The organism is Thiomonas sp. 13-64-67, assembly GCF_002282795.1.
Lineage (GTDB): Bacteria > Pseudomonadota > Gammaproteobacteria > Burkholderiales > Burkholderiaceae_C > Thiomonas > Thiomonas arsenitoxydans.
In genome coordinates this window covers 57,672-100,950 of record NZ_NCKP01000005.1, presented here as the reverse complement: position 1 = coordinate 100,950, position 43,279 = coordinate 57,672, and the positions used below count along the sequence as shown (strand labels likewise).

Sequence of the window (43,279 nt, the reverse complement as noted above, 5' to 3'; positions counted from 1 at the left end):
CTGCTGGTTCAGCGCCGCATCTGAGCTACAGCGTCAGGCCACGTCCTGCCAGTCGAAGTTCCAGGTGTTTTGCAGCAATTTTTCCAGCCAGAACGCGCCGATCACGGTCTTGACGTCGGTGATCTGGCCATTGCGCACCCAGTCGAGGGTGTCTTGCGGACTGGCCTCGAAAACATCGAGCAGTTCGTTGTCGTCGAGCGATTGGCGACCTGCGACCAGACCGCGCGCGAAAGCGAGATGAATGGTTTCGTCGGAGTAGGAAATCGCGTTGTTGATCGGTCCGATATAGGCCCACTGCTTCGCGCTGTAGCCGGTTTCCTCGCTCAGTTCGCGCTGGGCACAAGCCAGCCAGCTCTCACCCGCGTCGAGTTTGCCCGCGGGAAACTCCACCATGACCCGCTGCATCGGCGTGCGGAACTGGCGCTCCATCAGCACCTTGCCGTTATCGAGCAGGGGAATGATCATCACCGCGCCGGAGTGGCGGATGTATTCGCGGGTCACCTGCGCGCCGTTGGCCAGCCGCACCAGATCGCGCGAAATATTGAGGAAGGTGCCGCGAAACACCATCTCGCTGTCGAGCGTATGTTCGCGCAAGGCCGCTGCCTGCGGCACACGCGCCGGATCGCCGCTCATGTGCGACTCGGGGCCGGATGACGCTTGACCATGTAACGCAGCACATAACCGGGAAAGGCCAGCACCAGGAACATGGCGACAGAGACGGCATAGAACTCCCAATGCTGTGGATAGTTCTGGCCGATCCGCGCTTCGAGCGCCATGCCAATGAAGCCGACGACAAAGAACAGAATCAGCAGCTCGAGCAGACGTAGCCAGATCAACTTGGGGGTTTTCTTGAGCGGAATGACCAGGAAGAAGCGGTTGGAAACAAACGGCAGGTTGGCGGCGACGAACGCCAGAACGATAACCAACCAGATTGCGGAATTCTGCATAGGGAAACGCTTTCAGTGCAGGGTGTTGGCGATGGCCTGATAACACAAGGTCATCAAACCACCGGGCATCAACCCAAGAAATAAAACCGCCAGACCATTGAGCGACAACAGGGCGCGCGCTCCGCCCACTCCACTTGCGCGCGAGGTCGAAAGCGCCGTGGGTGCATCAAAATACATCACCTTGATCACACGAATGTAGTAATACGCACCGATGACCGAGAGGATGACCGAGTACACCACCAGCCAGACCCGCCCGGTATTGAGCAGAATGGTGAGCACTTCGAGCTTGGCATAAAAACCAGCGAACGGCGGGATGCCAGCCAGAGAGAATAAAAGAAACGTCATGACACCTGCCATCCAGGGGTCAGTTTTGGCCAGACCGGCAAAATCGCGGATGTCTTCGGCCTCGAAACCTTCGCGCGCCAGCAGCAGAATCACGCCGAAGGTGCCCAGCGTGGTGAGCACGTAAATGACCATGTAGAACATCGCGCCGCTGTAGGCAGTGGAGGCGGAGAGCCCATTGCCGTTGAGCATGCCTGAGAGCAGCGCGAGGAGCACGAAGCCGATCTGGGCGATGGTGGAATACGCCAGCATGCGCTTGAGGTTGGTCTGCGCAATGGCCGCCAGATTGCCCAGACCGATGGACAGCACCGCCAGCACCACCAGCATGCCCTGCCAGTCCATCGCCAGCGGGAACATGCCTTCCACCAGCAGGCGAATCGCCATGGCGAAGGCCGCCAGTTTGGGCGCCGCGCCCACCATCAGCACCACAGCCGTGGGCGCGCCCTGATAGACGTCGGGAATCCACATGTGGAAGGGCACGGCTCCGAGCTTGAACGCCAGACCTGCAACGATGAACACCACCCCGAGCACGAGCACGGCGCGGTTGATCGGCTCGACCGCGATCATGCGGAAGATGGTGACCAGATCAAGCGAACCGGTGGCGCCATACAGCATCGACATGCCGTAGAGCAGGAAGCCCGAAGCCAACGCGCCGAGGATGAAATATTTCATCGCCGCCTCGGTGGACTGCGTGTGATCGCGCCGCAGCGCAACCATGGCGTAGAGCGCCAGCGACAGCAACTCCAGCCCCAGATAGATGGTCAGCAGGTTGTTTCCCGAGATCATGATGAACTGCCCGAGCAGAGACAGCAGCACCAGGCTGAACAACTCGCCGCCCCACATGCCGCGATCCAGGGCGTAGCGCCGAGAGTAAACCAAGGTGACGATGGTGGCGATGACCGTGAAAAGCTTGAGCAGCATGGCCATCGGATCGACGATAAGCGCACGCGCCATGGCGAACTGCTGCATGCCCGAGGCGTAGTAAAGCCCGCAAAGCACGCCGATACCCACCAGTCCCAGCAGCGTCAGCCAATAGCTCACTCGGTGCTGCGCATCTTTGACGAACAGGTCGACGAGCATGACCACGCAGGCCAGCACGAGCAGGAGAATTTCCGGATAAATGGCGATCCAGTTCATGGCGGTTGTTGTCACTGCAATTTGGAAGACGCCGCAAACTGCAGCAGATGTTGCACCGAGGCCTGCATCGGATCGGTGAAGAATTTGGGATACACGCCCATCCACAGCACCGCGCCGACCAGCACGGCGAGCATGAAGAATTCACGGGCGCCGATGTCCTTGAGCGCGGCTACATGGTCATTGCCCACCGGCCCGAAATACACCCGTTTGATCATCCACAAGGTATAGCTCGCAGCCAGAATGAGCGTGGTCGCGGCCAGCAGGCCGATCCAGAAATTGAATTTCACCGCAGCCAGAATCACCATCCACTCGCCGACAAAACCGCTGGTGCCGGGCAGGCCGGCGTTGGCCATACCGAACAGCACGGCCAGCGCGGCGAACTTGGGCATGGTGTTGGTCACTCCGCCGTAATCGGCAATCTGGCGGGTGTGCATGCGGTCATACAGCACGCCGATGGTCAGGAACATGGCGCCGGAAATGAAACCATGCGAGATCATCTGCACCAACCCGCCCTGCACACCCAGGTCGGAAAACAGGAAAAAACCCAGAGTGACAAAGCCCATGTGCGCGATGGAGGAATACGCCACCAGCTTTTTCATGTCGGCCTGCACCAGCGCGACAAAACCGATGTAGATCACCGCAATCAGCGATAGCGCGATCATGACCGGCGCGAGCGCATGGCTGGCGTCTGGCAGCATGGGCAGGGAGAAACGGATGAAACCGTAGGCGCCGAGCTTGAGCATGATGGCCGCCAGAATCACCGAGCCGCCGGTAGGCGCTTCAACGTGCGCATCTGGCAACCAGGTGTGCACCGGCCACATCGGAATCTTCACCGCGAAGGCGAAGAAGAAGGCGATGAATATGAAAATCTGCGCCGTCATCGACAGCGGCACGTGATACCAGTTGGCGATGTCGAAACTTCCGCCCGACTGCAGGTAAAGATAGATCAGCGCCACCAGCATGAGGAGCGAACCAGCCAGGGTGTAGAGGAAGAACTTGAAGGCGGCATACACCCGCCGCGGCCCGCCCCAGATGCCGATGATCAGATACATCGGTATGAGCGTGGCCTCGAAGAACACATAGAACAGCAGGGCATCGGTCGCGGCAAACACGCCGATCATCAGGCCCGACAAAATGAGGAAAGCGCCGAGATAAAGGCTGACGCGATCTTTGATGACCTCCCAGGCGCTGATGATCACGATCACAGTCATCAAAGCGGTCAGCGGCACGAACCACAGCGACACACCGTCGATGCCCAGCGCGTAATTGATGTTGAACGGCCGAATCCAGGGCACGGACTCGACAAACTGCATGCCCGCCTGGGCGTTGTCGAAGCCGGTGATCAGCGGCAGGGTGATGAGAAAGGAGATCAGCGAGCCGATCAGCGCCAGCCAGCGCGCCGCCGCAGCGCGTTGCTCGCCTTGAACAAAGAGCAGCAAGACACCGAAGGCGATGGGAATCCAGATGGACAGACTGAGCAAAGGGAGAGATTGCATGCTTGTATCGCGCTTCGCTGTTATCGGATGAACCAGCCGGACAACAGCTTGCCCGGAACAAAATAGCCCATGAACACCACCACGCCGGCAATCATCGCCAGGGCGTAGTAATAGATGTAGCCGGTCTGCAGCAGGCGCACCACCCGTGCTGTCCAGCCGACCACGCGCGCCGTACCGTTGACCAGCAGACCATCGATCAGACCCACATCACCGCCTTTCCACAGGCCCGTGCCCAGCAGACGCATGCCAGAAGCCAGCACGTTCTGGTTGAACCAGTCGAAGAAGTAATTGTTTTCGAGCACGGTATAGATCGGCCCCAGCATGCGCCGCACAGCCTGCGGGAAGCGCAGGTTCACCATATAGCCGTAGTAGGCCGTGGCAATGCCGGCAAGCGCCAGCCACAGCGGCATCGACAACAAGCCGTGAATCATCATCTGAATCTGGCCGTGCCAGTGCTCAGCGAGATCGCGCATGGCCGGGTGGGCCGCCGCGTTGACAAAAATCGAGTTCCCGAAAAAGTGCCCGTACAGCAGCGGCTGAATGAAAAGATAGCCTGCGAGGACGGACGGAATGGCCAGCATGATGAGCGGCACCGTCACCACCCACGGCGACTCGTGCGGCTCGTGAGCGCCATCGTGTCCGTGATCATGCCCATGATCATGTCCATGCGCATCGTGCGCCATGTGCCGGAAGCGCTCTTCGCCATGGAACACCATGAAATACATGCGAAAGGTGTAGAGCGCAGTGACGAACACACTGGAGAGCACGGCGAAGTAAGCAAAGCCCGCTCCCGGCAGATCGCTGGCATGCACCGCCTCGATGATGCTGTCTTTGGAGAAAAAGCCAGCGAACGGCGGAATGCCGCTGAGCGCCAGACCGCCGATCAGGAAGGTAATCCAGGTGATGGGCATGTATTTGCGCAGACCGCCCATATGGCGCATGTCCTGGTCATGGTGCATGCCGATGATCACCGAGCCCGCCGCGAGGAACAGCAAAGCCTTGAAGAACGCATGGGTCATCAGGTGGAAAATCGCCACCGAGTAGGCCGAAGCCCCCAGCGCCACGGTCATGTAGCCGAGCTGCGATAGGGTGGAGTAGGCAATGACCCGCTTGATGTCGGTTTGCACCACGCCCAGGATGCCCATGAACAGCGCGGTGATCGCGCCGATGACCAGAATGAAAGACAGCGCAGTGTTCGACAACTCGAACAGCGGCGACATGCGCGCCACCATGAAAATACCCGCCGTCACCATGGTGGCAGCGTGAATGAGCGCCGAGATCGGCGTCGGGCCTTCCATCGAATCGGGCAGCCAGACATGCAGCGGGAACTGCGCGCTCTTGCCCATGGCGCCGATGAACAGGGAAATGCACGCCACTGTGATCAGCATCCAGTCGGTGCCCGGCAGATGCAACAGCGCCAGCTCCGGCCCCTTGGCGAAAATTTCGGTGTAGTTCAGGCTGCCGGTGTAGGCCGCCAGCAGACCAATGCCCAGAATGAAGCCGAAGTCGCCCACGCGGTTGACGATGAAGGCCTTCATATTGGCGAATACCGCCGTGGGCCGCGTGTACCAGAAGCCGATCAGCAGATACGACACCAAGCCCACCGCCTCCCAGCCGAAGAACAACTGCAGCATGTTGTTGCTCATCACCAGCATCAGCATGGAGAAGGTGAACAAGGAGATGTAGCTGAAAAAGCGCTGGTAGCCGTCGTCGTCGGCCATGTAGCCGATGGTGTAGATGTGCACCGCGAGCGAGACGAACGTGACGACAGCCATCATCAGCGCCGACAGGCCGTCGATCATGAAACCGACTTCCATGTGCAGCTTGCCCACCACCATCCACTCATAAATCGTGGCGTTGAAGCGGGCGCCGTTGATGACGTCATTGAGGACGATGAGCGACAGCACGAAAGACAATCCGACCGAGAGCGTGGTCAGCCAGTGCGAAGCCGATCGGCCGATGCTTCGGCCGAACAGGCCGACGATGATGGACGAGACGAGAGGCGCCAGTGCGATGACCGGCAGCAAGGTGGGATTCAGCGTGGCTTGCATCGATCAGCCCTTGAGTTGGTCGAGATCCTCGACGTCGATGGTGTTGAGGTTGCGGAACAGCACCACCAGAATGGCCAGACCGATGGCCGACTCCGCCGCAGCGACGGTGAGGATGAAGAACACGAACACCTGTCCGCCAAAATCCTGCAGGTAGTGCGAGAAGGCGATGAAATTCAGATTCACCGCCAGCAGCATGAGCTCAATGGCCATGAGGATGACAATGAGATTGCGGCGATTGAGAAAAATGCCGACGACCGAGATAGCGAACAGAATGGCGCCGAGCACCAGGTAATGCGCCAGGGTGAGTGAACCGAGCATGGCTTACTCCTTGGGTTGGGCGGGCATGGATACAAGCCGCACGCGGTCTGCGCGGCGGGCCTTGATCTGCTCGGAAGCCGGCATATGCCGCACATCCTTGCGCCGGCGCAACGTGAGCGCGATGGCCGCGATGATGGCCACGAGCAAAATGACCGCCGCAATTTCCACCGCGAACAGGAATTGCGAATACAGCACCACGCCCAGCGCGCGGGTGTTGGACAGATGGGTGAGCGGATTGTCGGCAGAGGCCGCTGCCCCGACCTGCGCAGCGCGCGTCATGCCGCCAATCTGGAAGCCCTGCATCAGCACGGCGGCCATTTCCAGCACGATGAGCACGCCCACCAGCGCTGCTACAGGAAAATAGCGCCAGAACCCCTTGCGTATGCTGTCGAGGTTGATGTCGAGCATCATCACCACAAAGAGGAACAGCACCATCACCGCGCCGACGTACACCAGCACCAGCACGATGGCGAGAAACTCGGCGCGCAGCAGCAGCCAGATAGCCGACATCTGGAAGAACGCCAGCACCAGATAAAGCGCGGAGTGCACCGGGTTACGCGCCGTGATCACACGCAGCGCGGCAAATAGCAGCACGGCGGAGAACAGGTAGAACAGGATGGTTTGAACGTCCATGGTCACAACAAGGGCCTTGCCGCAGCGCAAGCCGTCGGCCTAGAAACAGTGGGGACAATCGCCAGAGCCCGCCCATGCCTTGCGGCGAGCTTCAGCGATCAGCGGTATGGGGCGTCGGCCTCCTTGGTGGCGGCGATGTCTTTTTCATAGCGGTCTCCCACGGCCAGCAGCATCTCTTTGGTGAAGTAGAGATCGCCACGCTTTTCACCGTGGTATTCAAAAATCGAGGTTTCGACGATGGAGTCGACCGGGCAGCTTTCTTCGCACAGCCCGCAGAAAATGCACTTGGTCAGATCGATGTCGTAGCGGGTGGTGCGGCGGGTGCCATCGTCACGCTGCTCCGATTCGATGGTGATGGCCATTGCCGGGCACACGGCCTCGCAGAGCTTGCAGGCGATGCAACGCTCTTCGCCATTGGGATAACGGCGCAGCGCATGCAGGCCACGAAAACGCGGCGACAGCGGCGTCTTCTCTTCCGGGTACTGCACCGTGATCTTGCTCTTGAAGGCGTACTTGCCCGTCAGCGCCAGACCCTTGAAGAGTTCGACCAGAAAAAAGCTGTTGAAGGTGTCACGCAAAGCGGCCATGGTTCTGCCTCACTTCCAGATATTCCAGGGGGTTTGCATCCAGGCGGCCACCACGACAAGCCAGATGAGGGTGACGGGAATGAAAATCTTCCAGCCCAGGCGCATGATCTGGTCGTAGCGATAGCGCGGGAAGGTGGCCCGCAGCCAGAGAAACATGCTGACCACGACAAAAGTCTTTATGCCCAGCCAGATCCACCCCGGAATGAAACCGAGGAAGGCCACCGGCGCATCCCATCCGCCCAGGAACATGACCGTGGTGAGGATGGAGATCAGGATCATGTTGGCGTATTCGGCCAGGAAGAACATGGCGAAGGCCATGCCCGAATACTCGACCATGTGGCCGGCAACGATTTCCGATTCGCCTTCCACCACGTCGAAGGGCGCACGATTGGTCTCGGCCACACCGGCAATGAAATAGACCACAAAAATGGGCAGCAGCGGCAGCCAGTTCCAGGAGAGGAAGTTCAGGCCCATGGAGGCAAAAGTGCCATGGGTCTGCCCCATCACGATTTCGGTCATGTTCAGGCTGCCGGACACCATGAGCACGATGACCATGGCGAAACCCATGGCGATTTCATAGCTCACCATCTGTGCCGAAGCGCGCATGGCGCCCAGGAAGGCGTATTTGGAGTTCGACGCCCAACCGGCGATGATCACGCCATAGACCTCAAGAGAAGTGAGCGCCAGCAGCAGGAGCAATCCGGCGTTGACATTGGCGAGCGCGACGTCCGGCCCGAACGGAATCACCGCCCAGGCGGCCAAGGCCGGCATGATGGTCATCACCGGCCCCAGCAGGAACAGACGCTTGTTCGAGCGGAACGGGATGACGATTTCCTTGAGCAGCAGCTTGAGGCCATCGGCGATGGGCTGCAGCAGGCCGAACGGACCGACGCGGTTGGGGCCGATGCGGATCTGAATCCAGCCGATCAGCTTGCGCTCCCAGAGCGTGAGATACGCCACGGCTCCCATCAGCGGCGCGACGATGACGATGATCTTGATCAGGTTCCAGACGATCGGCCAGGCAATCGGCCCGAGCAGGGAAAGTCCACCTTGGTTGAAGGATTCGAGCATGATCAGCAGGATGCGTGAGATCGCGCCAGGCGCGCTTCATTCCCCTTGGGAGAGGGAAAACTTTGCGAACATTGTGAGGGCCAAGAGTATTTCATCTCAGACCCTTTCAGGGCTTGCAGGGGCGGTGGGAACTGCGGCGGCAGGAACGGCAGCCACGGCGCTCACCCGCTCGACCTGAACCGCACCAGACATCGCTCCGAGCGCACCCAAGGGCGCCGCCTCGGCCCAGGCCGCAGCAATGCTGACCACCGTGGGGGCCAGCGCGTCGTCACAGCGCGCGGGTAACACCACGCTTTGCGCATCAACCGTATCAACCTTCACGCGCACCGAATCGCCGTTCTGCAGGCCGAGTTGCTCCCACAAGGCGGTGGACACGCCCACCATGCGGGCGTTGCGCGCATCGCGCGTGCGTTGCAGGCTAGGCGCGCGACGCACGATGGCGTCGCTCGAATAGATCGGCACCGGCGCAAATCGCTCGATCGCAGGGGCCACCGCGGCAGGCAACTCAGATGGCAAGTCCAGGGGCGTGGACTGCGCCAGACGGGCGGCGATCTGGTCGGCGCCGCCTTGATCAACGCCACCCAGGCCCGCGAAGGCCTCAGTGCGAACCTCCGCAGCACTCTGGTAGTCGAATCCCTGCAGCTCGAATAGATTGCCCAGCACGCGCAGCACTTTCCATCCAGGACGAGTCTCACCCAGAGGCTGTACGACGGGATTGAAACTCTGCAGCCGACCTTCGGCATTGACCAGGCTACCCGCCGTTTCGGTAAAGGGTGCGATCGGCAGCATGACGTGCGCGTAGCCCTCAGCCGCGTCAACAAAGGGGCTAAACGAGACAATGAACTCGGCCTGCTCCAGCGCTTTGTGCAGGGCGACCGGGTCAGCGCTGTCTTCCTCCGGCTCAACGCCGAACAGCATCATGGCGCGCGGCGGCTGAGCGATGATTTTGGCGACATCACGGCCAGGAGCCAGGGGCGATACCCCCAGCAGCGCAGCGCCCACCGTGTTGCCCGCCTCGGTCAGATCGCCGCAGATGCCGCCGACCTCACGCGCGATCCACTGCGCGAGGGCGCGCAGCGTCGCAGCCTGCGGATGTTGCACGGCTGAGTCGCCGAGGAACACGGCCTTGTGTTCGCCGCCGAGCAGGCTGGCCGCGATCGCCTGAGCCTGAGCACTCGGCGTCGCCACGGCCTGTAGACCGGCCGGCGCCTCGATGCCTTTGACCTGAGCCACGGCACGCGCCACCCCAGCCAACTCGGCAACCCATAGACTGGGCGCAGCGGCAATGCGAGCGTGCAGGGGCATGAGCCAATCGTCGTTTGCCGCGTGCAGGGTGGAAATTTTGGCCCCGGCCTTGGCCGCTTGCCGCACGCGAGCCGACAGCAGCGGCTGCTCCTTGCGCAAGGTGCTGCCGATGAACAGAGCGGCCTGCAACTGCCCCATGTCGGCAATCGGCATGCCCAGCCAGGGAATGGCCGCTGCGTTGGCGTCACCGGAAAAATCGCTCTGACGCAGGCGGGTGTCCAGGCTGTTGCTGCCCAGCGCGGTCAGCAGTTTTTTCAGCAAATACAGCTCTTCCACTGTGCTGGTGGGCACGGCCAGGGCTGCCAGCGCGGCACCGCCCTCCTGCCCCATGGCACGACGCAAGCCTTGCACGGTAAATTCGAGCGCGGTTTGCCAGTCGACTGACTTCCACCGCCCGTTTTCGCGGATTTGCGGCGCAGTCAGCCGCTCGGGACTGTTGAGTCCTTCGTAGGCGAAACGATCGCGGTCGGAGATCCAACATTCGTTGACGGCTTCGTTCTCTTGCGGCACCACGCGCATCACGCGGTCGCCCTTGACCTGCACGATGAGATTGGCGCCCACGCTGTCGTGCGGGCTGATGGAAGCGCGGCGCGACAGTTCCCAGGTGCGGGCGCTGTAGCGGAACGGCTTACTGGTGAGCGCGCCGACCGGACAGATGTCGATCATATTTCCCGACAGCTCGGAATCGACCGTGCTGCCGACGAAAGTCATGATCTCGGAATGCTCGCCGCGGTTGGCCATGCCGAGTTCCATGATGCCGGCAATTTCTTGGCCGAAGCGCACGCAGCGCGTGCACTGGATGCAGCGGCTCATCTCTTCCATGGCGATGAGCGGGCCCGCGTCCTTGTGGAAGATGACGCGCTTTTCTTCGGTGTAGCGCGAGGCCGAGCCGCCATAGCCCACGGCCAGATCCTGCAATTGGCACTCACCGCCCTGGTCGCAGATCGGGCAATCGAGCGGATGGTTGATGAGCAGAAACTCCATCACCCCTTTCTGCGCCTGAAGCGCACGCTCGGAATGGGTACGCACGACCATGCCCTGCGCGGCCGGGGTGGCGCAGGCCGGCAGCGGCTTGGGCGCCTTTTCCACATCGACCAGACACATGCGGCAGTTGGCGGCGATGGTCAACTTGTGGTGATAGCAAAAATGCGGCACATAGATGCCGAGTTGCGTGGCCGCATCCATGACCATGGCGCCCTCGGGCACCTGGACTTTTTGACCGTCGATTTCGAGTTCAACCATGATGGTGCGTCCTGTGCAGAATCGGGACAAAGAGCGGCTCAAACATAGGCTGGCACGAGGCAGGTCTTGTGGGTGATGTGATGCTCGAACTCAGGCCGGAAGTGCTTGACGAACGACTTCACCGGCATGGCCGCCGCATCGCCCAGCGCGCAAATGGTGCGCCCGGCGATGTTGTCGGACACCGAGTTGAGCAGGTCGAGGTCTTCCATCCGTCCCTGGCCGTTTTCGATGCGGTGCACCACGCGCCACAGCCAGCCCGTGCCTTCGCGACACGGCGTGCACTGCCCGCAGGACTCATGCTGGTAGAAGTAGGACAGACGCATCAGCGACTTCACCATGCAGCGGGTATCGTTGAGCACAATCACCGCGCCCGAACCCAGCATGGAGCCTGCCTTGGCGATGGAGTCGTAATCCATGGTGCAGTCCATCATGATGCTGGCGGGCAGCACCGGAGCCGATGATCCGCCGGGAATCACAGCCTTGAGCTCGCGCCCTTCGCGCATGCCCCCGGCGAGTTCGAGCAATTTGGCAAACGAAGTGCCCATGGGCACTTCGTAGTTGCCCGGTTTGGCGACGTCACCCGACACCGAATAAATCTTGGTGCCGCCGTTATTGGGTTTGCCCACTTCGAGATAAGCCTGGCCGCCGTTGCGGATGATCCACGGCACCGCGGCAAAGGTCTCGGTGTTGTTGATCGTGGTGGGTTTGCCATACAGGCCAAAGCTCGCGGGAAAAGGCGGCTTGAAGCGCGGCTGACCCTTCTTGCCTTCGAGCGATTCGAGCAGCGCGGTTTCCTCGCCGCAAATGTAGGCGCCAAAACCATGCGCGGCATGCAACTGGAAGCTGAAGTTGCTGCCCAGGATGTTGTCGCCCAGATAGCCTGCATCGCGCGCTTGTCGCAGCGCTTCTTCGAACCGGTCGTAATCCTCGAAAATCTCGCCGTGGATGTAGTTGTAGCCCACGGTGATGCCCATGGCGAAGGCGGCGATGGTCATGCCTTCGATCACCGCATGCGGGTTGAAGCGCAGGATGTCACGGTCTTTGAAGGTGCCCGGCTCGCCCTCGTCGGAGTTGCACACCAGATACTTCTGCCCCGGAAACTGACGCGGCATGAAACTCCACTTCAGCCCGGTGGGAAAACCAGCGCCACCTCTGCCACGCAAGGCCGAGGCCTTGACTTCGGCGATGACTTGTTCGGGCGTCCAGCCTTCGGTGAGGATTTTGCGCAGCGCCTGGTAGCCATCGCGCGCCAGGTAGCCCTGCAGATCCCAATTCTCGCCGTTCAGCCCAGCGAGGATCTGCGGCTGCAGATGACGTCCGTGAAAACAGCTTTCCTGCCCAGTGCTTTGTCCGAATGGCCGACTCATTTCGACTCTCCCTTGGCCGCCTCTGCACGCAGTTCTTCCACCAGCGCATCGAGACGCTCGGGGCGCATGAAGCTGCACAGCCGACGATCGTTGACCAGCATGGCCGGGGCATCGCCGCAGGCGCCCAGGCATTCGGACTCTTGCAGGGTGAAAACTCCGTCGGGCGTGGTTTCGCCCAGCGCCACACCCAACTTTTCGCTCAAATACTGAGCCGCCGCTTCGCCGCCGCTCAGGGCGCACGGCAGATTGGTGCAGACGTTGAGCTTGAAGCGTCCGACCGGCCGGGTGTTGAACATGTTGTAGAAGGTCACCACCTCGTGCACGGCGATTGGCGGCATGCCGAGGTAGTCGGCCACCGCCTTCTCGGCCTCGGGCGACACCCAGCCCTGCTCCTGCTGGACGATGGACAGCGCCGCGATGACCGCCGACTGCTTCTGCTCGGGCGGATATTTGGCCACTTCCAGGTCGATGCGCTGGCGGGTGGATTCGGACAACATCATGCGTTGCATTTCACAAGTGACAGGCGAGCGGTCCATCAGCGGTCGATCTCCCCGAAAACAATGTCCAGCGTGCCGATGATGGCCACGACGTCGGCGATCATGTGGCCGCGCGACATTTCATCGAGCGCAGCCAGATGGGCAAAGCCGGGCGCGCGGATCTTGAGACGATAAGGCTTGTTCGCCCCATCCGACACGAGATAGATGCCAAACTCGCCCTTGGGATGCTCGACGGCGGCATAGGCCTGACCTTCAGGAACCCGCATGCCTTCGCTGAACAGCTTGAAATGATGGATCAGCGCTTCCATGCTGGTCTTCATTTCCTCGCGCGCGGGGGCCGCAACTTTATGGTTGTCGGTAATCACCGGGCCGGGGTTGGCCCGCAGCCAGTCCACGCACTGTTTGATGATGCGGTTGGACTGGCGCATTTCTTCCATGCGCACCAGATAACGGTCATAGCAGTCGCCGTTCTTGCCCACAGGAATATCGAAATCCATGCGGTCATAAACGTCGTAGGGCTGAGTCTTGCGCAGGTCCCACACCACTCCGGAGCCGCGCAGCATCGGGCCGGTCATCCCCAGATTCATCGCCCGCTCCGGAGAGACCACGCCGATTCCCACCGTGCGCTGCTTCCAGATGCGGTTGTCAGTCAGCAGGGTTTCGTATTCATCGACATAGGCCGGGAACCGCTGGGTAAAGTCGTCGATGAAATCGAGCAGCGAGCCCTGGCGCCCGGCGTTGCGGGCCTCGACGGCGCGGGCATTGCGAATCTTCGACTCACCGTATTGCGCCATGCGGTCGGGCAGATCGCGATAAACGCCGCCCGGGCGAAAATAGGCCGCATGCATCCGCGCACCCGACACCGCCTCGTACATATCGAACAAATCTTCGCGCTCGCGGAAAGCGTAGAGAAACACGGTCATCGCGCCGCAATCCAGCCCATGCGCGCCCAGCCACATGAGGTGGTTGAGCAAGCGGGTGATTTCGGCAAACATCACCCGGATGTATTGCCCACGCAGCGGAACCTCGACACCCAGCAGCTTTTCAATCGCCAGGCAGTAGGCATGCTCGTTGCACATCATGGACACATAATCCAGACGGTCCATATACGGCAGCGCCTGGATGTAGGTCTTGTGCTCCGCCAGTTTTTCGGTCGCCCGGTGCAACAGGCCAATGTGCGGATCTGCCCGCTGCACCACCTCGCCGTCGAGCTCAAGCACCAGACGCAGCACGCCGTGCGCAGCCGGATGCTGCGGGCCGAAGTTGAGGGTGTAGTTTTTGATGTCAGCCATATCAGTGCCCTAAGCAGTGCCCCAAGCTCAGCGCCCCAGACCTGCGCGACTGACACCGCCCAGACCCCCATAGCCCGTCTCGCGAATGACACGCGGAGTGATCTCGCGGGGTTCAATGGTGACAGGCTGGTAGATCACGCGCTTGCTGTCGGGGTCGTAGCGCATTTCCACCGTGCCGGAAAGCGGGAAGTCTTTACGGAAGGGATGACCGATGAAGCCGTAATCGGTAAGGATGCGGCGCAAATCCGGGTGGCCTTCAAAAATGATGCCGTAGAGATCGAAGGCCTCGCGCTCGAACCAGTTGGCCGAGTTCCAGATGTCGTTGATCGAGGCTACCAGCGGCAGATCATCGTCGGCACAGCGCACACGCACACGCAATCGCCAGTTGTGCTTGAGCGACAACAGGTGCACGACCACCATGAAGCGGCCGGCTTCGTCGCGCACGGCATTGCCATATTGCGCGTAATCGACACCGCAAAGATCGATGAGTTGCTCGAAATGCAGTTCGGCGTCATCGCGCAGAGCCAGACAAACGTCGCGGTAATGTGCCGGGGCAACATCCAGGGTAAGTTCGCCCACGCTGGCCTGCAAGGCCACAATGCGCTCGCCCAATGCGGCGCGCAGCGCGGTGTCGAGTTGTTCGAGCTTGCTGGTCATGGCATCGATTTGCGAAGTGAATGAGGGCGCGTTCTTGCAGGCAGTTCAGCGCGCGATCGTTTCGGTTCTGCGGATCTTGTTCTGCAACTGGATCAGCCCGTAAAGCAGCGCTTCGGCAGTCGGCGGGCAGCCCGGCACATACACATCCACCGGCACGATGCGGTCACACCCACGCACCACCGAGTAAGAGTAGTGGTAATAGCCGCCGCCGTTGGCGCAAGAGCCCATGGAGAGCACCCAGCGCGGCTCGGCCATCTGGTCGTAGACCTTACGCAGCGCGGGGGCCATTTTGTTGCACAGCGTACCGGCCACGATCATCAAGTCGGACTGACGCGGACTGGGTCGAAACACAATGCCAAAGCGGTCCAGGTCATAGCGCGCAGCACCTGCATGCATCATTTCCACCGCGCAGCAGGCCAGACCGAAGGTCATGGGCCAGAGCGAGCCGGTGCGCGTCCAGTTGATCAGCTTGTCTGCGGAAGTCGTGATGAAACCTTCCTGCAGAACGCCTTCAATGCTCATGATGCTTTACTCCTCATCGATTCAGATTAGCGCTACAGGGCAAGCCCAACCACGAGTCTATGTCGCAGGGACTCATTCCCAATCGAGCGCTCCCTTTTTCCACTCGTAAATGAAGCCTATCGTGAGGATGGCGAGAAAAATCATCATCGCCCAGAAACCAATCTGGCCAATGTCTTTCAGGGCGACGGCCCAGGGAAACAGGAAGGCGATTTCAAGGTCGAACAGGATGAAGAGAATAGCGACGAGGTAGTAGCGCACGTCGAACTTCATCCGCGCGTCTTCGAACGCTTCGAAGCCGCACTCATAGGGGGAGTTTTTCTCGGCGTCGGGATGACGCGGAGCGATCAGGTAACCGAGCAGTTGGGGCACCACGCCCACACCAATGCCCACCAGGATGAACAACAACACCGGCAGATACTGCTCAAGGTTCATCGCACTCCATCTCCTGTTGTTATTCGGGCGGATTCACACCCTGCCCTTCAATCTTTTGGTGCCGACGGCGAGACTCGAACTCGCACAGCTTTCGCCACTACCCCCTCAAGATAGCGTGTCTACCAATTCCACCACGTCGGCTCAAAACCGGATACCACCTGAACACCACCGCTTGACCTGCACGGCGAAAGTGGCCCAGCGCAACAAAACTTTTTAAGGACAGTCCACAGCGATCATGAGGATCATCGCCGTTGTGTGGCCTATCTTCAGCGCGGCAGCTTAAAGCGCTTCGTAAAGCGCGCTTACCTTACCCTTGCCGCCCCGTATCTTGTTTGTTACCGGATTTGCAAAACAAAAGAATCTTACATGCTTCCAATACAGCGAAGCAACACGCAACGGTCGGATATTGCTCTAACGCAATGCTCAACTACAGATCAGATTGACAAGTCGCAGAGCCTGTGTTTGCTGCAATGCACCATCAATGATGAGCGATGGTGCATGACAAGCGAATTTACCGGCTCGCGGACGCCGCAGACGCGGCCGTCTTGGGCTGCGTGGTGGCTTGCGAAGCCTTGCTCACCGCGCTCGGCACCCCAGGAATTTCGCTGATCGGACCCGCTGGTTTCGCGGGCGCCGCAACCGAGGCCACGGGCGCGGGCGCAGCGAGTTTTTCCATCAGTCCGCCATCGCCGGAATTGGCGCGGTTGCCGAAATACGCCATCATCAGCGTGGTAACGAAAAACAGTGTGGCGGCAACCGCTGTGCTGCGGCTCAAAAAATTCGCCGAACCCGTTGCCCCGAACAGGCTGCCCGACGCACCAGAGCCGAAAGAGGCGCCCATATCGGCGCCTTTGCCGTGCTGCATCAACACCAGAACGATCATCACCAGCGCAGACAGGATCTGCACCACCAGAGTCAAGGTCAAAAGAATTTGCATTTGTGCACTCATCCGCGCCAGGCGCGATTTACAACTTCACTTCACAAAGCAGGACGAACCTGCGAATCAATCAGTCTTGGCGCGTTGCCGCGGTGATCGCCAGAAAATCAGCCGCCTTGAGCGACGCCCCACCGATCAGGCCGCCATCGATGTCGGCCTGCGAAAACAACACCGCCGCATTGTCGGGCTTCACACTGCCGCCGTACAGAATCCGCACACCCGCAGCGGCTTCGCTCACCGTGCGCAGATGCTCCCGCAGCACAGCGTGCACTTCTTGCGCCTGCTCCGGGGTCGCCGTGCGGCCCGTGCCGATCGCCCAGACGGGCTCGTAAGCCACGACGATGCGCGATGTCTGCTCTCGCAGAAGATGGGTGACCGCCAGCAACTGACGCAGCACCACGGCACGGGTCAGCCCCGACTCCCGCTCAGCCAGTGTTTCTCCCACGCAAACGATAGGCGTCATACCCGCTTCGAGCGCACGCTCGGCCTTGGCCGCGACGAGCACATCGGATTCATGATGATCGGCACGGCGCTCGGAGTGGCCGACGATGACATAGCGGCAGCCAAAATCCTGCAGCATGCTCACGGACACTTCGCCCGTGTGTGCGCCACTTTGATGCACCGAGCAATCCTGCGCCCCGAGCGCAACCTGGCTGGTCTGCAGCAGTTGTTGCACTTGAGAGAGATAGGGAAAGGGCACGCAGATCGCCACTTCACAACGCGCGGTTCCTACGCCGGCAAGAACCTCGGCCAGCAGCGCGGCATTGCTCGCCAGGCTGCCATGCATTTTCCAGTTTCCTGCGACGAATAGCTGACGCATGCTTTGCTCCTGTCTGATGTCGTTTTACAGCGCGCGGCTCAAGACCAGCGCAGCACGAGTTTGCCAATGTGTTGCCCTTGCTCCATGCGCTGGTGCGCCTGCACGATGTCCTCGGCGGGGAATACCGCGTCGATCACAGGTCGCACACGACCTTGCTCGATCCAGGGCCAAACTGTCTTGTGCAAGGCCTGCGCAACGGCGCTCTTGAAGGCCACGCTGCGCGCGCGCAAAGTCGAGCCGGTAAGGGTCTGACGCCTGCGCATCAGCAGACCGGCATCTATTTCGGCCTTCACGCCCCCCTGCACGGCGATGACCACGAGCCGCCCCTCTTCTGCAAGGCAACGCTGCTCACGGGCGAGATAGCTGCCCGCCACCATGTCCAGAATGACGTCGGCGCCACGCTCTGCTGTGTGCGCCTGTATGGCCTCGACAAAATCCTGCGTGCGATAGTTGATGGCCAGTTCGGCGCCGAGTTGGAGGCAGGCGGCACATTTTTCGTCAGAGCCGGCCGTGGCGACAACGCGTGCGCCACTGGCCACAGCCAATTGAATGGCCATCGTGCCAATCCCGCTGCTACCCCCCTGCACCAGCAGCATCTCACCGGCTTGCAAGCGCCCACGCTCGAACACGTTGTGCCAGACGGTGAACGCGGTTTCCGGCAGGGCAGCGCCCTCCTCCGCACTCAGCCCGTCCGGCAAGGGCAGGCACTGGCCAGTGGGCGCCACGCAATATTCGGCGTAGCCCCCCCCGGCGACGAGCGCGCAGACGAGATCGCCCTGGTGCAAATCGGTTCCCGCCAGATCGCCCGAGACGATTTCACCGCAGACTTCTAGCCCCGGAAGGTCGGGCGCACCCGCAGGCGGCGGATACAGACCGCGCCGCTGCAAGGCATCGGGTCGGTTGACGCCGAACGCTCGCACGCGCAGCAACACCTCGCCCGCGCCTGCTTGCGGCATGGGCCGCTCGCAAAGACGCAGGACATCAGGTCCGCCGGGCTGGGAGATTTCGATGGCGCGCATGAAACCCGTGGCGATCAGACGCCCGGCTCAAGGTCGGCATCGGCGGCAGCGGGCGCCACGACCGGCTGCGCAGGCGCTGAGGAGGAATCCTCACCCAGCAGTGCCTTGATCGACAGACGGAAGCGGCCCTTGTCATCGGTTTCGATGACCTTGACGCGAACCTTCTGGCCCTCTTGCAGGAAGTCGCTCACCTTGTTGATGCGCTCGTTGGCGATCTGCGAGATGTGCAGCAGACCGTCCTTGCCCGGCAGCACATTCACCAGCGCGCCGAAATCGAGAATCTTGACCACGGCGCCGTCATACACCTGACCGACTTCCACTTCGGCGGTGAGGTCGATGATGCGCTGCTTGGCGATCGTGGCTTTGTCGGCGTCGGTCGAGGCGATGGTGATGGTGCCGTCCTCGCCGATGTTGATCTGCGTGCCGGTTTCTTCGGTGAGCGCGCGAATGGTGGCGCCACCCTTGCCAATCACGTCGCGGATGCGCTCGGGGTTGATCTTCAGGGTGTAGAGACGCGGCGCGAACTGCGAAACCTCTTCACGCGCACCGCCGACTGCCTGCTGCATGACGCCCAGGATGTGCATGCGGGCCTCACGCGCTTGTGCCAGCGCCACCTGCATGATCTCGCGGGTGATGCCCTGAATCTTGATGTCCATCTGCAGCGCGGTCACGCCCGAAGCCGAACCCGCCACCTTGAAGTCCATGTCGCCGAGGTGATCTTCATCGCCCAGAATGTCGGTCAGCACCGCAAAGCGATTGCCTTCCTTGATCAGACCCATGGCGATACCGGCCACATGCGCCTTCAGCGGCACACCGGCGTCGAGCAGTGCCAGGCAGCCGCCGCAGACCGAGGCCATGGACGAAGAGCCGTTGGACTCGGTCACTTCCGACACCACGCGCATGGTGTAAGCGAAGTCTTCTTTTTTCGGCAGCACCGCCAGCAGCGCGCGCTTTGCCAGGCGACCATGGCCGATTTCGCGGCGCTTGGGCGTGCCCACACGGCCCGTCTCGCCCGTGGCGAACGGCGGCATGTTGTAGTGCAGCAGGAAGCGGTCGCGGTATTCGCCGCCCAGCGCATCGATGATCTGCGCATCCTGGTCGGTGCCCAGCGTGGCCACGGCCAAAGCCTGGGTTTCACCGCGGGTGAACAGCGCGCTGCCATGCGTGCGCGGCAACACCGAAGTACGGATGCTCAAAGGACGCACGGTGCGGGTGTCGCGACCATCGATGCGGGGCTCGCCCGCGAGAATCTGGTCACGCACGATGCGCGCTTCCATGTCGAACAGGATGCCGTCGACCTTGGCCGCATCAGCGGCGATGCCCGCCTCGGCCAAACCGGCATGCACCTTGGCCGTCGCTTCGCGCAAGGCCTGCGTACGCGCCTGCTTCTGGGTGATTTTGTAGGCGGCGCGGATATCGTCACCAGCCAGCGCCTGAATGCGGTCGATCAGCGCCTGATCTTTCTCGGGCGCGGCCCAGTCCCAGGCAGGTTTGCCGCCATCGCGCACCAGCTCGTGGATGGCGTTGATCGCCGTCTGAAACTGCGCATGGCCGAACATCACGGCTTCGAGCATGACCTCTTCAGACAACTGATCGGCCTCGCTCTCGACCATCAGCACCGCCGATTCCGTACCCGCCACCACCAGTTCGAGGCGACTGTCGGCCAGTTCGGCGCGGCTGGGGTTGAGCACATAGTTGCCGTTGACGTAACCCACGCGGGCTGCGCCCACCGGGCCATTGAACGGCAAGCCCGACACCGCCAGCGCGGCGCTTGAAGCCAGCAGGGCCGGAATATCGGCTTCGACCTCCGGGTTGATGGACAGCACATGCACCACCACCTGAACCTCGTTGAAAAATCCCTCAGGAAACAAGGGGCGGATCGGGCGATCGATCAAACGCGAGGTCAGCGTTTCGTTTTCGCTGGGGCGGCCCTCCCGCTTGAAAAAACCACCGGGAATGCGGCCCGCCGCATAGGTCTTCTCGATGTAATCGACGGTCAGGGGGAAAAAATCCTGCCCCGCCTTGGCCGTACGCGCGCCCACCACCGTGGCGAGCACCACGGTATCGTCCATATTGAGCAGCACCGCACCGCTGGCCTGGCGCGCAATCTCGCCCGTTTCCATCGTGACTTGATGGCGTCCCCACTGGAAGGTTTTGACGACTTTGTTGAACATGGCTAACTCCTTGATCAAGGCGCAACTGCGATCTTCGTCCTGAGGGACTGAGATCGCCACGAGCAGCGCCCGTTAAAAACCTGGCGGAGTGATGCCATTCCAGCGACGCCCGGCTATCCGGCGCGTCGGTGGAATGACACGGGTCACACCGCCCCCTTGAAACCCACGCCGCACCCCATCAGAGGCGCGACGCTTCAAACCTTGCAAACCACAACGCCCATACAAAAAAACGCCTGTGCCGACAAACTCACACAGGCGTTCTTGCAAAGCAGGCACTTACTTACGCAGACTGAGCTTGGCGATCAGGGCGCGATAACGATCGGCGTCCTTGTCTTTCAGGTAGTCGAGCAACTTGCGACGGCGGCTCACCATCTTGAGCAGGCCACGACGACCATGATGGTCTTTGGCGTGCGTTTTGAAGTGATCGGTCAAATGATTGATGCGCGCGGTCAGCAAAGCGACCTGCACTTCCGGAGATCCGGTATCACCCGTACCGCGGGCATTGTCGGCGACGATTTGCGCCTTGTTGATTTCTGCAACAGACATGTCAGTTTCCTAGTAGAGAACACGCGAACGCAGAAGAAACCATTCCGCGCCGTGAAGATGAAAAGCCACTGATTCTAACCTGAACTGAAATCGCCACGACTTGAATCGACGCACTGCCTGACCCACAACCTCGCAGCACTCATGAGAACACGCAGGGCCGCCCCCAAGTTTTCTTGTCCGCCTCGCGGCTTGCAAACCGCTCGGATTCGGCTCCAAGCTGCCACAGGGCAGCTTGGAGCCGCGGGCCTCATCCCCTTCGGGGGACCTGACGCGAACGCGGCAGATCTGGGGCGAGATTGGGGAACTTGAAAACTGTCACACTGGCGGCATATCCTGGTTATCGGGGCTTCGATCCCCTATTTCTTAAGGAGAATCCTCATGGCTTATTCCATTACTACCCCATCCAGCCGTTCTTCTCTCTATAGCAGCGGTTTGGAGCCTGTTTTTGGTCGGCTGTTCGATCAGGCATTCCGCGACTTTTTCGCCGCGAGTGACAGTCCTGATCAGGCCTTGAAAAAACTCAGTATGGATGTGACCGAGACCGACAAGGGCTATACCGTCCACGCCGATCTTCCGGGTATCGAAAAAGACGCGGTCAAAATCCAGATCGATGGCCCGCGCGTCACCATCTCGGCCGAGTCGAAGAAGGAAGACGAGAAGACTGAGGGCGGCAAAGTGATCTACCGCGAACGCAGCGCAAGCCAGTTTTATCGCTCTTTTGAACTGCCCGCCGAGCTAGACGCCGCCGCTGCAGAAGCGAAGCTGGAAAACGGCGTGCTCACCCTCACCCTGCCACGCAAAGCACAAGCCGTAATTCAGCAAATTGCGGTGAAGTAAGTCGCCCGTTGGGAACGGCAGCGCACCGCCGCTCCCAACGGTCAAGCGCTTGCAGCGCCAGCACGCAGGCTGTGGATTTGTTCACAGCCTGCGTATTTTCGTGGCGCTTCGGCGGGGTCAAACGGCGCGAACGGGTTTACAGTGCGTTAACAAACCCAACAACGCACCGATCACCGCGCTATGCGCCTTCAACTTCTCTCCGATCTGCATCTGGAAACCGAGACCTTCGCGCCGCAACCCGCGCCCGATGCCGATCTGTTGGTTCTTGCGGGCGATATCGATGCCCATCACACCCAGATCGACCTGTTCCGCGACTGGCCGGTACCGGTCATTTACGTGCCTGGCAACCACGAGCATGACCACAAGGATTTTGATCAAGCCCTGGACGCGTTGCGCGAGCGCTGCGACCGTCTGGGCTTCACCATGCTGCACCGCGAGCAGACTCGAATCGAACACCAGGGACGCACCATCCGGGTGCTGGGTACCACGCTGTGGAATGATTTCGAGCTGTTCGGCGCCGAGGGCATCGAGCGCTGCATGCGCGCAGCTCGCTACTTTGCCGAACAGGTGCAATGCGCCACACGCCACGGCAAACCCATGGGCGTGGCCGAGCTACGCGAAGAAGGGCAGGTTTGCCGTGACTGGTTGCGCGATCAACTCACCAATCCCGCCCATCTCTCAGATGCGAACGATGCCACTCTGGTCATCACCCATTTCGCGCCCAGCCTGCGCAGCAACGACGCGCGCTATCCCGTCAACGCCTCGACGGCGAGTTTCTGCAATGCCTATGACGATCTGATTCCACACAGCACACTGTGGCTGCACGGCCATCTGCACTGTCGGCACGACTACCGGGTAGGCACTTCGCGAGTGGTGTGCAACGCCCGCGGTCTGGCGAGCAAGGGCGAGGACAGCGACTTTCAGCCGCAAGGCGTGTGGGAAATCTAGCCCGAAACGTCTTTTAGGCCGCCCCGATCTGCGTCAAATCCCAGCGCGGCAGCACATCGAACGGCCCGGCCGCACGGGCCGCTTCCGGGTGCGCCTGCAAGCGCAGGGCGCCGGCCAGGGCAATCATCGCGCCGTTGTCGGTACACCATTCCAACTCGGGAAAAAACAAGGCCACACCGCGCGCCGACAGCGTCGCAGCCAGTTTCTCCCGCAATTGCCGGTTCGCGCCCACGCCGCCCGCGACGACCACCGACGTTCTTTTTGTCGCTTGCTGCGCGCGCGCGGTTTTGTGCACCAGCACATCGGTGATCGCTTCTTGCGCGGCTGCGGCCAGATCGGCCCGAGCCTGTTCGCACAGATTCGAGCCCAGGCCGCGCACCCGCGTAAGCACGGCGGTTTTCAAACCAGCAAACGAAAAGTCGAGATCCGGGCTGTGCATTTTCGGCCTCGGAAGATCGAACGCGGCCGGATTGCCGAAGGCTGCGAGCCGGGCCAGTTCCGGCCCGCCGGGATAACCCAGCCCGAGCAATTTCGCCGATTTGTCGAAAGCCTCGCCGGCCGCATCATCGACCGTCTCGCCCAGCAGGGTGTACTGACCGAAGGCCTGCACGTCGAGCAGCATGGTGTGCCCGCCGGACACCAACAGCGCGAGGAAGGGGAAGCTGGGCGGCTGCTTCGAAAGCAGGGGAGACAATAGATGTCCCTCGAGGTGATGAACCCCGATCAGCGGCTTGCCCAGCGCCATGCCCAAAGCCGAGGCCACGCCCGCGCCGACCAGCAGCGCCCCCGCCAGCCCCGGCCCGCGGGTGTAGGCGATGGCGTCCACCTGATCCAGCCGCACCCCAGCCTGCTTGAGAGCCAGGTCGGTCAAAGGCAGAAGGCGACGAATATGGTCGCGCGAGGCCAGCTCTGGCACCACCCCGCCATAGGCCTGATGCATATCGACCTGCGAATGCAGCGCGTGACCGCGCAGACCCGCATCGGTGTCGTACAGTGCGGCGGCGGTTTCATCGCACGACGTTTCAATTCCAAGAACCAGCATGCCCGGCAGTCTAGCCTTCCCAACCACCTTCCGCTCCCCCGCGCCTCATCAGCCCCGTTTCGACGCCGTCATCATCGGTGCGGGTGCAGCCGGGCTGCTCTGCGCCGCACTGGCCGGACAACGTGGGCGGCGGGTGCTGTTGCTCGACCATTGGCCCAAGGTCGCCGAGAAAATCCGCATCTCCGGCGGCGGGCGTTGCAACTTCACCAATCTGCACACGCGTCCTGAAAACTTCCTGTCAGGCAACCCGCATTTCTGCAAATCGGCGCTCTCCCGATACGGGCCACAAGACATCATCGCGCTGCTGCGCAAGCACCGCATCGGCTTTCACGAAAAGCACAAGGGACAGCTGTTTTGCGATGACTCGGCGGAGCAACTCATCACCGCACTGCTTGAAGAATGCGCAGCAGGCCAGGTGACGCACTGGCAACCGTGCGCGGTGGAAGCGGTCGAAGCCGCCGCCCCCGGCTTTCGCGTGCGCACCGCAAAAGGCTGGGTGAGCACTGACGCCCTGGTTGTCGCCACCGGAGGGTTGTCGATTCCGCAGATTGGCGCCAGTCCGTTCGGCTATCAACTCGCCGAGCAATTCGGCCTGCCGATCGTCCCGCCCCGCCCTGCCCTGGTGCCGCTGGCATTCGATCCGGCATTGTGGGCCCCGTTTGCCGACCTCAGCGGCGTCTCGCTCGAGGTGGACATTCAGACGGACCATGAGCATCGCACCGTCAATTTCCGCGAAGACCTGTTGTTTACCCACCGCGGGCTCAGCGGCCCGGCGATCCTGCAGTCTTCGAGTTACTGGCAAGCGGGCAAACCCCTGCGGATCAACCTGATGGGCGAAGTCTCCGAAGCGGCGTGGATTCAATCCAAGCAGGGCAATCGCCGCACCCTCGCAGGCGAACTCAGCCAACACCTGCCGCAGCGCCTGGCCCACGCCCTGTGCGCACAGACCGGCGACGCCGACCGTCGCATGGCCGATTTCAGCGACAAAGCGCTGCGAACCCTCTGGCAACACTGGCACGCCTGGCCCGTGCAGCCCAGCGGCACGCTGGGCTGGCGCAAAGCCGAGGTCACCGCCGGAGGCATCGATACCCGCGCACTCTCGTCATCGACTCTCATGGCGAGGGATGTCCCGGGGCTGCATTTCATCGGCGAACTCGTCGACGTCACCGGTTGGCTTGGCGGCTACAACTTCCAGTGGGCCTGGAGTTCCGCCGCCGCCTGCGCGCAGGCGCTCTGATGCCGTCTTGTGGCCGGGTATTTGTTGCCTTCAAAATTAGGGCATATAATCTTTAGGTTTTTACTCCTCGACACGGCAGGCCACACTCGGCTTGGCTGCTGCGAGTTTGGCCCACGCAGCCCAGTACCCAAGCAGTTGAACCGCGTCGTTGAAACGTCTAGTACGACAACGACAGCGGCAGCACGACAAACTCACCTGGCCTGCCTACATTGGATTGAAGCTCATCAATGACCACCATTCGCGTTAAAGAAAACGAGCCGTTCGACGTCGCACTGCGTCGCTTCAAGCGCACCATCGAAAAACTCGGCCTGCTCACCGAACTGCGCGCTCGCGAGTTCTATGAAAAGCCGACCGCAGAGCGCAAGCGCAAGAAGGCCGCGGCGGTCAAGCGCCACTACAAGCGTATCCGCAGCCAAACGCTGCCCGAGCGCAAATACTGATTCCACCCGCCTGATTTTCCGCTGATTTTTTTCGTTTCCGCGCGCTGACTTTTGTTTTGTCTGGCGCCCGCAACGGAATGCGCAAGGCAGCAACGCGCATCTGCAGCTCGCCTCATAGCCCGCCCATCGATGCGGGCTTTTTGCATTGGACTCACCATGACAATCAAAGACCGTATTCAGGATGACATGAAGGCCGCCATGCGCGCCAAAGATGCGCCGCTGCTTGGCGCCATTCGCCTGCTGATGGCTGCGATGAAACAGAAAGAAGTCGACGAACGCATCGAGTTGGACGACGCGGCCATCGTGGCGATCATCGACAAAATGATCAAGCAACGCCGCGACGCGATTGCGCAATTCACCCCGGCCGGGCGCCAGGATCTGGTGGACAAAGAGGCCGCCGAAATCGTCGTTCTCGAACGCTACCTGCCCGCACGCCTGGACGCCGCCGCCATTGACGCCGAGATCCGCGCGCTGATGGCGCAAACCGGCGCCAGCGGTCCGCAGGATTTGGGCAAGCTCATGGGCCCGCTCAAGACGCAGCTTGCCGGTCGGGCCGACATGGCCCTGGCTGCAGCCCGCGCCAAAGCCCTGCTCAGCGGCGCCTGATTTCGGATATGGCGCCGTGAACCCAAGCTCCGACGTCACTGCGCGTCCTTTGTTGGTGTTCTCCCACGCCAACGGCTTTCCCGCTCCGGTGTATCGCAAGCTGTTTCAGGCGCTCGAACCGGCATTTCGGGTCCGCGCCGTGCCCATTTACGGTCACGACGCCCGGTATCCCGTGCGCGATGGCTGGAAGCCGCTGGCGCAGCAACTGATCGATTACCTGCAGCGCGATTGCCACGGCGAGCCTGCGGTACTGGTCGGGCACTCGCTGGGGGGCTATTTGAGTCTGATGGCCGCACATGCCCGCCCCGAACTGGCGCAGCAGGTCATTCTGCTCGACTCGCCCGTGGTGTCTGGCTGGCGCGCGCGGCTGCTCTGGCTGTCCAAACGCACCGGGCTGGGCGAGCGATTCTCGCCCGCTGCGGCGGCCAAACGACGGCGCACGCGCTGGCCCGACGTTGACGCCGTGCGCACACATTTCTCCTCGAAAACCGCCTTTGCACAATGGGACCCGGAAATGCTGGGCGACTACTGCGCGTTCGGCACCCGGGCCGATCCGCAGGGCCGGGCGTTGGCCTTCGAGCGCGACATCGAATACCGTATCTACAAAACTCTGCCGCACCAGCTCGGCGCCCTGGCGCGCAAGCCCTTTCCCGTGCCGGTGAGTTTCATCGGTGGACGATCATCGCGCGAAATCCGCATGGCCGGAATGCAGACCACGATGCGCTTGGCGCAAGACCGCCTGCAGTGGATCGATGGCTCGCACCTGTTCCCGTTCGAGGCGCCGCAGCAGACCGCACGCCTGATCGAGCGGGCTTTCGACCTCGCCAGCAACGCCTGTCATCCAGGTCTCAAAACCTGCTCCCTATAATGCACTTTTACCGGCATTCGTCGCGGCTATGACCAAATATGTGTTCGTCACCGGCGGAGTGGTGTCCAGCTTAGGCAAGGGCATCTCATCCGCATCTCTTGCCGCGATTCTCGAATCGCGCGGCCTCAAAGTCACCCTCATCAAACTCGATCCCTACATCAACGTCGATCCAGGGACGATGAGCCCCTTCCAGCACGGCGAAGTCTTCGTCACTGAAGACGGCGCCGAGACCGATCTCGATCTGGGACATTACGAGCGCTTCATCACCACCCGCATGCGGCGGGTGAACAATTTCACCACCGGCCAGATTTACGACAGCGTGCTGCGCAAGGAACGTCGCGGCGAATACCTCGGCAAGACGGTGCAGGTGATTCCGCACATCACCAACGAGATTCAGGATTTCGTTCGTCGCGGCGCTGGCGAGGGCACCGCTGACGCGGTGGATGTCGCCTTGGTGGAAATCGGCGGTACGGTGGGCGACATCGAATCCCTGCCTTTTCTCGAAGCCGCACGGCAGATGAGTCTGCGCATGAAGCGGGGCGACTGTGCCTTTGTTCACCTCACCCTCGTGCCCTACATTCCGGCCGCTGGCGAACTCAAGACCAAGCCCACCCAGCACAGCGTGCAAAAACTGCGCGAGATCGGCATCTCGCCCGACGCCTTGCTGTGCCGCGCCGACCGCCCGATTCCCGACGATGAGCGTGCCAAGATTTCCATGTTCTCGAACGTGCGCGAAGACGCGGTGATTTCGGTGTGGGACGTGGACACGATCTACAAGATTCCGCAAATGTTGCACCAGCAGCATCTCGACGACATCATTTGTGAAAAGTTGGGCATCACGGCGCCTCCTGCCAACCTCAAGGTCTGGGACGATCTGGTGCAGGCGCTCGAACATCCACAGCACACCGTGCGCATCGCCATGGTGGGCAAGTACGTCGATCTGTCGGACTCGTACAAGTCGCTCAACGAAGCCTTGCGCCACGCCGGCATCAAGACCAGTTCGCGCGTCGAGATCAGCTATCTCGACTCGGAAACCCTAGAGCCGACCAACATCGCCCAGCTCGACGGCTATGACGCCGTGCTCGTGCCCGGCGGATTCGGCAAGCGCGGCGTCGAGGGCAAGATTCTTGCCGCGCAATATGCTCGCGAGCACCGCATTCCCTACCTGGGCATCTGTCTGGGCATGCAGGTGGCCACCATCGAATTCGCCCGCCACGTCGCTGGGCTGCCGCAAGCCAACAGCACCGAGTTCGAGCCCGACACCCCGCAGCCCGTGATCGCGCTGATCGACGAGTGGCTCGACCGCGACGGCAGCGTGCAGAAGCGTCACGCCGGGTCTGATCTCGGCGGCACCATGCGGCTGGGCGCCCAAAGCTCCGATGTAAAGCCGGGCACCCTCGCTCACAGCATCTACGGCAATGTGGTGACCGAACGTCATCGCCATCGCTACGAGGCCAACGAACACTATCTGGCCACCCTGCAAAAAGCCGGGCTGGTCATCTCAGCCATCACGCAGCGCGAGCACCTCACCGAAATCATCGAGTTGCCGCAAACCGTTCATCCGTGGTTCGTCGGCGTGCAGTTCCACCCGGAATTCAAATCGACGCCCTGGGGCGGCCACCCGCTGTTCACGGCCTTCATTCAGGCCGCCCTGCAACGCCACGCCGCAAACGCCTGATCCGCACGCCTCGCCATGCCCACTCCACAAACCCTTTGCGGATTTCCCGTCGGCCTCGATCAGCCATTCTTTCTCATCAGCGGCCCCTGCGTAGTCGAGTCCGAGCAGTTGCAAATGGATGTAGCCGGGCAGTTGCGCGACATCTGCCGTTCCCTCGACATCCCGCTGATTTTCAAATCGAGCTACGACAAGGCCAATCGTTCGAGCGGAGCGTCGTTTCGCGGCCCCGGCATGGAGCAGGGTCTGGAAATTCTGTCCAAGGTGCGGCGCGACATCGGCGTGCCCGTTCTCACCGACGTGCATACCGCCGAAGAGGCCCCGCGTGTGGCTGAGATCGTCGATGTGCTGCAGACGCCGGCCTTCCTCTGCCGCCAGACCGATTTCATTCATGCGGTCAGCAGCCTGGGCAAGCCGGTGAACATCAAAAAAGGCCAGTTTCTCGCGCCGGGCGACATGAAAAACGTCATCGCCAAGGCGCGCGCCGCCGCCGCACAGGCGGGGCATCCTGACACCTTGTTCATGGCCTGTGAACGTGGCGTGAGCTTTGGCTACAACAATCTGGTCTCTGACATGCGCTCGCTGGCCATCATGCGCGAAACGCAAAGCCCCGTCGTCTTCGACGCCACCCATTCGGTGCAACTGCCCGGCGGCCAAGGCACGAGTTCCGGCGGACAGCGCGAGTTCGTTCCGGTGCTCGCCCGCGCGGCCATTGCCGCAGGTGTGGCGGGCGTTTTCATGGAGACCCACCCCGATCCGGCCCATGCGCTGAGCGACGGCCCCAACGCGGTGCCGCTGCACCACATGCGTGCCCTGCTCGAAAGCCTCAAAGACGTCGACGCCGCAGTCAAGCGCCGCGGCTTCCTCGAAACCCACTTCAACTAATCCCCATGAGCGCCTACATCATCGCCGACGTCGATGTGACCGACCCCCAGCAGTACGAGCAATACAAGGTGTTGTCGTCCCAGGCCATCGCGGCGCATGGCGCAGAGGTCTGCATCCGTGGCGGCGCGGTCGAGGTGCTCGAAGGCGACTGGTCGCCCACTCGCATCGTGCTGCTGAAGTTTCCAGACCTTGCAGCGGCGCGCAATTTCTACGACAGCGCCGAGTATCTGCTGGCGCGGCAGGCGCGTGCCGGTGCCGCCACTATGCGCATGATCGCCGTGCAAAGCGTCTGAAACCCATCTTTGTTCCCATCTTTTCTCACATTCCCTGACAGGAGTCTCCATGAGTGCCATCGTTGACCTCACCGCCCGCGAAATCCTCGATAGCCGCGGCAATCCCACAGTCGAATGCGACGTGGTGCTGGAAACCGGGTTTATCGGCCGCGCCGCCGTGCCGTCGGGCGCATCCACCGGCACGCGCGAAGCCATGGAGCTGCGCGACGGCGACAAGTCGCGCTTCGGCGGCAAAGGCGTGCTGCGCGCAGTTGAGCACATCAACACCGAAATCACCGAAGCGGTGATGGGCCTGGACGCCACCGAGCAAACCTTCCTCGACCAGACTCTGATCGACCTCGACGGCACGCACAACAAGTCACGCCTGGGCGCCAATGCCATCCTGGCCGTCAGCATGGCCGTGGCCAAGGCGGCCGCCGAAGAAGCCGGCATGCCGATCTATCAGTATCTAGGCGGCTTTTCGGCGCGCGAGCTGCCGGTGCCGATGATGAACGTGATCAACGGCGGTGCCCACGCCAACAACAGCCTGGACATGCAAGAGTTCATGATCATGCCGGTGGGCGCGCCCAATTTCCACGAGGCGCTGCGCTACGGCGCCGAGGTGTTTCATGCGCTCAAGGGCATCCTGAACGATCGCGGCCTGCCGACCACCGTGGGCGACGAAGGCGGCTTTGCGCCCAACGTGGCCAACCATGAAGCCGCGCTGCAACTCATCGTCGAAGCCATCGAGAAGGCGGGCTACCGTCCGGGCGAGCAGATCGCCATCGCCCTCGACCCGGCTTCGAGCGAGTTCTACAAGGACGGCAAGTACCACCTCGAAGGCGAAGGCCTGGTGCTATCCACCGAGGAAATGGTCGATTTCTACGACAACTGGCTGGGCAAATATCCCATCGTGTCCATCGAAGACGGCCTGGCCGAACAAGACTGGGACGGCTGGAAGCTGCTCAACTCCCGTCTGGGCAAGAAGGTGCAGTTGGTGGGCGACGACATTTTTGTCACCAACACCTCCATCCTGAAAAACGGCATTGCCGACAAGCTGGCCAACTCCATTCTGATCAAGGTGAACCAAATCGGCACCCTGACCGAGACCTTCGCCGCCATCGAAATGGCCAAGCGCGCAGGCTGGACCGCCGTGATCTCGCACCGCTCCGGCGAAACCGAAGACAGCCTCATCGCCGACATTGCCGTAGCCACCAATGCCGGGCAGATCAAGACCGGCTCGCTCTCGCGCAGCGACCGTATCGCCAAGTACAACCAGTTGCTGCGCATCGAAGAAAACCTGGGCGAGACCGCCCGCTTCCTCGGCCGCGACGTGTTCTACAACCTGCGCTGATTTCATCGCACACGGCTGGTCGTCATGCGCTGGGTCACCGTTCTGCTCGTGAGTTTGCTGCTGTTGCTGCAGTGGCCGCTGTGGTTCGGCGAGCGGGGCTGGTTCGCGGTGCAACGGCTGGAAAATCAGCTCAGCCAGCAAGAGCAGGCCAACGCGCTGGCCCAGCAGGACAACGACCGCCTAGCCGCCGAGGTCCACGACCTGAAAGCCGGTCTTGGCGGTGTTCAAGACCAAGCCCGTCGCGAAATGGGCATGGTCAAGCCCGACGAGATTTTTGTGCAGATCGTGCCGCCCGCGCGGGCGGCCAGCGCCAGCGCCCGATAAAAAGGGGCCCGGAAGCCCTCAGTGGTGTATGAGTGGCCTGTGAGTGACGTATCAATGACGTACTGATGCCACCGGCGGTTGAACCAGGGTGTTGACAAACACTTGAGCCGCATCGATGGCATCAAAGGCATAGCCCTGACCGCAGAATTCGCAGCGCACATCCACCTCGCCGCGCTCCGCGATAATCGACTCCACCTCCTCGCGCCCCAGCATGCGCAACATGCCCACAACGCGATCACGCGAACAGGTGCAGTGAAAACGCGGGGTCTGCGGCTCGAAAACCCGGGCACCCTCTTCCCAGAACAGGCGCCTGAGCACTTCCTCAGGCGCGAGCTGCAGCAGTTCATCGGAAGTCAAGGTTGCCGCCAGATGGCGGGCACGCTGAAAGTCCTCGTCGGGTTGTTCCGCCCCCTCGGCGGTCTGTTTCTCACCGGGCATGCGTTGCAGCAGCAGACCGCACACAGCCTCGTCGTTGCTGGCCAGCAGAAGCAGCGAGTCGATCTGCTCCGATTGCGCCAGATACTGTTCCAGCATGGCAGCGAGCGACGGCAGCGTCTGACCGTGCTCATCGGTCAGCGCCACGATGCCTTGGTAGGGCTGCAGGCCAGATTCGGGATTGCGCGGATCAAGGGTGATGGCGCAGCGTCCTTTGCCATCTGGATTGACCAGCGACGCCAGGTCTTGGGGCAAGGCCGCAGCCTCCTGCAAATCGTCGGCCATCTTGGCCGTTGCCCGCAACCCGAAGTCGGGCTGACACTCGGCGACTGCGAGCTTCAGCGGGCCGTCGCCCTGAATCTGCAAAATCAAGGCGCCATCGAATTTCAGGCTGCCCGCCAGCAAGGCGCTGGCCGCCGCCATCTGCCCGACCAGTGCGGCGACCTCCTGCGGATAGGTGCGGCGCTTACACAGTTCGGCCCAGGTGGACTCCAGACGGACGAGAACACCGCGCACATGGCCCGTGCCCAGCATGAATTTGACAAGTTGATCGCTCATGAATGCATTAGTTGAAGTTCTTGGGCAAAGCGCTGGGCGCGCTCGACGTAGTGTTCGGCACTGCCTTTCAGCGCGGCAATGGCCTCGGGCGTGAGTTCGCGCGCCACGCGTGCGGGCGCACCCAAAATCAGCACCCCATCAGGAAACACTTTTCCCTCGGTGACCAAGGCGCCGGCACCCACCAGGCAATTGCGGCCAATCTGCGCGCCATTCAAGACCACCGCGCCAATGCCGATCAGGCTGCCCTCGCCGATGGTGCAGCCATGCAGCATGGCCTGATGGCCGATGGTGACGCGCGGCCCTACCGTGAGCGGATAGCCGGGGTCGGTGTGAAGCACCGAACCATCCTGCACATTCGATTCCTCTCCGATCTCGATGAGTTCGTTGTCACCGCGCAGCACGGCCGAAAACCACACGCTGGAGCGCGGCAGCAGCCGCACTTTGCCCATGACCTGCGCGCCTGGCGCCACATAGGCATCGGCGGCGATCTCGGGGCGCCAGTCGGCGAATTGGTAAATTGGCATGATGGATCACTCCAGAAAAATCAGGCCATGAACTGGCAAATCCCCCGGCTTGAACCGGGCGATGACTTTCCGCCCGCATCGCAGGCGCTCCCCGCATTGTCGCCGTTCCCCGGCTTGCTTGCCGTGGGCGGGCAACTCGATGCCGACACCCTGGAGCGGGCCTACCGGCAGGGTATTTTCCCCTGGTTCAGCCCGGGCGAGCCGCTGCTGTGGTGGAGCACCGATCCGCGCATGGTGCTGCGGTCCGAACAGTTGCATGTGACGCGCTCGCTGAAAAAATCGGCACGTCGGTTCGGTCGCAGCGCCGATTGGCATCTTCGGATCGACACCGCCTTCCCCCGCGTGATGCAGCAGTGCGGCGCGCAGCGCGCCGACACCGGCACCTGGATCACCCCCGACATGCTTCAGGCCTACACCACCCTGCACACGCGCGGCCTGGCCCACAGTTTCGAGCTGTGGGAGGGCGATGCGCTGCGCGCCGGTCTGTACGGCGTGTGCATCGGCCGCATGTTCTACGGCGAATCCATGTTCACCGAGGTGAGCGATGGCTCGAAAACCTTGCTGATGGCGCTGTGCGGGTTTTGTCTGCGCCACCGCATCGACCTGATCGATTGCCAGCAGCAGACCGACTATCTGGCGCAGATGGGCGCTGCGCCGATCGCGCGCGATGCGTTTTTGCACCATGTGGCGCAAGCCACAAGGCAATCGGCCGTACCGGGCTGGCAGTATGATGATTCAACCTTTCTCACCGACTGCGCACGCTGGCTGTGACCCATCCCAAAGAACTTCCACTCACGACCCTGCAGTTCTACGCCACGGCAAGTTACCCGTGCAGTTACTTGCCGGGCCGCATGGCGCGCTCGCAGGTGGCCACGCCCAGCCATCTGATCAATGCCGATGTGTACTCCGATCTGGTGCGCGCCGGCTTTCGTCGCAGCGGTCTGTTCACCTACCGCCCGCAGTGCGAAGACTGCCAGGCCTGCCTGCCCATCCGCGTGCTGGCGGCGCAGTTTTCGCCCAACCGCACGCAGCAAAGAGCCTGGAGGCGACATGGCGATCTCTCGGTGCGAGTGCTCAAGCTCGGCTTCATCCCCGAGCACTATCAGCTTTATCTACGCTATCAGGCCGCGCGCCACACCGGCGGCGGCATGGATCACGACAGCATCGACCAGTACGCCCAATTTCTGCTGCAAAGCCGGGTGAACACCCGGCTGGTCGAGTTTCGAGCCCCCGCGCAGGCTGGCGCAGAGCTTGGCGCCCTCAAGATGGTCTCGGTGGTCGACGTGCTGTCCGACGGCCTTTCAGCGGTGTACACCTTCTTTGAAACGGCGGACGCCGGCACCAGCTACGGCACCTACAACATCCTCTGGCAGATCGAGCAGGCGCGCTCCATGCAGTTGCCGCATGTGTATCTTGGCTACTGGATCGCGCACAGCCGCAAGATGGCCTACAAATCCAATTTCACGCCGTTTGAAATCTACCGAGACGGCGGCTGGTTCAACCCGCTATCCGCAAGCGTTTGACCTCCGCGGTCACCCTGCCGCCTTGCCCTTGGCGCGCTGTGCGAACTGCTGTTTGAAGGTTGCCTGCGACGGCACGGGCAAATCGCGGTAAGCGGTCCACCCCGAGGCGCCTGGCAGGTTTTGCACGCGCCTGCGCTCGCCCCCCATCAGCCGCAAGACCCTCGACGCCAGCCGCGCCCCCGGCCGATACAGCCAGGAATGCCGCGCGGCATAGCTCCACAGCCTCAAGGCCCAGCGCTCCATGCCCGGCCGCATTTCGCGCTCGAATTGCTGTTCGCGCATTTTGCGCAGCAGATCGGGCAGCGGGATTTTCATCGGGCATACGACCTGACATTGCCCGCATAGCGTGGCGGCCTGCGGCAAATCCTGCGTGCTTTCAAGCCCCTGGTAACTCGGCGTCAGCACCGACCCCATCGGCCCCGGATACACCCAGCCGTAGGCGTGCCCGCCGATTTTCTGATAGACGGGGCAATGGTTCATACAGGCGCCGCAGCGTATGCAGCGCAACATCTCGGCAAACGCACCGCCCACCAGACTGGTGCGTCCGCCATCGAGCAGCACCACATACATATGCTCCGGGCCGTCGCGGTCGCCCTCGCGCTTCGGGCCGGTGAGCACGGAGAAGTAGTTGCTGATGGTCTGCCCCGTCGCCGAACGGGGCAGCAGGCGCATCACCGCCGCCAGGTCTTCGAGCGTGGGCAGCACCTTCTCCACCCCGGTCACCGCGACATGCACCCGCGGCAGGATGGTGCACATACCCTCGTTGCCCTCATTGGTGACCAGGGCGACGGAGCCGGTTTCAGCCACCACGAAATTGCCCCCGGTAATGCCCATATCGGCCGACAGAAACTTCGCTCGCAGCACCTCGCGGGCCTCACGGGTCATCTCGGGGATGTCGGTCTTGCGCGGCGTGTGGTGCGTGCGCGCGAACAGATCGGCGATCTCCTCTTTGTCTTTATGCACCACGGGCGCAATGATGTGCGAAGGGGGCTCGTTACCATTGATCTGCAGGATGTACTCGCCCAGATCGGTCTCCGTCACCTGCACGGCTGCGGCTTCCAGCGCCGCGTTCAAGCCCATTTCCTCCGACACCATCGACTTCGACTTGATGGCCTGCTTGCAATCATGCTTTCGGGCGATCTGCACCACCAGATCGGCGGCTTCCTGCGGGGTTTGCGCCCAGAGCACCGTGGTGCCGCGGCGCTGCGCTTCGGCTTCGAATCGCTCCAGCCAGACATCGAGCGCCTTCAGCGCCACGTTGCGACGATTCACCGCAGCATCGCGAATCTGCTCGAACCCGTCCAGCGCAGCGATGGCCGCTGCCCGGCCGGTCACAAACTTGGTCGAGAGTTTCTTGAGGTTTTGCTGCAAACGCTGATCGGCCAGCTTCTGGCCGACGCGCGCCTTGAAATGCAGAGTCTGTGATTCCATGATCAGCGCTTTCCACTCAGCACTTCAGCGATATGAAGCACCTGAGTTGTGTGGTCTCCCTGCCGCCGCAGCCGTCCTTCGATTTGCATCATGCAGCCCAGATCGCCCAGCACCACGGCACGCGCCTTGGTCGCCTGAATATTGGCGCACTTGTCGTCGGCAATGGCGGCGGAAATATTGCCGTACTTCACCGCGAAGGTACCCCCAAAGCCGCAGCACTGCTCGCATTGCTCCATTTCGCACAGACTGAGTCCGGGCACGAGCGACAGCAGTTGGCGGGGCTGTTGCTTGATGCCCAATTCGCGCAAACCCGAGCAGGAATCGTGATACGTCACCTCGCCCTCGAACGCGCCGGGCACCTCGGTCAGATGGGCCACACGCACCAGAAAGTCGGTAAGTTCAAACAGACGCGACTGTATGGCGGCGAAACGACGCAGCAAATCCGGCTGGTCTTTGAGCACATCCGGGTAGTGTGTCTTGATCGTGCCCATGCAGGAGCCGGACGGGGCGACCACGTAGTCGAACGACTCGAATTCGTCGAGAAACTTTTCCGCCAGAGCCAGAGTCGTGCGGTGGTCGCCCGAGTTGTAGGCGGGCTGCCCGCAACAGGTCTGCGCCATGGGCACATGCACCTCGAAATGCGCCGATTCCAGCAACTCGACGGCCGCCATCGGAATGCTCGGCCGCATGACATCGGCCAGACAGGTAATGAAGAGACCTACGCGTTTTTTCATTCCCGCATTATCAGTCGGCTGACTGGTGACTGGCTGACGAACCACGCTGGCTGAACTACGAAACGAACTGCAAGGCCTCGCGTTTTTCCGATATACAAAAGACTGTTCCAGCATATAAAATTTTTGCGATGCAGCATTCTTCTGTTTCCCGCAAATCCGAACCGCTCGCAGCACCCGCCGAACCCACCATCCAGGTGCTCGGGCGAGTCTTTGCGTTGCTGGACGTTCTGGCGCAAAACCCCGATCCGATGCAACTCAAAGACATCGGCGCCGCAACCGGCCTGCACCCATCCACGGCTCACCGCATCCTCAACGATCTGGTCGTTGGCCACATGGTCGAGCGAGTTGAAGCCGGCACCTACCGCCTGGGCATGCGCCTGCTCGAATATGGCAATCTGGTCAAGGCGCGTCTGAGCGTGCGCGACGCGGCGCTCGGCCCCATGCGCGAACTTCACCGACTGACCCATCAGCCGGTCAATCTGAGCGTGCGGCAAGGCGACGAAATCGTCTATATCGAACGCACCTACAGTGAACATTCCGGCATGCAGGTCATTCGATCCGTGGGCGGGCGGGCGCCCCTGCATCTGACCTCGGTCGGCAAACTCTTTCTGGCAGCCGACGAGGTGGCCCGCGTCAAGGCCTACACCCTGCGTACCGGCCTAGCCGGGCAGACGCGCAACAGCATCACCAACCCCCAATTGCTGGAGCGCGAATTGAGCAAAGTGCGCCACGACGGCTTTGCGCGTGACAACGAAGAACTCGAACTCGGAGTGCGCTGCATGGCGGCCGGCATTTACGACGACAGCGGCGCTCTGGTGGCCGGCCTGTCGCTCTCGGCACCGGCCGACCGGCTGATGGAAGACTGGCTGGAAAAGGTGCAGCTTACGGCGCAGCGCATTTCGGCCGCGCTCGGCTACAAAGGCGCGCGGCGCTGATTCGGCGACCGCGCCCCAAAACGCGCGGTGTTGAACTCACTCGCCAAGGTCGGCGGATGACGGCTTTTCCACAAAGGCGGTCCGCACCAAGGCCGCGGCGTTTTCCGGCCCTCGGGCAGGCAACGCCCCTGTACGGGCAACCGGATCATGCAGGGCGTCGAAACCCTTGGCTTCCAGCCAGGTACGGATGCGCTGGGCATCGCCAAAATGCGAATACTTACCCCACGCATCGAGCAGCACCACAATCACTCGGCGCCCTTCAAACTTGGTCTGCAGCACCAGGCAATGCCCCGCTTCGTTGATGTAGCCGGTTTTCTGCAGCAGGATGTCCCACCCGCGGTTGAAGACCAGATGATCGGTATTTCGGAATTGCAGTGTGCGCGGGCCGACCTCCACCTCGCTCTCGGGATGGGTGGAAAACTCGCGGATCAGGGGATAGTGATACGCCGCCTTGACCAGCAGCGCGAGATCATGTGCGGTCGATTCGTTCTGCGGCGACAGGCCGGTCGGCTCCACGTACCGCGTGGTATTCATGCCCAAAGAACGCGCCTTGGCATTCATCGCAGGTATGAAGGCCGCCAAGCCCCCGGGATAGTTGCGCGCCAAAGCATGCGCCGCCCTGTTTTCAGAGGACATCAGGGCCAGCTTGAGCAGTTCTTCCCGCGTGAGTTTCGTGCCGGGGCGCAAGCGCGAGGAGCTCCACTTCAGGGTGTCGATATCGGCATCGGTGATTTCGATGATCTGATCCATTGGCTGATGCGCATCGAGAATCACCGCGGCGGTCATCAGCTTGGTGAGTGAGGCAATCGGGCGCGCAGTATCGGCGTTCTTGCTCAAAAGCACGCGATCCGTTCCCTCGTCAACGACCAGAGCGGAACCCGAACGCAAACTCAGCGGGTCGTCGTTCGCTGCAGTGGACTTTGGCGAGATCTGCAATTCATCCGTTGCGCGCACCACGGATGAGGCCGCCCCGGTCATCAGGGCCGTTTTCAAAACGAGCGGATCCGGACGGCGTTTCTCAGCGGCAAGCCGCGTGGCTGGCAATTGACCTGTGCGCGCCTCCTTGTTGCGCACAGTCACAGCGATACGCTTGGACGCCGCGGCCTGACGCAACTTGGCCACGATCGGTCGGGCACTGGGATGCGCGCGCTTATCCACCGCAACCCGCCGAGCCTCTCGCTCTTTCGCTGTGACTTTCCTGACCGGCTCAGTCTTCGCCTCGGCTTTGCCGCGTTTCTTTGAAAGACCAGCTGATCGCACTTGATGAGTTGATCGTGTCGCTGGTTTCTTGGCGACCTGCTTCTGAGCAGTCGGCCGTTCGGTCGTTTCTTTGCTGATCGCCGCGAAAGCGGGCGTCGCGATCAAGGACAGGGCGAACAACGCCGCCACCAGAACGCCCGGCCAGTACAACAGAGCGCCCCCGAGTCTCCCCTTCGGCGTCCATCTTCCCAAGAAGGTGAGAACCCCTTGGGAAGGCCCATCGTGTTTCTCAGGAGAGTGAAAAAAGGAAGACTGCATGATGACCGCAAGGCAAGATGAAAATAATGTGACCAGCCTATCAAAGGCTGCAATAACAAGCAAGATCAAAAACTTGGCTTGTGTTTCTCAAGTGGCGGCTAAACGCAGCACGTTCGCAGCCAAAGCAAACGGCCCGCTGCGTTGAGCGGGCCGCTTTTATGCGCTGCAATCAGCGAGTTCAGAACATCTTGTTGTAGTTCGCCAGGCCCGGATTGCCCTTCACGCCGATGAGCTTGGGCTCATTCACCTTCAAGGGCTTGATGACCTTCTGGTGCTTGAGATACTCCTCGACAATATCCCAGATCGGCGGGTTGTCGGGTGTTGCGCTGGCCTGCTGAACCGGCGCCCATCCCGCGACCTTATAGGTCTTCTTGGGATCGAGCGGCTTGCCGCCCAGACGCATGTCCTGAATGCGGTTGCCCATTTTTTCTTTCGGGGCACAGCTGTACTCCAACGCGCCCAGACGCACCATGTCACCACCCTGCTGGTAGTAGGGATCCGGATTGAACAGGTTGTCGCAGACGTCTTCCATCACGTTCTTGACCGTCTCGCCCGTCATCTCGGACAGGGTGCAGTACGGATAGGTGATGGCCAACTGCGTCATCATGTCTTCGCGGGTGATAGGAGAGTTCGGCAGCAAACTTCCGCCCCAGCGGAAACCCGGCGAGAACGCGAGATCGCCACCACGAACGGCCAGCATCGCATCGACCACCAGTTGGTCCCACGTACCGTTGAAATTGCCACGGCGATACAGCAAACCTTCGGTGTGCGCCAGCACTTCGGTCAGTTTGCTTTCGTACGGCGCCCGCACCTTGGTGATCAAGGCCTCCATTTCAGGGTCGGCTGGCAACAACTCGGAGAACACCGGCAGGAGCTTGTACTTGTAGCCCACCATCTTGCCACCGCGAACATCGAAGTCCATGACGCCCATGAACTTGCCGTGAGAGCCAGCGTTGGTCACCAGGGTCATACCGCCAGAAGGACGGCGGATTTCCACCGCGACGGCCTCGCCATCATGGGTGTGCCCACCGAAAATGCAGTCGATGCCCTCCACCAGACTGGCCATCTTGCGGTCGACGTCCATACCGTTGTGAGAGATCACCACAACCAGTTGGGCGCCCTTCTGCTTCACTTCCTTGACCACCTTTTGCATGTGGTCGGTATCAATGCCGAAAGTCCAGTCGGGGATCAGATAGCCGGGATTGGCGATTGGCGTGTAGGGGAAAGCCTGCCCGATGATGGCGACCTGTACGCCATTCATCTGCTTCATCACATAGTTCGGGAAAACCGGGTCGCCGAAGTCCGCCGTCTTCACGTTCTGCGCGACAAAATCGATCTTGCCCTTGAAATCCTTGTTGACGATCTCTTTCACGCGGTCTTGGCCGTAGGTGAATTCCCAGTGCGCCGTCATCACGTCCACCCCCAGTTTCAACTGAGCGTCGACCATGTCCTGTCCCTTGGTCCACAGCGATAGGGCTGTGCCTTGCCAGGTATCGCCGCCGTCGAGCAACAAGGCGCCCGGCCGCGAAGCCTTCAATTGCTTGACCAGGGTCGCGATATGGGCATAACCACCCATCTTGCCGTACTGCTTGGCCGCGCGCACGAAATCGAGATAGGTGAAACCATAAGACTCACGGGTATTCGGCTTGAAGCCGACCCGCTTCAAATAATTCGTGCCCACAAGGTGGGGCAGGTGCCCTTCCATTCCGGCAATACCGATATTCACATTCGGCTCACGAAAATACACGGGACGCAAATGCGCGTGACTATCCGTCATGTGCAGAAAATGCACATTGCCACTCTTGGGCGGGTTGTACAGGCTTTTGACTTCCGCGGCGGTTGCCTCGCGGGTCATGGGAAAACCGGTGGCCGCAGCAGCTGCCAATACACCCATAAATTCACGACGGGTCAGGCTCATTCAAATATCCTCATCAAAAAAATAAAAAACCCGCCAAATCAATAGCGATCAGGCGGGCGCCACTCAAATTAAGTTTCTTATTATTAGTTGGCGTTAACGGGAGACTTCGGATCCATCAGAAGCGCCATTACGTCCTTCATCTGCTGCTCGGTCAGAATATGGTGCGCCCCAAATGAAGGCATCCAGCTGCATGCGTTGTAAGCTGAAGAATCATAAATCCGACCCCAGGTGTACTTCAGGATGGCCTCGCTATTGCCGCGAAGTTTTCCGTAGTCCACCAGTGAAGGGCCGATATTGCCTTGCGAAGGATCATTCTTGACCATTTCATGGCAGGCCAGACAATTTCCGCCGCTAGGCTTGTCAGGATTGTCACTCCATTGCTTGCCCTTGCCGTCCTGTGCAATCTTCAGGCCCGCCTTCCAGTCTCCCAGGAATTTACCATCCTTGGGATAGGCGATACCCGCCATAGCCTCAGATTCGAGTTTTTTGCTCATTTCGGCAGGCATGGGTTTTCCGAGATACTCATATTTAGAGCACTCATACTGCTGCTTGGTCTGAACCAGGCGATCTAGTTTAGCTTGTCCCTTCGGGGCAAAGTCATTTTTCAGAATGCTCTGAAAGGAGGCTGTCGCAAACGGGTTGCCCCCCTCAGAGGCGGATTGATTCATGCCTGCGCAGCCGCCAAGAACTCCGGCCGCTGCCGTCATGAGTACGAACAAAGTGGTTCTTTTCATGTTGTCTCCTCAGGTCTCAGCGCTTGAACGAAGGCGTGTGCAGGGTAGCGCCATTCGAATTCACACCCATGTAGGTAATCAGGTCGATGACCGCATTCGAAGTCATCTTGGGCATGGGGAAGCGTTGTTGACGGAAGCAAGCCAGCATGCGCCATTCAAGCGTACGAGCTACACCTTGCGAGTTGGGGTAAGCTGGCCATGTCGCGTAAGACACTGCAGCGCCCTTGGGCCCAGTGTCAACGAGATCAGGCAATGCGGAGATTTTGATCCGCTTATCCTTCTCGGAGTGACAGGTGGCGCAAGAAAAACTGAAGGGCCCGCCACGATAGAAGAACAGCTTTTTACCATTCTCATACGCCAATTTTTCTTCCGGCGTGTTTTGCGGAATGGCGATTTTCATATTGTCAGATTCATGGGCAACATACATCGCCATGTTGACCAGCGGTGTCGCATTGCCGCTTTCTTTGGCGAAAGCATCATGCTCAGCTTGCTGCTCAGTAAAGCCTTGCAGGGTTTCCATGCAGGTAATCAGGCGGGACTCCAGATCTTGCACCTTGCCGGTGTCAGCAAAGTAACGCGGAAGCTGGGCATACGCACCCTTCAGCACCCCGGGACCAAGGCCCAGATTGCATTGTTCCATCGAGGCATTTTTTGGGCCGCGTTTTTCGGTCCAAAGTTTTTTGCCGTCATCGATATTGAAATCAGCGGGGTTACCGCCCATTTCGTTCATCAGGGCTAGATATTGATTGCCCTCATTGGTCAGTGAAGCCGCATTTGCCTGTACGGCAAATCCTCCGACCCACAGCATGGCGGGTAGCGCAACCCCGGCCAAGATGGCCGTCTTTTTTGTACGGTTTCTCATAGTCTCCTCGCAGCGGTGAATAAACCAGAATGCGCAAAGCCGTTCGGCTTCGCGCATGAGATGCATCAAGACACCGTGGTGTCTGCAGTGGACGTATCGCCCTTGTTATCGATCCAGGACACAGTCACTTTGTCACCGGCTTTACCGCCCTTGAAACGGAACTCCAGGAACGGGTTTTTGGAGATGGCCGTGCCCCAGTCGCAGGTCATCACGGTCTTGTCCCCATT

At 61.1% G+C, this 43,279-nt stretch carries 46 protein-coding genes and 1 tRNA gene (1 of these 47 running past the window's edge); 15 read left to right on the top strand and 32 right to left on the bottom strand.

Features of this window, described 5'->3' with window-relative positions; genetic code table 11:
- Positions 1-33: 33 nt before the first annotated feature.
- The 22 genes from B7X30_RS02500 to rpsO all read right to left on the bottom strand — a co-directional run bounded on the left by B7X30_RS02500 (position 34) and on the right by rpsO (position 21,392).
- Positions 34-633, bottom strand: coding sequence for an NUDIX domain-containing protein (locus B7X30_RS02500; RefSeq protein ID WP_276709032.1), 600 nt, complete (start codon positions 631-633; stop codon positions 34-36).
- On the bottom strand, positions 630-947 hold the full coding sequence (locus B7X30_RS02495; RefSeq protein ID WP_286728835.1) for a DUF2818 family protein: 318 nt from the start codon (positions 945-947) through the stop codon (positions 630-632). Before B7X30_RS02495 ends, B7X30_RS02500 begins: the two co-directional genes overlap by 4 nt.
- Positions 948-959: 12 nt before the next feature.
- Positions 960-2,426 carry an NADH-quinone oxidoreductase subunit NuoN gene (nuoN, locus tag B7X30_RS02490; protein ID WP_286728834.1) on the bottom strand — a complete coding sequence of 489 codons (1,467 nt, stop codon included), beginning with the start codon at positions 2,424-2,426 and terminating at the stop codon, positions 960-962.
- Positions 2,427-2,437: 11 nt separating this feature from the next.
- Complete coding sequence (locus B7X30_RS02485; protein WP_013106529.1) at positions 2,438-3,922, bottom strand: NADH-quinone oxidoreductase subunit M; 1,485 nt, start codon at positions 3,920-3,922, stop codon at positions 2,438-2,440.
- A gap of 20 nt (positions 3,923-3,942) precedes the next feature.
- Positions 3,943-5,973 carry an NADH-quinone oxidoreductase subunit L gene (nuoL, locus tag B7X30_RS02480; protein WP_286728833.1) on the bottom strand — a complete coding sequence of 677 codons (2,031 nt, stop codon included), beginning with the start codon at positions 5,971-5,973 and terminating at the stop codon, positions 3,943-3,945.
- Positions 5,974-5,976: 3 nt separating this feature from the next.
- Positions 5,977-6,291, bottom strand: a complete 315-nt coding sequence (nuoK, locus tag B7X30_RS02475) for an NADH-quinone oxidoreductase subunit NuoK (RefSeq protein WP_013106531.1) — start codon at positions 6,289-6,291, stop codon at positions 5,977-5,979.
- A gap of 3 nt (positions 6,292-6,294) precedes the next feature.
- A complete protein-coding gene (locus B7X30_RS02470) occupies positions 6,295-6,924 on the bottom strand; it encodes an NADH-quinone oxidoreductase subunit J (protein ID WP_286728832.1) in 630 nt (209 codons plus the stop codon).
- Between the two features lie 98 nt (positions 6,925-7,022).
- Entirely contained in the window at positions 7,023-7,511 is a 489-nt protein-coding gene (nuoI, locus tag B7X30_RS02465; RefSeq protein WP_276727035.1) for an NADH-quinone oxidoreductase subunit NuoI, read from the bottom strand.
- 9 nt (positions 7,512-7,520) lie between these two features.
- Positions 7,521-8,582, bottom strand: coding sequence for an NADH-quinone oxidoreductase subunit NuoH (nuoH, locus tag B7X30_RS02460; protein ID WP_013106534.1), 1,062 nt, complete (start codon positions 8,580-8,582; stop codon positions 7,521-7,523).
- 96 nt (positions 8,583-8,678) lie between these two features.
- The gene (nuoG, locus tag B7X30_RS02455) at positions 8,679-11,129 is read right to left on the bottom strand and encodes an NADH-quinone oxidoreductase subunit NuoG (protein ID WP_286728831.1); all 2,451 of its coding nucleotides are present in this window, start codon (positions 11,127-11,129) and stop codon (positions 8,679-8,681) included.
- A gap of 38 nt (positions 11,130-11,167) precedes the next feature.
- Positions 11,168-12,496 carry an NADH-quinone oxidoreductase subunit NuoF gene (nuoF, locus tag B7X30_RS02450; RefSeq protein WP_286728830.1) on the bottom strand — a complete coding sequence of 443 codons (1,329 nt, stop codon included), beginning with the start codon at positions 12,494-12,496 and terminating at the stop codon, positions 11,168-11,170.
- Complete coding sequence (gene nuoE / locus B7X30_RS02445; RefSeq protein WP_041608708.1) at positions 12,493-12,993, bottom strand: NADH-quinone oxidoreductase subunit NuoE; 501 nt, start codon at positions 12,991-12,993, stop codon at positions 12,493-12,495. Before nuoE ends, nuoF begins: the two co-directional genes overlap by 4 nt.
- Positions 12,994-13,031: 38 nt before the next feature.
- A complete protein-coding gene (locus B7X30_RS02440) occupies positions 13,032-14,285 on the bottom strand; it encodes an NADH-quinone oxidoreductase subunit D (protein ID WP_013123811.1) in 1,254 nt (417 codons plus the stop codon).
- A gap of 27 nt (positions 14,286-14,312) precedes the next feature.
- Positions 14,313-14,942, bottom strand: a complete 630-nt coding sequence (locus B7X30_RS02435) for an NADH-quinone oxidoreductase subunit C (RefSeq protein ID WP_013106539.1) — start codon at positions 14,940-14,942, stop codon at positions 14,313-14,315.
- A gap of 45 nt (positions 14,943-14,987) precedes the next feature.
- Positions 14,988-15,464, bottom strand: coding sequence for a NuoB/complex I 20 kDa subunit family protein (locus tag B7X30_RS02430; protein WP_013106540.1), 477 nt, complete (start codon positions 15,462-15,464; stop codon positions 14,988-14,990).
- A gap of 72 nt (positions 15,465-15,536) precedes the next feature.
- Positions 15,537-15,896, bottom strand: coding sequence for an NADH-quinone oxidoreductase subunit A (locus B7X30_RS02425; protein ID WP_013106541.1), 360 nt, complete (start codon positions 15,894-15,896; stop codon positions 15,537-15,539).
- A gap of 56 nt (positions 15,897-15,952) precedes the next feature.
- Positions 15,953-16,037: transfer RNA gene (locus B7X30_RS02420), tRNA-Leu, on the bottom strand.
- 370 nt (positions 16,038-16,407) lie between these two features.
- Positions 16,408-16,833 (bottom strand): preprotein translocase subunit SecG, encoded by a 426-nt coding sequence (gene secG / locus B7X30_RS02415; RefSeq protein WP_013106542.1) that lies wholly within the window; start codon positions 16,831-16,833, stop codon positions 16,408-16,410.
- 70 nt (positions 16,834-16,903) lie between these two features.
- Entirely contained in the window at positions 16,904-17,653 is a 750-nt protein-coding gene (gene tpiA / locus B7X30_RS02410; RefSeq protein ID WP_286728829.1) for a triose-phosphate isomerase, read from the bottom strand.
- Between the two features lie 38 nt (positions 17,654-17,691).
- Positions 17,692-18,672, bottom strand: a complete 981-nt coding sequence (locus B7X30_RS02405) for an NAD(P)H-quinone oxidoreductase (RefSeq protein WP_286728828.1) — start codon at positions 18,670-18,672, stop codon at positions 17,692-17,694.
- Positions 18,673-18,686: 14 nt separating this feature from the next.
- Positions 18,687-20,846, bottom strand: a complete 2,160-nt coding sequence (gene pnp, locus B7X30_RS02400; RefSeq protein WP_276706715.1) for a polyribonucleotide nucleotidyltransferase — start codon at positions 20,844-20,846, stop codon at positions 18,687-18,689.
- Positions 20,847-21,122: 276 nt separating this feature from the next.
- The gene (gene rpsO / locus B7X30_RS02395) at positions 21,123-21,392 is read right to left on the bottom strand and encodes a 30S ribosomal protein S15 (RefSeq protein WP_013106546.1); all 270 of its coding nucleotides are present in this window, start codon (positions 21,390-21,392) and stop codon (positions 21,123-21,125) included.
- A gap of 378 nt (positions 21,393-21,770) precedes the next feature.
- Between rpsO and B7X30_RS02390 the strand changes: the two genes are divergently transcribed.
- On the top strand, positions 21,771-22,229 hold the full coding sequence (locus B7X30_RS02390) for an Hsp20/alpha crystallin family protein (protein WP_013106548.1): 459 nt from the start codon (positions 21,771-21,773) through the stop codon (positions 22,227-22,229).
- Between the two features lie 180 nt (positions 22,230-22,409).
- On the top strand, positions 22,410-23,177 hold the full coding sequence (locus B7X30_RS02385) for a metallophosphoesterase (RefSeq protein WP_286728827.1): 768 nt from the start codon (positions 22,410-22,412) through the stop codon (positions 23,175-23,177).
- Positions 23,178-23,190: 13 nt separating this feature from the next.
- Here B7X30_RS02385 and tsaD read toward each other — a convergent pair whose 3' ends face one another.
- Positions 23,191-24,219, bottom strand: coding sequence for a tRNA (adenosine(37)-N6)-threonylcarbamoyltransferase complex transferase subunit TsaD (tsaD, locus tag B7X30_RS02380; RefSeq protein WP_286728826.1), 1,029 nt, complete (start codon positions 24,217-24,219; stop codon positions 23,191-23,193).
- Between tsaD and B7X30_RS02375 the strand changes: the two genes are divergently transcribed.
- The 9 genes from B7X30_RS02375 to ftsB all read left to right on the top strand — a co-directional run bounded on the left by B7X30_RS02375 (position 24,218) and on the right by ftsB (position 31,880).
- Positions 24,218-25,456, top strand: coding sequence for a BaiN/RdsA family NAD(P)/FAD-dependent oxidoreductase (locus tag B7X30_RS02375; RefSeq protein WP_286728825.1), 1,239 nt, complete (start codon positions 24,218-24,220; stop codon positions 25,454-25,456). The genes tsaD and B7X30_RS02375 overlap by 2 nt on opposite strands.
- A 227-nt stretch (positions 25,457-25,683) precedes the next feature.
- Positions 25,684-25,896, top strand: a complete 213-nt coding sequence (gene rpsU / locus B7X30_RS02370; protein ID WP_013106552.1) for a 30S ribosomal protein S21 — start codon at positions 25,684-25,686, stop codon at positions 25,894-25,896.
- A 156-nt stretch (positions 25,897-26,052) separates the two neighbouring features.
- Positions 26,053-26,502: a GatB/YqeY domain-containing protein gene (locus B7X30_RS02365; protein ID WP_013106553.1), complete on the top strand. Its 450-nt coding sequence runs from the start codon at positions 26,053-26,055 to the stop codon at positions 26,500-26,502.
- A 16-nt stretch (positions 26,503-26,518) separates the two neighbouring features.
- Entirely contained in the window at positions 26,519-27,370 is an 852-nt protein-coding gene (locus B7X30_RS02360) for an alpha/beta fold hydrolase (protein WP_013123820.1), read from the top strand.
- 28 nt (positions 27,371-27,398) lie between these two features.
- A complete protein-coding gene (gene pyrG / locus B7X30_RS02355; RefSeq protein WP_286728824.1) occupies positions 27,399-29,048 on the top strand; it encodes a CTP synthase in 1,650 nt (549 codons plus the stop codon).
- 15 nt (positions 29,049-29,063) lie between these two features.
- Positions 29,064-29,930 carry a 3-deoxy-8-phosphooctulonate synthase gene (gene kdsA, locus B7X30_RS02350; protein ID WP_286728823.1) on the top strand — a complete coding sequence of 289 codons (867 nt, stop codon included), beginning with the start codon at positions 29,064-29,066 and terminating at the stop codon, positions 29,928-29,930.
- Between the two features lie 5 nt (positions 29,931-29,935).
- Complete coding sequence (locus tag B7X30_RS02345; RefSeq protein ID WP_286728822.1) at positions 29,936-30,223, top strand: DUF1330 domain-containing protein; 288 nt, start codon at positions 29,936-29,938, stop codon at positions 30,221-30,223.
- Between the two features lie 49 nt (positions 30,224-30,272).
- Positions 30,273-31,556 carry a phosphopyruvate hydratase gene (gene eno / locus B7X30_RS02340; protein WP_276706690.1) on the top strand — a complete coding sequence of 428 codons (1,284 nt, stop codon included), beginning with the start codon at positions 30,273-30,275 and terminating at the stop codon, positions 31,554-31,556.
- Between the two features lie 24 nt (positions 31,557-31,580).
- The gene (ftsB, locus tag B7X30_RS02335; RefSeq protein WP_013106559.1) at positions 31,581-31,880 is read left to right on the top strand and encodes a cell division protein FtsB; all 300 of its coding nucleotides are present in this window, start codon (positions 31,581-31,583) and stop codon (positions 31,878-31,880) included.
- Positions 31,881-31,931: 51 nt separating this feature from the next.
- On the opposite strand, the gene hslO is transcribed toward ftsB, so the two are convergent.
- Both hslO and B7X30_RS02325 read right to left on the bottom strand, forming a co-directional pair.
- On the bottom strand, positions 31,932-32,873 hold the full coding sequence (hslO, locus tag B7X30_RS02330; protein WP_276726998.1) for an Hsp33 family molecular chaperone HslO: 942 nt from the start codon (positions 32,871-32,873) through the stop codon (positions 31,932-31,934).
- Positions 32,870-33,397 carry a gamma carbonic anhydrase family protein gene (locus B7X30_RS02325; RefSeq protein WP_013123827.1) on the bottom strand — a complete coding sequence of 176 codons (528 nt, stop codon included), beginning with the start codon at positions 33,395-33,397 and terminating at the stop codon, positions 32,870-32,872. The genes hslO and B7X30_RS02325 overlap by 4 nt, the downstream gene beginning before the upstream one ends.
- 27 nt (positions 33,398-33,424) lie before the next feature.
- Between B7X30_RS02325 and aat the strand changes: the two genes are divergently transcribed.
- Both aat and B7X30_RS02315 read left to right on the top strand, forming a co-directional pair.
- A complete protein-coding gene (gene aat, locus B7X30_RS02320) occupies positions 33,425-34,168 on the top strand; it encodes a leucyl/phenylalanyl-tRNA--protein transferase (protein WP_276726995.1) in 744 nt (247 codons plus the stop codon).
- Entirely contained in the window at positions 34,165-34,920 is a 756-nt protein-coding gene (locus B7X30_RS02315) for an arginyltransferase (protein WP_286728821.1), read from the top strand. The genes aat and B7X30_RS02315 overlap by 4 nt, the downstream gene beginning before the upstream one ends.
- A gap of 9 nt (positions 34,921-34,929) precedes the next feature.
- Here B7X30_RS02315 and B7X30_RS02310 read toward each other — a convergent pair whose 3' ends face one another.
- A complete protein-coding gene (locus tag B7X30_RS02310; RefSeq protein WP_286728820.1) occupies positions 34,930-36,351 on the bottom strand; it encodes a LutB/LldF family L-lactate oxidation iron-sulfur protein in 1,422 nt (473 codons plus the stop codon).
- A 2-nt stretch (positions 36,352-36,353) separates the two neighbouring features.
- The gene (locus tag B7X30_RS02305; protein ID WP_286728819.1) at positions 36,354-37,085 is read right to left on the bottom strand and encodes a (Fe-S)-binding protein; all 732 of its coding nucleotides are present in this window, start codon (positions 37,083-37,085) and stop codon (positions 36,354-36,356) included.
- Positions 37,086-37,213: 128 nt separating this feature from the next.
- On the opposite strand from B7X30_RS02305, the gene B7X30_RS02300 reads away from it, so the two are divergent.
- Positions 37,214-38,020, top strand: coding sequence for an IclR family transcriptional regulator (locus tag B7X30_RS02300; protein WP_013106566.1), 807 nt, complete (start codon positions 37,214-37,216; stop codon positions 38,018-38,020).
- Positions 38,021-38,056: 36 nt separating this feature from the next.
- Here B7X30_RS02300 and pbpG read toward each other — a convergent pair whose 3' ends face one another.
- Entirely contained in the window at positions 38,057-39,538 is a 1,482-nt protein-coding gene (gene pbpG, locus B7X30_RS02295; protein ID WP_286728818.1) for a D-alanyl-D-alanine endopeptidase, read from the bottom strand.
- Between pbpG and B7X30_RS02290 the strand changes: the two genes are divergently transcribed.
- Positions 39,537-39,683, top strand: a complete 147-nt coding sequence (locus B7X30_RS02290; protein WP_286728817.1) for a hypothetical protein — start codon at positions 39,537-39,539, stop codon at positions 39,681-39,683. The two genes, pbpG and B7X30_RS02290, sit on opposite strands and share 2 nt — an antisense overlap.
- Positions 39,684-39,716: 33 nt before the next feature.
- Here B7X30_RS02290 and soxB read toward each other — a convergent pair whose 3' ends face one another.
- From soxB to soxZ, 4 genes are all read right to left on the bottom strand, one after another.
- Positions 39,717-41,456, bottom strand: a complete 1,740-nt coding sequence (gene soxB, locus B7X30_RS02285; protein WP_286728816.1) for a thiosulfohydrolase SoxB — start codon at positions 41,454-41,456, stop codon at positions 39,717-39,719.
- A gap of 83 nt (positions 41,457-41,539) precedes the next feature.
- Positions 41,540-42,190 (bottom strand): sulfur oxidation c-type cytochrome SoxX, encoded by a 651-nt coding sequence (gene soxX / locus B7X30_RS02280; RefSeq protein WP_156054673.1) that lies wholly within the window; start codon positions 42,188-42,190, stop codon positions 41,540-41,542.
- A gap of 16 nt (positions 42,191-42,206) precedes the next feature.
- A complete protein-coding gene (soxA, locus tag B7X30_RS02275; RefSeq protein ID WP_232054309.1) occupies positions 42,207-43,109 on the bottom strand; it encodes a sulfur oxidation c-type cytochrome SoxA in 903 nt (300 codons plus the stop codon).
- Positions 43,110-43,117: 8 nt separating this feature from the next.
- A protein-coding gene (gene soxZ / locus B7X30_RS02270) for a thiosulfate oxidation carrier complex protein SoxZ (protein WP_013106571.1) crosses the window boundary here: on the bottom strand, positions 43,118-43,279 show its 3' portion. Its footprint extends 150 nt past the window's final position; the window shows 162 of its 312 coding nt (coding positions 151-312); its start codon lies off the right edge, out of view — the gene reads right to left on this strand; its stop codon occupies positions 43,118-43,120.

Excerpts from the sequence above, each read along its gene's own strand:
- B7X30_RS02440 (WP_013123811.1), bottom strand. The coding sequence starts at position 14,285 with ATGGCTGACATCAAAAACTACACCCTCAACTTCGGCCCGCAGCATCCG.
- eno (WP_276706690.1), top strand. The coding sequence starts at position 30,273 with ATGAGTGCCATCGTTGACCTCACCGCCCGCGAAATCCTCGATAGCCGC.
- nuoK (WP_013106531.1), bottom strand. The coding sequence starts at position 6,291 with ATGCTCGGTTCACTCACCCTGGCGCATTACCTGGTGCTCGGCGCCATT.
- aat (WP_276726995.1), top strand. The coding sequence starts at position 33,425 with ATGAACTGGCAAATCCCCCGGCTTGAACCGGGCGATGACTTTCCGCCC.
- B7X30_RS02345 (WP_286728822.1), top strand. The coding sequence starts at position 29,936 with ATGAGCGCCTACATCATCGCCGACGTCGATGTGACCGACCCCCAGCAG.
- B7X30_RS02375 (WP_286728825.1), top strand. The coding sequence starts at position 24,218 with ATGCCCGGCAGTCTAGCCTTCCCAACCACCTTCCGCTCCCCCGCGCCT.
- B7X30_RS02470 (WP_286728832.1), bottom strand. The coding sequence starts at position 6,924 with ATGGACGTTCAAACCATCCTGTTCTACCTGTTCTCCGCCGTGCTGCTA.
- nuoG (WP_286728831.1), bottom strand. The coding sequence starts at position 11,129 with ATGGTTGAACTCGAAATCGACGGTCAAAAAGTCCAGGTGCCCGAGGGC.
- B7X30_RS02435 (WP_013106539.1), bottom strand. The coding sequence starts at position 14,942 with ATGACCAGCAAGCTCGAACAACTCGACACCGCGCTGCGCGCCGCATTG.
- B7X30_RS02305 (WP_286728819.1), bottom strand. The coding sequence starts at position 37,085 with ATGAAAAAACGCGTAGGTCTCTTCATTACCTGTCTGGCCGATGTCATG.
- B7X30_RS02430 (WP_013106540.1), bottom strand. The coding sequence starts at position 15,464 with ATGAGCATTGAAGGCGTTCTGCAGGAAGGTTTCATCACGACTTCCGCA.
- B7X30_RS02325 (WP_013123827.1), bottom strand. The coding sequence starts at position 33,397 with ATGCCAATTTACCAATTCGCCGACTGGCGCCCCGAGATCGCCGCCGAT.
- B7X30_RS02485 (WP_013106529.1), bottom strand. The coding sequence starts at position 3,922 with ATGCAATCTCTCCCTTTGCTCAGTCTGTCCATCTGGATTCCCATCGCC.
- soxB (WP_286728816.1), bottom strand. The coding sequence starts at position 41,456 with ATGAGCCTGACCCGTCGTGAATTTATGGGTGTATTGGCAGCTGCTGCG.
- B7X30_RS02495 (WP_286728835.1), bottom strand. The coding sequence starts at position 947 with ATGCAGAATTCCGCAATCTGGTTGGTTATCGTTCTGGCGTTCGTCGCC.
- kdsA (WP_286728823.1), top strand. The coding sequence starts at position 29,064 with ATGCCCACTCCACAAACCCTTTGCGGATTTCCCGTCGGCCTCGATCAG.
- pbpG (WP_286728818.1), bottom strand. The coding sequence starts at position 39,538 with ATGCAGTCTTCCTTTTTTCACTCTCCTGAGAAACACGATGGGCCTTCC.
- B7X30_RS02500 (WP_276709032.1), bottom strand. The coding sequence starts at position 633 with ATGAGCGGCGATCCGGCGCGTGTGCCGCAGGCAGCGGCCTTGCGCGAA.
- rpsO (WP_013106546.1), bottom strand. The coding sequence starts at position 21,392 with ATGTCTGTTGCAGAAATCAACAAGGCGCAAATCGTCGCCGACAATGCC.
- nuoL (WP_286728833.1), bottom strand. The coding sequence starts at position 5,973 with ATGCAAGCCACGCTGAATCCCACCTTGCTGCCGGTCATCGCACTGGCG.
- B7X30_RS02290 (WP_286728817.1), top strand. The coding sequence starts at position 39,537 with ATGATGACCGCAAGGCAAGATGAAAATAATGTGACCAGCCTATCAAAG.
- nuoF (WP_286728830.1), bottom strand. The coding sequence starts at position 12,496 with ATGAGTCGGCCATTCGGACAAAGCACTGGGCAGGAAAGCTGTTTTCAC.
- soxA (WP_232054309.1), bottom strand. The coding sequence starts at position 43,109 with ATGCGCGAAGCCGAACGGCTTTGCGCATTCTGGTTTATTCACCGCTGC.
- nuoI (WP_276727035.1), bottom strand. The coding sequence starts at position 7,511 with ATGGCCGCTTTGCGTGACACCTTCAACAGCTTTTTTCTGGTCGAACTC.
- tsaD (WP_286728826.1), bottom strand. The coding sequence starts at position 24,219 with ATGCTGGTTCTTGGAATTGAAACGTCGTGCGATGAAACCGCCGCCGCA.
- nuoH (WP_013106534.1), bottom strand. The coding sequence starts at position 8,582 with ATGCTCGAATCCTTCAACCAAGGTGGACTTTCCCTGCTCGGGCCGATT.
- pnp (WP_276706715.1), bottom strand. The coding sequence starts at position 20,846 with ATGTTCAACAAAGTCGTCAAAACCTTCCAGTGGGGACGCCATCAAGTC.
- nuoN (WP_286728834.1), bottom strand. The coding sequence starts at position 2,426 with ATGAACTGGATCGCCATTTATCCGGAAATTCTCCTGCTCGTGCTGGCC.
- B7X30_RS02405 (WP_286728828.1), bottom strand. The coding sequence starts at position 18,672 with ATGCGCGCCATCGAAATCTCCCAGCCCGGCGGACCTGATGTCCTGCGT.
- ftsB (WP_013106559.1), top strand. The coding sequence starts at position 31,581 with ATGCGCTGGGTCACCGTTCTGCTCGTGAGTTTGCTGCTGTTGCTGCAG.
- hslO (WP_276726998.1), bottom strand. The coding sequence starts at position 32,873 with ATGAGCGATCAACTTGTCAAATTCATGCTGGGCACGGGCCATGTGCGC.
- nuoE (WP_041608708.1), bottom strand. The coding sequence starts at position 12,993 with ATGTTGTCCGAATCCACCCGCCAGCGCATCGACCTGGAAGTGGCCAAA.
- B7X30_RS02390 (WP_013106548.1), top strand. The coding sequence starts at position 21,771 with ATGGCTTATTCCATTACTACCCCATCCAGCCGTTCTTCTCTCTATAGC.
- pyrG (WP_286728824.1), top strand. The coding sequence starts at position 27,399 with ATGACCAAATATGTGTTCGTCACCGGCGGAGTGGTGTCCAGCTTAGGC.
- tpiA (WP_286728829.1), bottom strand. The coding sequence starts at position 17,653 with ATGCGTCAGCTATTCGTCGCAGGAAACTGGAAAATGCATGGCAGCCTG.
- secG (WP_013106542.1), bottom strand. The coding sequence starts at position 16,833 with ATGCAAATTCTTTTGACCTTGACTCTGGTGGTGCAGATCCTGTCTGCG.
- B7X30_RS02425 (WP_013106541.1), bottom strand. The coding sequence starts at position 15,896 with ATGAACCTTGAGCAGTATCTGCCGGTGTTGTTGTTCATCCTGGTGGGC.
- B7X30_RS02365 (WP_013106553.1), top strand. The coding sequence starts at position 26,053 with ATGACAATCAAAGACCGTATTCAGGATGACATGAAGGCCGCCATGCGC.
- rpsU (WP_013106552.1), top strand. The coding sequence starts at position 25,684 with ATGACCACCATTCGCGTTAAAGAAAACGAGCCGTTCGACGTCGCACTG.
- B7X30_RS02300 (WP_013106566.1), top strand. The coding sequence starts at position 37,214 with ATGCAGCATTCTTCTGTTTCCCGCAAATCCGAACCGCTCGCAGCACCC.
- soxX (WP_156054673.1), bottom strand. The coding sequence starts at position 42,190 with ATGAAAAGAACCACTTTGTTCGTACTCATGACGGCAGCGGCCGGAGTT.
- B7X30_RS02310 (WP_286728820.1), bottom strand. The coding sequence starts at position 36,351 with ATGGAATCACAGACTCTGCATTTCAAGGCGCGCGTCGGCCAGAAGCTG.
- B7X30_RS02385 (WP_286728827.1), top strand. The coding sequence starts at position 22,410 with ATGCGCCTTCAACTTCTCTCCGATCTGCATCTGGAAACCGAGACCTTC.